The organism is Amycolatopsis sp. FBCC-B4732 (assembly GCF_023008405.1).
Classification (GTDB): Bacteria; Actinomycetota; Actinomycetes; order Mycobacteriales; family Pseudonocardiaceae; genus Amycolatopsis; species Amycolatopsis pretoriensis_A.
The window spans coordinates 288,358-345,558 of record NZ_CP095376.1; the positions used below are offsets into that span (position 1 = coordinate 288,358).

Below are 57,201 nucleotides of genomic sequence, written 5' to 3' on the forward strand. Positions count from 1 at the left end.
ACGCTGGTGCTCGTCGCCGGCCTGATCCTCGTCCCGATCGTCAGCTCGATCTTCACCAGCACCACCGAACGCCACGGCGCGGAAACGGTCTTCGTCGGGCTGGACAACTACACCGCCCTCGTCGGCGACGGCTTGTTCCACCAGGGCGTGCTCAATTCGTTCGTCTTCACCGCCTACGCCGAGATCTTCAAGGTGACCTTCGGGCTCATCGCGGCGTTGATGCTGCACCACATGCGCCGCGGCAAGGCACTGGTCGCCGCGGTGATCCTGCTGCCGTGGGTGATCCCGACGGTCGTCACGGCCTTCACCTGGCGCTCGCTGCTCGACCCGATCTTCGGCAGCGTCAACGTTCTGCTGACCGACTCCGGGATCGGCCCCGGCCTCGCCGCGATCGGGCTCGTCGACAAGTGGCCCGCGGAGTGGCTGTCCGATCCCGCGCTCGCGATGCCGGCGGTCATCCTGGTCAACGTCTGGAAGGGCATCCCGTTCTTCACGGTGACGTTCCTCGCCGGCCTCAAGGCCATCGACCACGGTCTCCACGAGGCGGCGATGGTGGACGGCGCGTCGCAGTGGCAGCGCTTCCTGCACATCACGCTGCCGGGGCTGCGTCCGGTCATGATCGTCACGGTGCTGCTGTCGTCGATCTGGACGTTCAACAACTTCGACCTGATCTGGCTGATGACCCAGGGCGGCCCGGGGGACGCGACCGCCCCGTACGTGATGGTGGCCTACTCCAAGGCCATCCAGCAGCTGCAGCTGGGCGCGGGCGCCGCGGTCACGCTGGTGATGCTGCCGGTCATCGCGATCCTCGTGGTGCTCCTCGTGCGGATGATGCGCCGCGGCGACCAGCCCGGCGCGGCCGACCTGGGACGCACACGGCTGACTCCCGCGCAGCGCAAGGCTTTGCCGTGGGCGGTCGTCGTGGTCGCGCTGCTCCTGCTGGCCTGGGCGTCCCCGCACATCGTGTGGAAGGCCGCGCTCGTGCTCGGCGTGTTCGTGGTGCTGGCCGCGGCCCTCGGCAGGGTCGTCTCCGCGCTCGCCATCCGGGGCAACCGGGTGGCGGCCCGCCTGGTCGGCGGCGCCGGGTCGGGGCTCGCGCTCGTGGGGCTGCTCGGCTTCGTGCTCGCGCCGCTCTACTGGATGACGGTCACGGCCTTCAAGTCCGACGACCAGATCGTCGCGCGCACCGACGACCTCTGGCCGACCCCGTGGAGCACCGAGCAGTTCACCAACCTGTTCACCGGCCGCGCGTTCGGCACCTGGTACCTCAACACGATCCTGGTGTCGGTGGCGTCCACCGTGATCGCGCTGGTCTGCGCGGCGCTGGCCGGGTACGCGTTGGCGCGGCTGAAGTTCCGGGGTTCGGAGAGCTTCACGGTGACGATCCTGCTCACCTACGTGATGCCGGGCGCGCTGCTGTTCATCCCGCTGTACCAGCTGATGAGCGGGATCGGGCTCAACGACTCGTTGTGGTCGCTGGTACTCGCCTACCCGACGTTCACCCTGCCGTTCGCGACGTGGCTGCTCGTCGGCTACTTCAAGTCGATCCCGGCCGACCTCGAAGAGGCCGCGCTGGTCGACGGCTGCACGCGGTTCGGGGCGTTCCGCCGGATCGTGCTGCCGCTGGCCAAACCGGGCCTGCTCGCGGTCGCGCTGTTCACGCTCACCAACGCGTGGAACGAGTTCCTCTTCGCCTTCGTGTTCATCACCAAGGACGACTACAAGACGCTGCCCGTCGGCATGCAGTCGATGATCTTCGGCGACGTCGTGCCGCAGGGCCAGCTGGCCGCGGCCTCGCTGCTGATCAGCATCCCGGTCGTGCTCATGTACGGGTTCGGGCAGCGGTTCCTGACCGAGGGCCTCACGGCCGGGGCGGTGAAGGGGTGATCACGGAGGAGCACGTCGCGACGGCGTCGCGCCCGAGCGACCTGCGCATCACCGACCTGCGGGTGGCGAACCTGACCGGCGTGCCGTTCCGCTCGTCGATCATCCGGATCGACACGAACCAGGGCCTCGTCGGCTACGGCGAAGTGCGCGACGGGGCCAGCGCCACCTACGCGCTCGTGCTCAAGAGCAGGCTCGTCGGCGAGAACCCCTGCAACGTCGACAAGATCTTCCGCAAGATCAAGCAGTTCGGGCACCACGGCCGCCAGGGCGGCGGGGTCTCCGGCGTCGAGATGGCGTTGATGGACCTGGCGGGCAAGGCGTACGGAGTGCCGGCGTACGCGCTGCTCGGCGGCCGGTTCCGGGAGGAGATCCGGTGCTACGCGGACACGCCGTCGCTGCCGGACCCGCACGAGATGGGCGCCCGGCTGCTGGAGCGCAAGCGGCGCGGGTTCACTATGCTGAAGATGGACATCGGCGTCGACCTGCTGTGGGAAGTGCCGGGGGCGCTGATCGCGCCGCCGGGCGCCCGCGCGGACGACACGACGATGCACCCGTTCACCGGCATCCAGGTGACGGCCACGGGTGTCGACCACCTGGCGTCCTATGTGGACACAGTGCGGTCCGTCGTCGGCTACGACGTCGCGCTCGCCGCCGACCACTTCGGCCACATCGCCCTCGACTCGTGCATCCGGATCGGCCGCGCGCTGGAGCCGTTCACGCTGGCGTGGATCGAAGACCTGATCCCGTGGCAGCTGACCGACCAGTGGCGCCGGCTCACCGAGGCCGTCGCCGTCCCGACGTGCACGGGGGAGGACATCTACCTCTTGGAGGGCTTCCGGCCGTTGCTGGACGCGGGCGCCATCCGCGTCGTGCACCCCGATCCGGCGACGTCGGGCGGGATCGCGGAGACCAAGCGGCTCGGGGACTACGCGCAGGAGCGCGGGATCGCGATGGCGCTGCACCTGGCGGCGTCACCGATCGCGACGATGGCGTGCGTGCACCTGGCGGCCGCCACGGAGAACTTCCTCGTGCTCGAACACCACGCGGCCGACGTGGAGTTCTGGAGCGACCTCGTCACCGGCCCGCTGATCCGGGACGGCCACATCACGGTGCCGGACACACCGGGACTGGGCTTCGGCGACCTCGACGAGGAACTGGTGCGCCACCACCTCGACCCGCGCGACCCGGTGTTCTTCGCCGAAACGACGCACTGGGACGCGGAGTCGAGCCACGACCGCCTGTGGAGCTAGGCGCGGCCCTGTTCGGCGCGCCACCGTTCGTACTCGGGCCGGGCCTCGTCCGACAGCGGGTAGTACCGCCGCAGGTCGCCGCCCTCGGCCAGCCGGATCCGGGAGAACTCCTCCCATTCCGCGTGCTCCTCGGCGTGCGCCACCAGAGCCGGGGCCAGCTTCACCGGCACCACGACGGCCCCGTCGTCGTCGGCGACCACGATGTCCCCCGGTTCGACGAGCGTGCCCCCGCAGGCGACCGGCACGTTGACGGCGACCGGCACGATGCCGGTCTGGGTGTGGAAGTTCGGGGTGGCGCCCCGGATCCACAGCCCGAGACCGAGCTGCTTGGCCTCACCGGTGTCGCGCAGGCACCCGTCGACGACCACGCCGGCACCGCCGCGGCCCTTGAAGTAGGTCAGCATCATCTCGCCGAACACTCCGCTGCCCATGTCCCCGCGCGCGTCGACGACGATCATGTCGCCGGGCTGGGCGTGGTACATGACGTGCCGGTGCAGCTGCTTCTCCGGCTCTTCGTATTCCTCGACGGGGTAAAGGTCTTCCCGCTTCGGCAAGAACTGCAGCGTGAGCGCCGGCCCGGCGACGCGCACACCGGGCGTCACCGAAACGGGCCCGCTGATGAACGCGCTGCGAATCCCCATCCGGCTGAGCTCACCACTGGCGGTCGCGCTGCCGATCTTCGCGAGCGCCGCACTGAGCTCGGCGGGCGGGCGGACGATGTCGTGCGTCTCGACCACTTCGGTGGCTCCCTCGGATCCGCGCTGACTTCCGGTTCCAGCCTAGCCCGGCTTTGGCGTATCCGGCCCGTTTCGTTCGTGGGTGGTGTATTCGAGTTCGTCGAGCCGACCGCCACCGTCACGTTGTCCGAGTGCCCAAAGGAGGCTCGCGGGTCGCGCGACACCCCTGGGACTGGCCCACTGGAGGTGGTCCACGCGGTGTTCTACATCTTCGCCGACAGCGGGTGGCGCGCCGCCTCCCGTGGGTGGAGGGGAAGCTCACTCCCGAAGAGGAGATCGCCGAGCGAGAGCGAGGCGGCGTCGCAAAGCTGCGGCGGCGGATCGTTCAACGCACCGACCGAAGGCTGCGCTTCATGCCGACTCGGTGGCCTCACTGTGCTCGAGGAGCCGGTCGCCTGCCTTTGAACGCGGCGACGTAGCTGCGGGAGCACCGCGGGGACGGTCACAACGCCGCCTTGCTTGCTAACGGGTCGGTGGCACCGAGGCCCGCGGCCTGCTAGCCCTGTTCCTCTGCATGAGGACGTAGGAGTTTGGCTGGGTCTACCACCTGTCGAAGGCACAGCTGTCGAGTGTCATCGACGGGTTATGCCACTGTGGTCCGGTGGACACCGTCGGCAGTTTCACCGACGCCGACCGGGTAGCCAAGGAGAGAGAGTCGAGACTCTCACCGATGAGCCGGCGGTGCATCCGTACGAGGTGCTCACCGTGGAGGAGCTCGACGCGCTGATCGCCGCTGCGGCCCAGGAATCCGACACTGACCGAGCGCGCGAACGCGTGCTCGGTCCGGATCATTTCCACGGCCGGACAATTTGAAGCGCGAACATCCGCTTATCGGGATGATGAGTACGTGTCATGAACGACCGACCAGCGACAGTAGCGACCGGCTGAGCTGCTTAAGAGGTTACTCGCTCGGACGATTGGCTCCGCCAGTGGGCAAGGTTGTTGCGAATGGTCAAGATGTTGGGGTGGTCCGGGCCTAGTACTCGCAAGACGTCGGGCAGCAGCTGCTCGAACGCGGCGACAGCGCCAGCCGGGTCCTCTGCCTTTCCCCGCCAGAGGGCTAGGTTGCTGCGAGCGGTCAAGGTGTCAGGATGGTCCGCCCCCAACACCCGAAAGCAGTCGGTAAGCAGTTGCTCGTACGCCGCTACGGCGCCAGCCGGATCCCCTGCTTTTCCCCGCCAGAAGGCGAGGTTGTTGCGGGTGGTCAGGGTGTCGGGATGATCCGGACCCAATATCCGAACGCGGTCGGTCAGGACCTCCTCGGCCGCGGTCGCGGCACCAGCCAGGTCGCCCACTTCTCCTTGCCAACGAGCGAGGTTGTGACGGGCGGTCAGGGTGTCGGGATGGTCTGGGCCCAGTATCCGCACACTGTCGATGACCACATTTTCGAATGCAGCCACGGCGCCGGCCGAATCACCGGCCTCGCCCCGCCAGTGCGCAAGGTTGCTGCGGGTGGTCAGGGTGACGGGATGGTCTGGGCCCAGTATCCGCACACTGTCGATGACCACATTTTCGAATGCAGCCACGGCGCCGGCCGAATCACCGGCCTCGCCTCGCCAAAGAGCAAGGTTGCTGCGGTTGGCCAAGGTGTCGGGATGGTCCGGTCCCCACACCCGAAGTGCGTCAGTTAGCAATTCCTCGGATGCAGATGCTGCACCGGTCGGATCACCCGCCTCGCCCCGCCAATAGGCGAGGTTGCCGCGGGTGGTCAATGAGTCAGGGTGGTCCGGGCCCAGTACCCGCGCACTGTCATTGAATAATTCCTCGAATGCAGCAACCGCGCCCGTCGGATCACCCGCCTCGCCCCGCCAACGGGCGAGGTGGCTGCGGGTGGTCAATGTGTCAGGGTGATCCGGGCCCAAATGCCGTCTGGCACTAGCGAGGAGCCGGTGAAAGTAGGTATGCGCCTCTGTGATCAGCCCTCGGTCGCCGAGACTGATTCCCGCGCGGAAGAGCAAAGCATGCGCCCTGGGTTTCCATAGGTGTTCACCAGCTGTCTCGGCCAGTGCGTCGGTGTTAGCGCGCAGCACTTGCCCCAGCACAGTGTCGCGTTCAGGGGCTGGCCAGATGTGCAGCAGAGCGTCTGCCGCCACTCTCAACACTGCTGCCCGTTGTGGGGCTGTCAGGGCGTCGCGGGTGGCCCGCTGCACCAAGGTGTGCACCCGCACGGCCCGGGTATCCGAGTTCGGGTCGAGGGTGATCAGGTTCAGTCGGTGCAGGCACATCAGCCCGTCTCGAGCCTGCCCAGCGTCGATGTCTCGTCGAGTGTGATGTGCGAGCAGGCTAGTGACTGCCGGGGCCTCGAACACCGCGGCGGGAATGCCGTTAGGGTCCAGCACGCTAGCCACGTCCAGCAATAGTCTTGCGACTCCTGTCGGTTGCAATTGGTCGGCCTGCTCCACCGACAACAACCATGTCGTGGCCACCGTCGCGCGGTGTTCGTCGGGCAGCCCGTCCGGCTCGGGCAGCAGGGACGCGAGGTTGCGCCGTTGGCTGGTCCACCGCGCCCGATAGTCCGCGCAGGACAAGCCCCGGTCCATCATGTACCCGGCGGCCTGCGCCAACGCCAACGGCAAACATCCCAGCTCGACCGCCAATTCGGCCGCACCCTCCACCAAGTGCGGCTGGCCGACCAGAGCGGCCCGAAGGTACGCCTCCGCCTCTTCCGGAGTGAACACGTCAACCTCGACCAAGCGTCGACCGTACCCGCGTAGAGCTGCGTCCCGGCGGCGCGTGGTCACTATCGTCTGCCCGGTCGGAGTGATCGGTGGCCACAGTCCGCGTAGATCTGCGGGTGTCTGCACATCGTCGAGCACTACCAGCCACCGCGCGGGGCTGGTTGTAAGCCACTCCAACAGACGCTGCGCACCGTGTTCGGAATCGGTGTCTTCAACGCCGGTCAGGTCGACGGCAAGGCGGGCGAAGCTGGACACGATCGCCTCTCGTGACCCCGCGGTCACCCAGACCCAGAGATCTACCTCGCCGGCGGTCCAGAGCTGCTGGGTGTAGTCCAGTGCGACCTGCGTCTTGCCGACGCCGCCCAGTCCGGACAGCACGTCGATCTTGCCGGACACGTTCGAGCTTAGTGGGGTGGTCTCGCCTAGCCCCATTGCGCTGATCACCAGCGAAGGCCCTGTGCGGCGTTGATAAGAAGCCGCCCTGACAGGAAGCACACCCGCGCGGTGAGGCAGGGTGACTATCGGACGCGCCTCGCGATGGTCCTGAAGCAACGCATTCGTGCTGGCGCCAGAGTGACCGGATGCTTCCATCGTCTCGCCGAGCAGGACGCCCGGAGAAACCTCGAACGCCCGCGCCAGGACTGCCAACTCGCCTGCGTGCACCGATCGTCTGACCCCAGATTCGATCTTCGCGATCGTGCTCCGAGTAAGGGCTGGCTCGCCGAGCTTCGCGCACTGGTCGGCGAGACGCTGCGCCGACCACCCCCGCTCCTTGCGGAGGCGCCGTATCTTCGCGGCAAGGGTGGGCGTGTCTGCCCCGGACGCCATACCAGCCCTCCTGGATCTTGAGTTGCTCTTACTCTACGTCAGCCTTGTGGGTTGCTCCAACATGGAGCATACTTTGTGCCGAAGTAGAGCACTTTGCGGGTTGCGGCGTGTGGCGCACGCTCTTGGTCTCGGCCATTTAGGCTGGCAGGCGTTGTGCGACGTCAACCTTCGGCATTCTCGTTGGAGGTTTGACATGCGCCCCCAGAAGCCCGACGAGCGAGCGACCGGTGGCGTCGAGATAGCGGTCGTCCTGCTGACCGCGTTTGTGCTCGGTGTCGGCGCAGGCGTGTTGTGTTGGATTGGTGGAGCACCAGTGGCCATGTCCATTCTTACGGGCGCCGGCGCATTTGGCGGGATAACCCTGTTTATCCTCGCCGTCCTTCGCGCCTGGCGTAGTGGATCATAGACGAGCAAGTCGAACTTGATCAGCGCTCTCAGGCGGTCAGTGATCGCATGATGGGCTAGCCGTGGCTTCGATTCTCGGTTGTATGCCAAATCGAACGAGGACCATCCTCAATTCGGCACGCGCGCACGATCGCCAGGGCAGGCCACTCGCCGTCGGGTTGAACCGGAACACGCGGGCGTAGGCTTTCGGGGTGCGGATCGGTGAACTGTCCCAGCGCACGGGCGTCAGCCCGCGCTCACTGCGGTACTACGAAGACCAAGGCCTGCTGACCAGCGCACGTTCCGAGGCGGGACAGCGCCACTACGCCGACAACGCGGTCCAGCGCGTCACGCTCATCCGCCAGCTGTTCGACGCGGGCATGTCCAGCCGCGTCATCGCCACCGTGCTGCCCTGCGTGGACGTCCCCGACGATCTGGACATCGCCGAGGAGACGTTCGCGGCGATGATCCGCGAGCGCGACCGGATCGACGCTGACATCGCGCACCTGGTCGAGACCCGGCAAGCGCTCGACGTGCTGATCAAGGCCAACAGCCGGCACCGGGCACAACTGGCGCTGTGACCCGCGCCTCAGCCGGTTGCCCCTTACACCGGTGTCAGCGGTGAGGATGGCGACAGCGCCCGGAAACACCGGGCCGGTCGGGCGAGAGGTGGCAGAAAATGGGGCAGGCGTGGGGTTTCGGCAGCTACGGCGGGCCCGAGGTGCAGGAGTTCTTCGACCGGCCGGATCCCGCCCCCGGCCGCGGTGAGGTGCTGATCCGGGTCGACGTCGCCGGCGTGAACCCCCTGGACCACCTCCTGCGCTCGGGCCTGGTCCCCGGGCTCGACGGCGGGCGTCCGTTCCCCCGCGTGCTGGGTATGGAGGCGGCGGGAACCGTCCTCGCGCTGGGTGAGGACGTCGACGGGCTCGAGGTGGGTGACGCGGTCTTCGGCTTCGCGCTCACCGGCGGCGGCACCTACGCCGAGACGACGGTGCTGTCCGCGCCCAACACCGCGCGCATCCCGGCGGGGCTGTCCGCGACCGTGGCCGCGACGCTGCCGGTGGCCGGGACGACCGCGGTGGACGCGCTCGACCAGCTCGGCCTCCCGGCCGGCGCCACCATCCTCGTCAACGGCGTCGGGGGCGGGGTCGGCCTCGCCGTCGCCCGGCTGGCGGTCGCGCGTGAGCTGCGGGTGATCGGCACCGGGAGCACCGCCAAGCGCGAGCACGCCGAGGCCGTCGGCGTGCGGTTCGTCGACTACACCGCCGGGGACGTCGTCGCCGCGGCCCGCGAGCTGGTTCCGGACGGCTTCGACGGGATCGTCGACCTGGCCGGAGGCACCTCGCTGCGGACGGTCGCCCCGCTGGCCCGGGAGCCTCGCACCGTCATCTCGGTGGGCGATATGTCCGTGTCGGAGCTGGGCGGGCGTTTCGTCGAGCGTCGCCTCGACCGGGAAAGCCTGGAGCGGTCCGCCCGGCTGGCCCTGGATGGGGTCCTCGCACCCGTGATCACCGCGGTCCACCCGTTTTCCGACACCCCGGCCGCGCTCGCGACCGTCGAAAACGGTCACGCCGCGGGGAAGGTCGTCATCAAGGTGGCCTGAGGCGGGCCGCCTCCCGCGTTCCGGGGAGACGGCCCGTCGAAATCACCCGCGAGCGGCGGCCGGCGGCATCAGCTTCGGGTATTCCTTCTGGAACTTCTCGATCATCGTGGCGGTCGGGACGACCCGGTTCGGGTTGCCCTGGCTCGTCGCCTGCTTCTCGCCCCACGCGCCGGCGGCCTTGCGCTGGTCGGGGGTGCCGTGGCTGTGGAAGCAGTCCCCGATGGAGGCGTCCAGGTAGGTGACCTCCTGCTGGGTGCGGGCGTCCCACGCGAAGCCCTTGGCGTGCGCGACGAAGTAGCCGCCGTAGGCGTCGGGGCCCATCTCGGAGGACTCGTTGCGCGGGTGGTTGTCGTGGGCGAAGTCGACCTGGTGGCCGTACTCGTGGCCGACCACGGACTCGACCGAGACGTCGTCGAATCCCAGGAAGTCGACGGTGTCGAGCAGGCCGTCACCGAGCGCCACGCGCTTGCCGCCGAGGCTGTCGGCCGGGGCCGAGAACGCGTTGAGGGTGATCAGCGGGTTGCGCCCGCCCTGCATCGCGGGCACTTCATAGAGCACCTTGGTGGCGAGCGCGGCGGCGGCCTTCACCTTCGCCGGCGCGAGACCGAGGCTGAAGGTCTGCGCCATCTTCGTCTGGCTGCCGAGATCGGTGCCCTTCCAGGCGACGAGCTGGATGTTCCAGCTCTCGATGTCCCAGAAGCCGCGCAGCTTGTCGATCGTGGCGGTGGCGCGCGGGGTGTACTGACCGTCGGTGCCGAAGACCTGCGGGGTCTTGTCGGAGGCGACGCCCTGGACGTAGAGCTGGCTGAGCCCCGACAGCGCGTCGAGTGCCTGGCTCTCGAGCGGGGTGAGCTGCGAGGCGAGCTTGTTCGCGTAGGTCAGCAGCGAACCCTCGGTGCAGCCCGGGATCGGGCCCTGCGCGGCCTGGCGCTGGGGACCGACGTGCGGGATGGGCGACTCGATGAGCCGGTCGACGCCGCTCAGCGCGCTCGCGGGCAGGCCGTTGTAGAGGTCGACGACGTCCTGGTACAGCTGCGCGACGTCCTGCTCGACGGTGGCCGGCGCGGCCGCGGCGGGAACGGCCGTGGCGAGCGCCAAAGCCGCCGCGGTGCCCGCTGCCGCCAACGTCCGGCTGAAGAATCTGGTCCGGTTCGGCAAGGTGGTTCCCCTCTTCTGTTCCGGTTCAAGATCACCAAGCACCGCCACAGTAGGGCGGTGGTTGGCGGCGAAACCGGCGCCAGGAAGAGAACCCCGAAATGGCTCACGTCTTTCGGAGGGTTTTCACCGTGCGGACATCGGCCGAAAGTACTAGGAGTCTCAGGTGGCGGTGGTCCGGTGCCCGGCCGCGTAGTGGGCGGTCCCGATCGCCCCCGCGACCGCGAGCACGAACCCCGCGGCGGCCGCGGCGGTGAAGCCACTGCGGACGCGGTCGTCCAGCAGCACCACCCCGATCAGCGAAGAGACCGCGGTGTTGGTGGTGAACATGATGGCGGTGACCGCGGTGGCGCGCCCGCGTTGCAGGGCCATCGCGAACGCGACGGCCGCGGCGAGCCCGTTGGCGATCATCGACCAGATCGCCGGCTCCAGGACGAGCCGCCAGGCCGGCCCGGACGCGTCGAGCGTCCGCGCCGAGATCCCGACGGCGCTGAACCCCAGCCCGGCGCAGAACCCCAGCACGATCGGCGCCCAGCGCCCGTCGGCGCGCTGCGCGACGAAGGCGATGGCCGCGATCGCCCCCGCACCCGCCACGAGCAGCAGCTTCCAGGTGGACGGCAGCGGCTGCGCGGGACTCGGATCGGCGGACAGCCCGAGCAGCACCAGCCCCGTCGCCCCCACGCCGAGAGCCGCCCACCCGGCCCCGGCCAGCCGAACACCGAGGACGGCGGAGATCGTGGCGGTGACCCCGACGCTGAACGCGAGCACGGACTGCACGAGAAAGAGCGGCAGCCGATGCAGCGCGGCGGCGGCGAAGACGAACCCGAGCAGGTCCACCCCGACCCCGAGGAAGTAGAGCGGCTGCCGCCGCAGCGCGACGAGGTCCTGGGGCGAGCCACCGAAGGCCCCGGCCCGCCGCACACCGGCGGACTCCAGGATGGACCCACTGCCCGACGCGACAGCGGCCAGCACGGCGAGGACGTATCCGAGGATCACGACAGGAGTCTGTCAGCCCGCACCGGCTCGGCTTCACCTCGGCAGCCACTTCGGACGGACGATCGTTCAGCCGACGTCACCAAGGCGACCGAGTCGATGCGGGTCGCGGAGGAATTGCTGATCGCCGGCTACCGGGGCATCCACCTCATCGGCGCCCTCCGACCAGCGGCCGGCTCCTCGCCGTGCGACCACGTGCGCCATCAGGGACTCGAAACCCGAACCCGCTGGTCAAGTGGGCCTTTTGCTGGTCGGCGCGGCTTTGGTGGGCCCTGTGGGCCGGTCAGTTTCCCGCTGGAACGGTCCCCGCCTGGTCGGTGATGGCGGTGCGGACCGAACTGTAGGCGGACACGGTGTTGGCTTTGATGCCTTCGATCCCCGCGTCGCCTCCCGGCGTCAACTGGGTCGTCCGTTCCCCGATGAACTCGCCGGTGTCGCAATCGACGATGATCTCGTAGAGATAACCACCGTCCGGGGGTGTGACACCCAGGGCGACGCCCTTGCGGCCGTCCAGGTTCGCCACTTGCGCGGTGATCTTCAGCCCGGGGATCTTGGCCACCGCGCGGTACACCGCTTCCTTGAGATCGGCGGGTACGACACCGGTCTTCAGCAGGTCGGCCGCGAGTGTCAGCACACCTCCGCCGCGGGGCTTGTTCACCAGATAGGGATCTTTGAGCATGAGGTCGTAGAGCTGTTGCGGGTCGCGGGGCAAGTCGGCCAGCTGCTGTTCGGTGGGTGCGCCCCATTTTCCGGCGCCCCGGCCGGCGAAGATCAACGCTTTCTCGGGGAACTGCCCACCCCGCGCGCGCCACTCACCGGACTGACGGATTTCGTTTTTGTTCTGGCCCTCGGTGGTGGGGGTTTGCTCGTTGCCCAGCAGCCACTGCTTGTTCCCCGTCTGCCCGATCTTGAGCAGCCATTCACTGTCGAAGTCACTCGGCTGCCAGGTCTGCCTCAGCTCTTCGGCGAGGAAAGCGAACTGGTGCTCTTTACTGGCGACCAGGTACCAGCCGCGGGTCTCAGTAAACCGGAATTTCCCCGTGGGAATGGGTTGCTCGCCCGTGACCTGGATCATGTCGGCCGCTTTGCCCAGCGCCTGCTGCACCGACGCGAATTTCACCGCCGGCACCGACGACGTCGACTGGGCCGAGGGGCCGCCGTGGTCTCCGCCGGTGCTGGCCACGGTGCCGCCGACGGCAACGACCACTACCGCGGCGGCCGCCGCGCTGAGCCACCAGCGCCGTCCGGCGGGGAGCCCTGGCTTTCGGGTCGGCTCGGTCACGGGGTCGGTGTCGGCCACCAGGGTCTCCCTGCCTTCGAGTGAGCGCACTGCGTTCAACAGTGTGTTTCGTGCCTCGGCCAGGGGCTGCCGGTTGGCGAGTTCGCCGGGGCGCATCAAGATCAGCCCTTCGTCCAGCTCTTCGTCGGTCCACAAGCGGTGGACGTTGTCCTCAGTCATCGGCCTGTACTCCTTCCTCATCGCGCGCGGAGCTGGATGCCGCGGACGCCTTCAGCAAGCGCCGGGTCCGGTGCAAGCGGGAGCGCACGGTGCCGGCGGGAACACCGAGCGCCTCGCCGATCTCGGTCGGCGTCAGTTCCGCCCAACTGGTCAGCAGCAGCACGTCCAGATCGTTCGGCGAGAGTTCCGCCAACGCCCTGGCCAGATGCTGCAGCCGGGTCTGCGCGTCGATCCGTTCGGCCACCCGATCGGCATGCCCGTGCACAACCCGCCTGCTGTGCTCGTGCGCGGCCAGGCGCAACTGCCTGCGTTGGGCAGCGACCTCGTTGCGGACCTCCGTGCGCAGTAGGTTCGTCGCGATACCGAACAGCCAGGACCGGGCGCTTCCTCGCTCGGCGTCGTAGCGGTCGCGCTGCTGCAACGCGATCAGGAACGTTTCGCTGAGCAGGTCACCGGCAATGTCGACACCGATCCTCCCGACCAGATAGCGGTGCAGGACCGCGGCGTGCTCGTCGAACAGACGCCGGAAAGTCTCCTCGAGGTCACCGCGACGCAGGTCAGGCCGATCACCACCGCTTGCCGGAGTTGATTGCCGCGTCATAGTCACAACGAGTATTGGGTTTGCGCGGCGATAGCGTTGCACGCGAACGGGTCTCCGGAGTGGGTCGCCGACGTATCCGCCTTCTGGTGGTCGGCGTTCGATCGAGGAGCCATCCGGTCGCCGACGGCGGACGGAGGTGCCGGAAGGGTGCGCGCTCGCGAACCGATCTCGATCACCCGAGCAGAGTATGTCGATCTGCCCACGTCCAGTACGCCTCGGCCTGTTCCTCAAACTGTGCCGATGTTCCCCGAGACCGTTCTCCGGCGTACTGGACCGGTACGGACTGGTCAGCGGCAGCACCGTCAGCCCGCGCCGATCACCCCCGCCACGGCCGGCACCGGGCCTGCCGCTGCCGCCCTCATCGGGGAGCACAGCGGTCACCGCGGACAGCGGGTTCACCGTGCCCCAGCCCAGCGCCGGGTCCGGCAGCTTGCGCAGCCGGATGCGTCGCGGTGGCCGGCGGCTGGTGCTTGACCTGGGCGACGCTCAGCGTGGGGCGGTAGGCGCGCACGAGCGCGGCGGCGTGCCGGTCTGGGTTGCGCAGCTGGTGGCGCCTGCGGTGGATCCACGGCCAGCGGCCACGCGGTGTCCCTGGATCGAGGCACGGTCGCGCTGCTGGTGCGGCTGCGGTCTGCGCAGCGCCGCGAGGGTGGGAACTGCTGCCGGGTGGGTGTTCGCGCGGGAGAACGGCAGTCACCGGAGCCCGAGTTACGTGTCGCACCCGTTCCGACGACTGATCGTCAAGGCTGATCTGCAACGACCTGAAGACCGTGCAGGCACTGCTCGGTCACGCCGGCATCGTCCTTACCGCAGACACCTACACCAGCGTGCTCCCGTCGCTGGCTCAGGCTTGTGCGGAGGCAACCGCGAGCTTGGTTCGCCGCGCCGGCTACGACCGGGGACGGAAGATCTGCAGGTCAGGTGCGAGGTCTACCCGGCAACGGCGACGTCGAACGCGGTCCGCGCTGGCAAGGCTCTGGGCCGGACCCACAGCGGCCCCAGCTCGGACCCACAGAACAAACAAAGCCCACCGACGGCGACCCTGAATTTACAGGGAAACCATTGGCGGGCTTTGCTTTCCGACTGTGCGCCATCAGGGACTCGAACCCCGAACCCGCTGGTTAAGAGCCAGCTGCTCTGCCAATTGAGCTAATGGCGCCGGTGTCTGCCGGAGGCTTCCCTCGGCGACGTGGAAAAGATTAGCACCCCGTTCAGACCCCGTTTCAGGGGGGTCCCCTCAACCGGGTTCGGGCGTTGCCGCCCCGGTGTCGCGGCTGGTCGGGCACACTGTAGTCGGACATCGACGGCGAAACAGGCGGGTGGGCATGCGGGGTATGAAGGCGCGGCTGCTGGTGGCCGCGGGGGTGATCGGCCTCACCGTGGGTGGGTGCAGCAGTAGCCCTTCGAGTGAACCGCCGGCGAAGGAGACGTCCTCGAGCGCGCCCAAGCCGGCGCCGAAGCCCGCCGTGCTGACGGTCGTGCCTGCGAAGGATGCGAAGGACGTCGCGCCCGGGGAGCCGGTGAGCGTCACCGTTGCCGACGGGAAGGTCGGCGACGTGAAGCTGACCGGGGCCGATGGGAAGGTCGTCGCCGGGAAGGTGCGGGCCGACGGCTCCGGGTGGGACTCCGCCGAGCCGCTCGGTTACAGCAAGTCCTACAAGCTGACCGCTTCCGCGACCGGTGGCGATGGCAAGCCGGTCGCGACGGAGTCGAGCTTCAGCACCGCCAGGCCCGCGCGGCAGGTGGGGGTCTCGGTGAACCTCGTCGAGGGGGAGACCGTCGGGGTCGGGATGCCGCTGATCTTCACCTTCACCGGCAACGTCGCCGACAAGGCCGCGGCCGAGAAGGCGCTCAAGATCACCGCGGAGCCGGCCACCGAGGGCGCGTTCCGCTGGTCCGGCGACAAGCAGGTCACCTGGCGGCCGAAGGAGTACTGGAAGAGCGGCACCAAGATCAAGGTCGACGCCGCCGTCTACGGCAAGCCGCTCGGCAACGGCAGCTACGGCCGGGAAGACAAGAGCGTCAGCGGCGCGGTCGGGGACAAGCTCGTCGCCGTCGCCGACGGCGGGACGCACCAGATGACGGTCACGATCAACGACCAGGTCGTCAAGACCATGCCGACGTCCATGGGAAAGCCCGGGCACAACACGCCGGCCGGGACCTACACCGTCATGAGCGAACACACCGGCTACACGATGAACTCCGCCACCTACGGCGTGCCGGAGGATTCGCCCGGCGGCTACAGCACCTTCGTCCAGTACGCGGTGCGCCTGTCCTACAGCGGCATCTTCTACCACTCCGCGCCGTGGTCGGTGCGGCAGCAGGGGCACAGCAACGTCAGCCACGGCTGCCTGAACCTGTCCACCGAGAACACGAAGTGGCTGATGGACACGTCCAAGAAGGGCGACGTCGTCACTGTGCAGAACAGTGGCGGCCCGAAGCTGGAGCCGACCGACGGCTGGAGCGTCTGGCAGCTGTCCTGGGACGAGTGGCGCACCGCCGGCAACTAGCCGTCCTTGGCCGAGGTGCGGAGCAGCTCCCGCGCCTCGGCCTCGCTCGCCACCGCGGGCCCCGAACCCCAGAGCGGCTTGTTCGCCGTCTCGCGGCTGAAGTACACCGCGACGGCGCCGATCGCGCCCGCCGCCATCAGGTACCACGCCGGCCAGTAGTCGTAGCCGGTCGCGGAGATCAGCGACTGCATCACCAGCGGCGTCGTCCCGCCGAAGAGCGACACCGAGATGTTGAACGCGATGGACAGCGCGCCGTACCGGATCGCCGTCGGGAACAGCGCGGGCAGCGCCGAAGGCATCGACACCTCGAAGCAGAGCAGCAGCAGGCCGAGGCCCATCAGCCCGAGGAACGTGAGGACGAGGCCGCCGTCGTGCACCAGCAGCATGAGCGGCCACGACAGCACGAGGTAGCCGAGGCAGCCCGCCATCATCACGGGCTTGCGCCCGACGTGGTCGGTGATCCGGCCGCCCACCATGATGATGAGCATCATCACGACCATGACGACGATGATCAGCAGCAGCCCGTGGGTGGCGTCGAGGTGCAGCTGCTCGGACAGGTACGTCGGCATGTACGACAGCAGCATGTAGTCGGTGACGTTGAACACGAGCACCAGGCCGACGCAGATGAGCAGCGCGGGCCAGTAGTCGGTGAACATCTTCCAGAACGGCTCGCCGGAGCGGCCGCGCTTCTCGGCTTCCTCGGCGTGCTTCTGGAACGCCGGGGTCTCCTCGAGCTTGAGCCGCATGTAGAGGCCGATGATGCCGAGCGGGCCGGCGACGAGGAACGGGACCCGCCAGCCCCAGTCGAGCAGCGTCTCGTGGGGGACCCACGCCTTCATGCCGGTGACGACGGACGCGCCGAGCACGTACCCGGACAGCGTGCCGAACTCGAGCCAGGAGCCCATGAAGCCGCGGCGTTTGTCGGGGGAGTACTCGGCGATGAACGTGGTCGCGCCGCCGTATTCGCCGCCGGTGGAGAAGCCCTGCACCATGCGGGCGACGACGAGCAGGATCGGTGACCAGACGCCGATGCTGGCATACGAGGGGATCAGGCCGATGCAGAGCGTGCCGATCGCCATCATGATCATGGTGACGGCGAGGACCTTCTGCCGTCCGATGCGGTCGCCGAGCGGTCCGAAGACGAGGCCGCCGAGGGGACGCATGAGGAAGGCGGCGGTGAACGCGCCGAAGGTGCCGATCAGCCGGACGCCGGGCGACACCGTGGGCGGGAAGAACACCTCGGCGATGGTGTCGGCGATGTAGGCGTAGACGCCGAAGTCGAACCACTCCATGGCGTTGCCCAGCGCGGCGGCTCCCACCGCCCGCTTGAGCAGGGACCGGTCGACGACGGTGATGTCCTCGTACCGCAGTTTTTTCCGGGTGCGCCGCTTCGGCCGTGAACGTTCCACCAGAACACGGTGCACCCGGTTGCCGGGACGCGCATGCCGAGCCACCTGGTCGTGAGGGTTACCACGTTCGGGCTAAGGCCGGGTGCGCCACCTGTCCCGCCTAGGCTGCCGACGCGCATCAGAGGGGGATCCGATGGCAAAGGTCGCGTTACCCGTTTCACCGGTCGAGCGAAAACTACCCGCCCCCACCTGGTGGACGATCCTGGCCGGAGCGCTACTCCTCGTGGTCTTCGCGGGCTACACGGTCTGGGCCGGCGTCTGGACAACGGCCGGCGTCTACCTGGAAGACTTCCGCTCCTACGTGGCGACCGGCAAAGCGGTCCGAGCGGGAACACCCCTCTACGAGCAGGGCATCTCTCACCTGCCGACAATCGGCGGCACGTTCAAGTACACCCCGTTCGCGGCAGGCCTCTTCGTCCCCCTGACCGCGATCCCCAAACTCCTGCTGCCGCTGTTCGCCCTCCTGGTCAACCTGTTCTCCCTGCTGGCAGTCATCTGGATCTGCTTAGGCAGCCTCGGCCACGCCCGGGACAACGGCCGCATCGCGGCAACAGCAGCCCTCACAGCACTGGCCCTCCCTCTGCAACCGGTCCTGATGAACTTCACGGCAGGCCAGGTGAACCTGATCCTGCTCCTCTTGGTCCTGGCCGACCTGACGGGCCGAAACCGCTGGTGGACAGGAGCAGGAGTAGGCCTGGCAGCAGCAATAAAGCTCACGCCGGCGATCTTCGTCGCCTACTTGCTGCTCACGCGCCGCTTCAAAGCCGCAGCGGTCTCGGTGGCAACGTTCGCCGCAACAGTCCTGGCCGGTTTCATAGCCCTCCCAAGGGACTCAGCGGCGTTCTGGGCAGCGAACATCGCAGACCCATCCCGCATCACAGGCGACAGCGACGCAACAGCCCCGGAAAACCAGTCGATCCGAGGCGCACTGGCCCGAATCCTCGACATCCCGGACGTCTCAGGCCCGATCTGGATCCCCATCGCGGCAGCGGTGGCCGCAGCAGCCTTCTGGATCGCCCTCCGAGCCCACCGCAACAACCAGGAACTCCTGGCCGTAAGCGTGATCGGTGCTCTGATGGTCCTGGTAACCCCCTGGACCTGGACCCACTACTGGGTCTGGTTCATCCCCTTCTTCGCCATGGCAGCAACTGCCGCCCACAACGCCCGCACCTGGTACCCGGCAGCAGCCCTCACGGCAACCTACCTACTCCTCTTCCCCTGGCAGGTAGGAACAGGTCGCAAAGACATCCCCCTGGTAGGCCTGGTAGTCCTCCCGGAGAACTACGCACCACCAGCCCAAGCAGCAGCCCACGCCCTCTACGTAGTCCTGGGCCTAGCCCTCCTGCTTCTAGCAGGAATACGCCCCACCTGGCTAAGCCCACCCAACCCACAAAAGGTGACCACCACGACAAAGGCGACCACCACGACGGGGGTCCGGGGGCAAGCCCCCGGCGGGGGCGTGGGGGTTCGACCCCCACAAAAAGGCGAAACCCCAGGCTGAGGAAAGGTTGCGAAGCAACCGACCAGCCTGGGGCCAATGGGGTGAGCGACGGGTTTCGAACCCGCGACCTCCTGGACCACAACCAGGTGCTCTACCAGCTGAGCTACGCCCACCATCAGCGAGGGAACCGCTTGCGATCACCTCGTTGGCTGTAATCGTAGCGGGTGCCCTCGCGGGGTTCGCAGGGGGTTACCTTTGGTGCTGTTCTTGCACTTCAGCGGCTGCGGCTTTGGCTTCATCGCTGGTGGGGCCGGGCTGGGGGACGAAGGCGACGCGCCGGTAGTAGTCGAGTTCGCCGATGGATTCCTTGATGTCGGCGAGGGCGCGGTGGGCGAGGCCCTTCTCCGGCTTGGCGTAGTAGATGCGCGGGTACCAGCGGCGGACGAGCTCCTTGACCGAGGAGACGTCGACCATGCGGTAGTGCAGGTGGGCGTCGAGGTCGGGCATGTCGCGGGCGATGAAGCCGCGGTCGGTGGCGATGGAGTTGCCGGCGAGGGGTGCGGTGCCCGGTTCGGGGACGTGCTCGCGGATGTAGTCGAGGACGCGGCGTTCGGCTTCTTCGAGGGTGACGCTGGAGGCGCGGACCTCTTCGGTGAGGCCGGAGTGGGCGTGCATCTCGCGGACGACGTCGGGCATCCCGGCGAGTTTTTCCTCGTCGGCGTGGATGACGATGTCGACTCCGTCGCCGAGCACGTTGAGCTCCGCGTCGGTGACGAGGGCGGCGATTTCGATCAACGCTTCCTTGCCGAGGTCGAGCCCCGTCATTTCGCAGTCGATCCAGACTAGGCGGTCGGTCACCTGGTGACCCTAACCCGACACGGGGATGGGAGTGGCGTTACCTGCGCGTACGGCGCGTTACGCTCGCGGTGTGGTGCAGGACACACGATCGGGGAGCTGAGAGTGACGGAGCAGGGGTCGCCGGCGAGCGAGATCGCCGCTGGTTATGCGAGTGAGGGCGCCGCGCTGGAGCTGGGTGCGGTGGTGATCGACGGTGCGGCGGACGCCGCGGCCGCGGTGCGCCTGCCGTTGGCGACGCTGAACCGGCACGGGCTGGTCGCGGGGGCGACCGGGACGGGCAAGACGAAGACGTTGCAGCTGATCTCGGAGCAGTTGTCGGCGGCGGGGGTGCCGGTGGTGCTCGCGGACGTGAAGGGTGACTTGTCGGGGCTGGCCGCGGCCGGGGAGCCGAACGACAAGGTCGCGAAGCGTGCGCAGGAGCTGGGGGACGACTGGGCGGGGACGGCGTTCCCGGTGCAGTTCCTCTCGCTGGGCACCGGCGGGAAGGGCTCGCCGATCCGGGCGACGATCACGAGTTTCGGGCCGGTGCTGCTGTCGAAGGTGCTGGGCCTGAACGAGACGCAGGAGTCGACGCTCGGGCTGATCTTCCACTGGGCGGACCAGCGCGGGCTGGCGTTGCTGGACACGAAGGACCTCCGGTCGGTGATCACGCACCTGACCAGCGACGAGGGCAAGGCGGACCTCAAGGGCATCGGCGGGGTGTCGGCGGCGACGGCCGGGGTGATCCTGCGCGCGTTGTCCAACCTGGAGGCCCAGGGCGGGGAGGACTTCTTCGGTGAGCCGGAGCTGGACGTCCACGACCTGATGCGGCAGAACGACGGCAAGGGTGTCGTCACGCTGCTGGAGCTGGACAACCTGCAGTCGAAGCCGGCGTTGTTCTCGACGTTCCTGATGTGGCTGCTGGCCGAGCTCTTCGAGGAGCTGCCGGAGGAAGGCGACCTCGACAAGCCGAAGCTCGTCTTCTTCTTCGACGAGGCGCACCTGCTCTTCAACGACGCTTCCAAGGCGTTCCTCGAGCGCATCGAGCAGACCGTGAAGCTGATCCGGTCGAAGGGCGTCGGCGTGTTCTTCTGCACGCAGCTGCCCACGGACATCCCGAACAACGTGCTGTCGCAGCTGGGCGCGCGGATCCAGCACGCGCTGCGGGCGTTCACGCCGGACGACCAGGCGGCGCTGGCCAAGACGGTCAAGACCTACCCGAAGACGAAGTTCTACGAGCTCGACACGGCGTTGACGTCGCTCGGCATCGGCGAAGCGATCGTCACGGTGCTGTCCGAGCGGGGTGCGCCGACGCCGGTGGCGTGGACGCGGCTGCGGCCGCCGCGGTCGAAGATGGGCTCGATCGGCGCGGACGCCGTCGCCGCGGCCGTCGCGTCGTCCGACCTGCACGCGAAGTACGGCGAGACGATCGACCGGGAGTCGGCCTACGAGAAGCTGGCCGCGAAGGTCGCCGCGCCCGCGCCCGAGGCGGCGCCGGACGCTCCGCCGCCCCCGGCCGCTCCGGCGCCCGAGAAGGACGATCCGGGCTTCATCGAGTCGGCGATGAAGAACCCGGCCGTGAAGTCGTTCATGCGGTCCGCGGCGAGCGCGCTGGGCCGGGAGATCACGCGCGGGCTGTTCGGCAACCGGCGGCGGTGAGAAAACCTGACGCGACCTGTCAGGTATCGCTGCGAAGCTGGCGCCACCATCGAGACAGGGGAAAGCCATGACCAGCACCGCCACCGCGTCGTTCGTCCTCGACAAGTGGGAGCCGCAGGCGACCGACGAGGCCGGCGGCACCGAGTTCGCCCGGGTGGCGATAACCAAGACGTTCACCGGCGCGATCGAGGGGACCAGTACCGTCGAAATGCTGACGGCGTCCAACGCCACTTCGCGCGCGTACGTCGCCTTCGAGCGGCTCGCCGTCTCGGTCGACGGCCGCAAGGGCGGTTTCGTCCTCCACCACACCGCCGACGACAGCGGCCTGACGCTCAAGATCCTCGCCGGTTCGGGCTTCGGCGAGCTGGCCGGGATCTCCGGCACGGCGAACATCGAGCTGGACGCCGAGCAGAACCACATGCTGGTCCTCAGCTACGCACTCTGAGCGAGCACGAAGGCCGTTTCGAGAGCCCCCGATTGACTCTCGAAACGGCCTTCGTGGTTCCCCGCTCCCCGAAGCGGGTGGACGGACCGCCCCGACCACGGCCCGTCCGCGTCCTAGTTGTTCACGATCTGGTCGACGATCTTCTTGGCGTCGTTGATCGGGATGGCGAAGCCGATCCCGACGCTGCCCGCCGAGCCGTTGGCCGAGGCGGACGGGCTGTAGAGCGCCGAGTTGATGCCGATGACGTTGCCCTGCGCGTCGACCAGCGCGCCGCCGGAGTTGCCCTGGTTGATCGAGGCGTCGGTCTGGATCGCGGTGTAGCTGGGCGAGCTCTCGGCCTGGTTGGAGGTGCGGCTGAAGGGCGACTGCTGTTGCTGCTGACCCTCGCCGATGTCCGACAAGTTCCGGTTAAGCGCGCTGACGATGCCGGTGGTGACGGTGTTCTGCAGCCCGCCCGGCGAGCCGATCGCGACCACCGACTGGCCGACGACCAGCTTGCTCGAGTCGCCCAAGGTCGCGGCCGTCAACCCGCTCGCGTTCTGGGCCTGGACCACCGCGATGTCCGCCTTCGTGTCCGCGCCGACCACGCTGGCCTGGTACTTCTTGCCGTCGGACGTCGTGATCACGACGTTCCGGGCGCCGTCGACGACGTGCGCGTTCGTCAGGATCCGGCCGTCCGCGGTGAGGATGACGCCGGAACCGATGGCCTCGCCCTGGTCGGTGGTCACGTTGATCTGGACGACGCTCGGCGTCACCTTCGCCGCGACACCGCTGACGTCGCCGGACGTCGAGTTCGAAACCGGCTGCCCGCTCGCGGCCGGCGCGCTCACCGACGTCGTGGTGCCGTCCGCCGAGTTCGTGGTGAGCCCGACGATCGCGGCCCCGCCGACGCCGCCGACCAGCGCGGCGCCGAGGGCGGTCGCGCTGACGATCAGCGCCACGCGGCCTCCCCTGCGCGGCTTGGTCTTCAGCGCCGCGGGCGCCTGGCCCGGCTGCTGGAGCGGCGGCTGCGGGGTGAACAGAGGGTTCGGCGCGGCCTGGTGCTGATAGCCGTACTGCTGCTGCGCGTACGGCCCGTACTGCGGGGTGCTCTGGTGCGGCTGGTGCCCACCGGGTGAGGCGGGGCCGGGCCGACTCTCGTTCTCGGTCATGGCCCTAGGTTCGCGCCCGTGCTTGTGAACAGCCTGTGGAAATACCTCAGGCTTTGCTGAGAAGAATCAGCTGAGAAAACTCAGGCGGTTCTCAGTCGAAGAACGTCGGCACGTCCAGTGCTCCTCCCGCCGCTTCGAACTCGTCGTGCACCGCCTTCCGCAGTTCGGCGTCGCCCAGGTAGTCCGCCGCGGTCAGGGCCAGGCCCAGAGCGCCGTCGCGGACGCCAGCGTCGCCCGTCTCCGAACCGGCCGCGGCCGCGAACTCCTTGGTGTGCAAGGCGACCGTCGGGTCTGAGACCGCGAGCATCGGGTGCAGCGCGGGCATGCGGAACGACAGGTTTCCGAGGTCGGTGGATCCCGTGAGCGACTCCGGCACGATGCCCGGTGGCAGCGGCTTGCGGCCGGTGCCCAGCTGGTTGGCCGTCCAGCGGCCGGCGAGCGCGGTGTTGAACCGGATCGGGAGGTAGGCGGCCTGCGCGTCCCAGGTGAGCTCGACACCGCAGCCGGTCATCGCCGCCGCGCCCTCCGCGATCGACTTCATGCGCGCGGCGAGGTCGCGCAGGGTCTCGGGGTTCTGGGAGCGCAGGTAGAACAGCAGCGCGGCCCGCGCCGGGATGACGTTCGGCCGGGCGCCGCCGTCGGTGAAGACGCCGTGGACGCGGTCGCTCTGCGGGAGTTGCTGCCGCAGCGCCGAAACGCCCTGGTAGGCGGCGACCGCGGCGTCGAGCGCGTTGCGGCCCATGAAGGGTTGCGCGGACGCGTGCGCGCCGACGCCGTGGAAGACCATCTCCAGCTGACGGCGGCCGAGGAACGGGTGCAGCGCGATGTCGTGGCTGAACGGGTGCAGCATGATCACCGCGTCGACGTCGTCGAACACGCCCGCGCGGGCCAGGATTTCCTTGCCGCCCCCGCCTTCCTCGGCGGGCGTGCCGATCAGGCTGACCCGGCCGCCGAGCCGCTCGGCGACGGTGGCGGCGCCGAGGAACCCGCCCGCGGCGGTCGTGCAGATGACGTTGTGGCCGCAGGCGTGGCCGAGCCCGGGCAGCGCGTCGTATTCGGCGAGCACGGCGATGTGCGGGCCGTCCCGCTCCGGCGTGCTGACGCGCAGCGCGGTTTCGAGCCCGCCGACGCCGATGGTGGCGTCGTGGCCGTGGCGCTTCAGGAGGTCGGCCAGCGCCTGCACCGAACGGCGCTCGGCGAACCCCTCCTCCGGGTGCGCGTGCAGATCTTGGCTCAACGCCACCAGATCGGGTGAACCGCGCTCGACCGCGGCCGTCACTTCGGCCCGCGTCGCCTCGTCCGCGCCGGTGTGCGGCGAGGACAGCGGTTCGGCGGCCGCGACGGCGTCGGCGGTCGCCTCGACCAGGGAACGCAGGTAGCTGTCGTCGGGCGGGACGGGTTCGGCGTGGGTCATGGGGCGATGCTAACCGCCGGGTCCGACAATCCGCGGCGCTCAGCCCAGCCGGCCCGCCACGATCTGCGTGACGCCCGCGTACCGTTCGGTGATCCCGGAGAAGCCGCGGGCGCGCAGGCTCGCCGCGATTTCGCCGCGGTCGAACATCTTCTGCCCGCTCACGATCCCGCCGGCCGAGTCGATCAGACGCGCGGGCTGCCAGCCGCGGCGGGCGCTGGTCAGCAGGACGATCCGGCCGCCGGGTTTCAGCACGCGCGCGAAGGAGTCCAGCGCGGCTTCCGGTTCGGCGAACATGTGGAGGGCGGCGAAGCAGCAGACACCGTCCACAGTGGACTCCTTCAGCGGGACCCGCACCGCGTCGGCGCGCAAGTAGGCCACGGTGCCGGGGTTGTCCTCGACGACGGCTTTGGTGAGCATCGTGCGGGCGCCGTCGAGCCCGATCGCGAGCCCGCCCGGGGCGACGGCCGCGCCGAACGCGCGCGTGAAGCGGCCGGTGCCGCAGGCGACGTCGAGCGCCGTCTGCCCGGGTTCGAGGGCGAGGAGCTTCGTGGCGAGGCGGACCTCGCCGGCCATGCTCGGCCCGAACGGGCCTTTGAGCGCGCGGCCGAGGGTGGGGCGCCAGTACCGCTCGTAGACCTGCGGGAGCAGGGTCGTGCGCATCAGCCGCTGGGTGAGGCCGGTCGGGGGACCGGCCTGGTCCGCGGTGCCCAGCAGGTCGAGGTAGCCGCCGGTGGTCTGCGCCGGCGTCTCGAGCAGGGCGCTCAGCCGCTCGGGGGCGGTGGTTCGGCTGGTCGGCATGACCCCTCCTGTCGTTCGAATACCGGGAGTATGTCAAATCTCGGGCACTCGATCGAGTGAACAATGCCGGGGCTCAGGCGTTCGAGCCCGGAATTGTCGGTGGTCCTTCCTAGCGTCGCAGGCGAGGTTCCCGATCCGAGGAGGACAGATGACGACTTCGATGCTGGACAGCGAGATCACGGTGCATGGCGAGTTCGACCTCGCCGCGGCGGCCCGCTTCTTGACCGGGTTCGCCCCGGCCGGGCAGCCGGCGGCGGAGGCGGGCGCGCTCCGTGTGGCGTTCCCGCTCGAGGGGGTGTGGGCGCCGGTGGGAGCGGTGCTGCGCCAGAGATCGCCCGGCGAGGTGGCGGTGGAGGTCCACGGCCCGCCCGAGCACGCGGCGGCGGTCCTGGCCCAGGTGCGGCGGATGTGCTCGCTGGACGTCGACGGCACGGCGTTCGCGGAAGCCGGCGCCCGCGACCCCGTGGTTTCCCTGCTGCGAGAGTTGCACCCGGGCCTGCGCCCGGTGTTGTTCGCCTCGCCGTACGAGGCGGCGTGCTGGGCGGTGCTCAGCCACCGCGTCTGGATGACTCAGGCGGTCCGGCTGCGCCGCCGCCTGGAAGAACGCCACGGCACGGAGGTCGACGTCGGCGGCTGCCGGCTGGCGTCGTTCCCACCCCCGGCGGTCCTGGCGAAGCTGGAGTTCATGCCGGGTCTGTCGGGCCAGAAGGTGCAGCGCCTGCGCGGCATCGCCGAGGCGGCGGCCGCCGGAGCACTGGACGCGGCGACGTTGCGCGCGATGCCCCCGGACGAAGCCCTGGACCAGCTGCGGCTGCTCCCCGGAATCGGCCGCTTCAGCGCGGAGCTGATCCTGATCCGCGGCGCGGGCCACCCGGACATCTTCCCCCGCGACGAGGGCCGCCTCCACGAGATCATGCGCGCCGCCTACCACCTGCCGGAGGCGGGCGTGCCGGAGCTGGCCGACATCGCGGAAGCGTGGGCCCCGTTCCGGAGCTGGGTGTCGTTCCTGTTCCGCGTCGAGGGCGAGGCCCGGTTGAGGGAGTCCCGATGACGTGATCCGCCGGGAGCAGGCCCGGGTGGTTCTCGGACGGGTCCGGGGCAGTGTGCGGTTCCGGCGGTGGTTCACCGCGTACTTACCGGAGCGCAGCCGGTGCCGGTGCGTGCCAGTCGCGGCGGCTGGCGCGCTGCGTGGCGTTTCCGGCCGAGCGGTTCCCGCGGCGTGCTGACCCCGCGCCGCGGCTGCCGCGGCCCGCGGTTCATCCCCAGGCCCGGGCGGTTCTCGCACGGGCCCAGGGCGGCGTGCGGTTCCGGCGGTGGCTCACTGCGCCCGTTCCTGAGCGCAGCCAGTGCCGGTGTGCCGGTGGCGGCTGGCGCACCAGCCCGCGCGCTGCGGGGCGTTTCCGGCTGAGCGGTTCCCGCGGCGTGTTGTTCCCGCGGTGCGGCTGCCGCGGCCCGCGGTTCGTCCCCAAGCCCGGGCTGCGTGCGGTTCCACCGGTGGCTCATCGCGCCCGTTCCGAGCGCAGCCAGTGCCGGCGCGAGCCGGTGGCGGCGGCCGGCGCGCCTGCTCGCGCGCTGCGGGGCGTTTCCGGCCGAGCGGTTCCCCCGGCGTGCTGTTCCCCGCGCCGCGTCCGCCGCGGCCCGCAGTTTGTCCGCAGGTGCGAGCCCACCCTCACACGAAAGGAGCCTAAGCCTCACCGATCTTGAGCGCCCGTGCTCGCTCGCCGGAGTTCTGCGGGTGTATCCGCGTGGCCAGGCACTCCCGGTGGACGACGAGGGTGTGACTGCCCGGGCCGTTGTTGCTGCGTGAGTCGAGGACGAGCGCGTCGCCGCCGGGGCTCAGCGTGGTCCGTTCACCGCAGAAGTCGCACGGCCAGGTCAACGCCTCGAGGTCGGCGGCGCGGATGCTGAGGCGCACCGATACCGGCGGGTGCCACCGGCTGATCCGCTGGACCACCGCCTCGACCCGCGCACCGACGGGCGGGAAGAGGGCGAGCAGTTCCTCGTGGCTGCCCGTGCGCGAAGCGAACAGCTCGATCATGTCGATCGAGGCCGACAGGCCGTCGTCCCCGTGTCCCGCGATCTCGACGAGCACGCCCCACGGGTGGTGGCTGACGACCCTGGCCTCGACCCGCTGACCGGGCATCAGGGCGAAGCTCTTCGTCTCGAACCGGTCCATCGCTCGACGCCACCCATCATCGACGGAAAGGAGACCACCACGAACCCACTACCGGAGCCCGCGAAACCGCCATCGGCGGGGACTCACCGTAGCCAGATGTCGCCTGTGGTGAGGTGTCCGGGTGAGTTCGCCCGTTCCTCTCGCGCTCGGCAGCCCGGCCGGTGACGCCCTGTCAGCCCTCCGGACGGCCGCCGCCGACACCTCGTCGGCCGGCTCGCTGCTCGAGCAGGCCCAGACGCCCGCGGTGATCACCCTGGTGGCCGGCGGTGTGGCGCTGCTGGTCGTCCTCGTCGGCGGCTCGCCGTGGCGGCGGGCGCGCAACGTCGTGACGATCGTGCACGAGGCCGGGCACGGCCTGGCCGCGGTGCTGGTCGGGCGGCGGCTGCAGGGCATCAAGCTGCACTCGGACACCTCGGGCGTCACCGTCTCGCGCGGCAAGCCCGAGGGGCCGGGCATGGCGTTCACCGCGATGGCCGGGTACCTGGCGCCGTCGGTGCTGGGGCTGCTGTTCGCCAGCCTGCTGGGCAACGACCTGGTCGGCACGGTCCTCGTGCTGATCGCGCTGCTGCTGCTCGGGGTCCTGGTGATGGTGCGCAACGCCTACGGGGTGTTCACCGTCGTCGCCAGTGCCGCGGTGCTCGCACTGGTCGCGTTCGTCGCGCCGGTCGAGGTGCAGGCGCCGTTCAGCTACCTGGTGACCTGGTTCCTGCTGTTCGGCGGCGTGCGGCCGGTGATCGAGCTGCAGACGAAACGCCGTCGCGGCCAGGCGCGGGACTCCGACGCCGACCAGCTGGGCCGGCTCACCGCGGTGCCGCCGGTGCTGTGGGTGCTGGTCTTCGCCGTGGCGACGGTCAGCTGCCTGATCGCCGGCGGGTTGTGGCTCCTGGAGCCCCTGGCCACCTGAGCGAGCCCATGCGGCAAACTGGTCTCTCGCTGGTCCGCGCGGAGGGAGACGAACGATGGACGAGGTCGCCAAGGCCGTGGAGGAGTGCGCACGGGCGGCGAAGCTGGCCGCGCCGTCGCTCGCCGCCGCTTCCGCCGAAGCCGTCGACGCCGCGCTGACCGGGATGGCCGAGCGGCTGCTCGCGCACCGCGAAGAGATCCTCGAGGCGAACCGGGCCGACGTCGAACGCGCGAAGGCCGAGGGGATGAGCGCCGGTCTGCTCGACCGGCTCACCATCACCCCCGAGCGCCTCACCGGCATGGCCGAGCAGCTGCGGCTGCTCGCCGGCGCGCCGCACCAGGAGCGCTCGGTCGAGCTGTCCACGCTGGACGGCGGGCTGCGGCTGGTCGAACGGCGGCGGCCGGTCGGCGTCATCGGCGCGAACTACGAGGCGCGGCCGAACGTGACCGTCGACGTGGCGTCGCAGCTGGTGAAGTCGCGCAACGGCGGCGTGCTGCGCACCGGCTCGGCCGCGCTCGGCTCGGCGCAGCGGCTGCGCGAGGTCGTCATCGCGCCCGCGCTGACCGAGGCGGGGATCGACGCCGACTGCGTGCAGCTGGTGCCGCGGGTGGAGCGGGAGGCGGCGTCCGCGCTGGTCCGGCTGCCGAACCTGGTGCCGCTGGTGATCCTGCGCGGCAGCGGCGACAGCACCCGCGCCCTGGCCACCGAGGCGGCGATCCACGGCGTGGGCACGCTCGCCCATGCCGACGGCGGCGGCGTGCTTTACGTCGACCGCGGCGCGGACGTCACCAAGGCGCGTGACCTGGTCTACAACAGCCTCGACCGGCTCGGGGTGTGCAACCGGCTGAACCTGCTGCTGATCCACGAGGACATCCACGACGAGGTCTGGCCGGCGATCTCGGACGCGCTGGCCGAGCGGGGCGTCACGCCGTCGCTGGCCCCGCACGAGCACGCCATCGGCTACGAGTGGGCGCTGGACTCCGACCGGGAGGCGACCGTCACGGTGGCCAAGGTCGGCGCGCTCGCCGACGCCGTCGGGATCGCCAACGAGCAGACCTCGGGCCTCGCGGCGGGCATCGCCACCGAGGACGAGTCGGCCGCCGACGCGTTCTTCGACGGCTACACCGGCACGGGCGTCTTCTGGAACGCGCCCACCCGGCTCCTCGACGGCTTCAAGCTGCTCGCGGTCCCGGAAACCGGCATCAACCTGGACAAGGTGCCCGGTCCCCGCGGCCCGGTGACGTACACGGACCTCTACGTCCGCCAGTACGCCGTCCTCCCGGCCTGACGGTGCTTCTGCCGATCGACCCGCCGGACGTCCGGCGCGCGGACCTGATCCGCGTGGCGGGTGACCGTGAATGGGAACAGTGGACCAGCGTTCCCGGTCCCGTCCTCGAGTCGGTGACGGGTGCGGACGCGAAGGCGCTCGTCAGGCTCGTCTCCGAGCTCCCGGACGCCGGGATGATGCGGTGCTACCACCCGGTGTACGCGCTCAGGGTGCACGGTGCGGAAGGCGTCCTCTTCGAGATCGCCTTCTGCTTCCGCTGCCACAACGCGCTCGGCTTCGCGGGCGCCGCTCAGACCACGCTCGAAGGGTTCGACCCGGATTCACCGGCGGGGCAGGAGCTGCGCCGCCGGTTCCGGGCCGCGGACCCTAACGCGGCGGGACGTGAGCCAGCTTCCTGAGCTCGTCGACCGTCTCGGTCACGTTGGTCAGGAGTTCCGTCCGAGCTTCCTGGTCGGCGGCGTGGCGGTAGATGGCGGTCGGGCCGTCGCTGATCGCGATCGCGGCGACCAGGCGGCCTTCGGGGTCGCGGGTGAGCCCGGTGGTCACCGACACCTCCCGGCCGACCGTGTCGACCGTGGTGAGCGTCCGTTCCTTGTACCAGCCTCGCGTGGTCATACTTCGCAGCTCCGGGGGATGGGCTCGACGGGGGATACGTCGTAGGACGCCCGGATCCCCGAAGGCGTTACGGCATACTGGTCCGGGTGATCTCCCGGCCGCACGTTCTGCTGTCCGCCGCGCAGTCGCTCGACGGCTACCTCGACGACATCTCGTCCGAGCGGCTCGTGCTGTCCACTGAGGACGATTTCGCCGTCGTGGACCGGTTGCGGGCCGAGGCGGACGCGATCTTCGTCGGCGCCGGAACCGTGCGGGCCGACAACCCGCGGCTGCTCGTCCGGTCGCCCGAGCTGCGGCGGCAGCGGGTCGAGCAGGGCAAGCCCGAGCAGCCCGTCAAAGTCACCGTGACCACGCGCGGGCTCGACCCGGAGGCGCAGTTCTTCACCGTGGGCGATAACGAAAAGATCGTCTACGCACCACCGGGGGCGGCCGGCGAGCTGAAGCGCGTCGCCACCGTCGTGGACGCCGGGAACCCGCCCGACTTCGGCCGCGTCCTCGACGACCTCGGGCAGCGCGGCATCGGGAAGCTGCTGGTCGAAGGGGGCGGCGGCATCCACACCCGCTTCCTCACCGAAGGCCTGGCCGACGAGCTGCGGCTCGCGATCGCGCCGTTCTTCGTGGGGCAGCCGGGTGCGCCGCGGTTCGTCGGGCCCGGGCTCTACCCGCGGCCGCTCACCCTGGCCGGTGTGCGGGAGCTGCAGGGGATGGCGATCCTCGAGTACCGCGCCGCGGCCGAGCCGAGCGGACCGGACGTCCGGCGGCTCAAGGAAGCGATCGCGCTCGCCGCCGAGTGCCCGCCCAGCCACACCTTCCGCGTCGGCGCGGTGATCACCGACGCCGGTGGTGAGGTCGTCGCCACCGGGCACTCCGGCGAGGGCGACCCGGCGAACCACGCCGAAGAAGCCGCCCTCGCCAAGTGCGCCGGCGACCCGCGCCTGGCCGGGGCGACCATGTACAGCTCACTGGAACCGTGCAGCCACCGGAGCTCGCACCCGCGCAGCTGCACGCAGCTGATCCTCGACGCCGGGATCCCGCGCGTCGTGTTCGCGTGGCGCGAGCCGCCGGTGTTCGTCGATGCCCGGGGCACCGAACTGCTGCGGCAGGCCGGGCGGCACGTCGTCGAGGTGCCCGCGCTGACCCCGGAGGTCCAGCGCGAGAACACCCACCTCGACTTCTGACGCGCGGCGATCAGCAGGCGCCGTTGTCCTGCCAGACACCCCATTCGCCGGTGGTGCCGGGCTCCTCGCCCTGCGTCCACCACTTGGCGGTCCACTTGTGGCTGTTGTGCGAAACGACGTTGTCCTTGACGTAGACCTTCGTCCGGTCCCACTCGGCCGCGGTGCACGAGCCGCCGCCCGGGGTGGTCGGGGTCGTGGTGGTCGGCGGGGTCGGCGTCGTCTGCGGCGGCGTCGCACCCGCGAACCGGACGCTGAACTTCGTGAAGTCCCAGTCGTTCTGCGGGACGTTGCTGCAGACGCCGTTGTCGGTCGTGCCGACGCAGGCGCGGTCGCGGTTGACCGACCAGAACGTGAAGCGGCCGAGGCCGTGGCTGGTCGCGTAGTCGTACACCGTCTGGAAGTCGGCGGTGTAGAACATCTCGGCCGCGTCCGATTTGCCGTTCATGCCCGAGAAACCCTCGTGCGAGTAGGCGGTCGCGCTGTCCCAGCCCATGTGCGACATGAGCAGGCCGTGCAGGGCCTCCAGCGCCGACACCTGCGACGAGCCGCCGTTGAAGCCGCCGTCGAACGGCATGATCGAGAAGTTGTTGGGCGTGAACCCGATCGACTTCGCCTGGTCGAGCAGCTGGGTGCCGAACCAGCCGGTGCCGGCCGCGGTGCCCGGCATGGTCACCGACACGAAGAGGCCGGGGTTGTTGGCCTGCAACGTCTTCGCCGCGCCGAGCTCGTTCGCGATGGCCGCGGTGTTTTCGTACTCGGGCTCTTCGAGGTCGAAGTCGATGGCCTTGAGCGAGTACTTCGTGACGACCTGCTGGTAGGCGGCCGCGGTCGCGGCGACCGTGCCGCAGGTCTGGCCGAGCTTCGTGCCGCCGTACCCGCCGACGGAGACGGAGATGTCCCCGCCCGCCCCGCGGATCTTCGAGATCGCCGCGGCGACGGTGGTGTCGCTGGAAATCGGGTCGGTGCCGTCCCAGGTGGGACTGCAGCCGCCGCCGTTGGGCGCCAGGATGAACGCGAGCTGGAACGCCTTGAGCCCGGTCGCGTTCATCACGGTGACCGGGTCGGGCGGGTTGTTGCTCTGGGGCATCAGGTACGGCGCCGCGGCGTACCAGTTGTTGCTCAACGCCGCGGTGGCCGCCGGAGCACCGAGCACAAGGCTGACGGCGGTGGCGGCGAAAGTGGCGGCGGCGAGCCCGACGGCGGCCAGTCTGCTCTTGCGCATGAGCTGTCCTCCCGGTGGGGATCGAGGGTGGACAGATCATTGGACTAGACCATTGACGAAGTCAAGCCGACGGCGGAGTTCTGGGCGAAACCTGTCGGATAGTCGGGTTTCCAGGAGCGGATCCGGTCCGCCCAGCCGCCGTCGGTTTCTCCTCGTGTCCGTTCGGCGAAGCCTGCGCGTCGAGCACGAGCGCGTCGAAGTCCCGGATGGCCTTCCGGACCGCGGATTCGTGCACCGGGGCAGGCTCGTTCAGCGCCGCGACGGCGTTCGCGTGTTCGCCGGCGGCCTTGCGGACCCCTTGCAGGGCCGAGCCGTCGTCCACCCAGTAGTGCGGCAGCGACCGGGCAACCTGGGCCAGCCGGAGCAGGGACAGCCCGATTTTCGCCTTCGAGTGAAGCGCTTTGAGCACGGGGGCCTGGAGCCCGTCGAACGCCGCCACGGCTCGGAGTGCCCGGTCGAGGTCGCCATCGCGAGCGGTGTCGAGGGCCTGCTGCAACGCCCAGAGCGTGTCGATCTGGTCGTCGCCGGGGTCGAGGCTGCGCATCGACGCGCTGATCGCGCCGGTGAGATCGTCGAACACCAGGGCGGCGGTGATCGTGTCGATGCTCAACGGCGTCAGCGGGGTGCGTCGCTGCAGCTCGACGGCCGCTCTCGCGCTGCGCAACAGATCCCTGGCCAGCCCGCCGGACCAGGCGTGGCAAAGCATCGCGACGATCGGCGGGAACCCGGTGGCCCGCGCCCGGATGACGTCGAGCGACTCGTCCAGCGTCAGCCGCCGGGTGTGAATCACCGTGTCGAACGCCGAGTCGAACGCGTCCCGCCCGGCGAGCCCCCGGCGTTCGAAGGAGTCGAGGGCATCCGTGGACACGGTGACCACGAAGTGGACTTTCTGGATGTGAAAGAGATCCTTCAGCTCGTTGACGATCTCGACCAGGTCGGCGGACTCGCCGATCTTGTCGAGCTCGTCGATGCAGACGATCATGCGCTCGCTCTCGCTGAAGGCCGCGAAGGTCTGCAGCAGGTCCCGCAGCGCGCCGACGAGCTCGGCCCGGCCGAGGGAACGGCTCTTCAGCTTGACGCCGTTTTCCCTGCTCGACTCCCAGAACGACTGGAACTTCAGCACGATCTTGCCGGTGGTCGCCCGTTCGGTTTCCCAGCGCAGGTCGCGGAGCAGTTCCACGGCTCGTTTCACGTGGGGTTTCCGCGTGGCGGTGTCGAGCCGCTTGACGACCTTGAGGATCTGGCCCGCGAAGAGGGTCACGAGGAAGGCGCTGAGGCCGAACGCGAAGCCGCGGAGAACGTCCAGGCTGACGACAAGAGCGACCAAGGACACGGAAAAGGCGACGGCCACCAGTCGTCGGAACGTCAGGCGGTCCGCGAACCGGTACAGCCAGTCGGTCAACCGGTCCGGCTGCCGGCTGATGATGGCTCCGGCGATCTCGGCCAGCAGCAGCCGGATGAAGTCCCCGGCGTCGTAGCGCACCGGCGACGGCACGACGACCACGGGCCCGGCCATCGCCGGATCGCTCTGCAGCGCCCGCATGACCGTCGACTTCCCCGAGCCGCGGGTGCCGGCGAGGCCGATCGCCGACGACTCGTGCTCGAGGATGAACTCCTTCACGTAGGCCGCGGTCGCCGACCGGCGGACCTGGGTGACGTCCAGTTCGACGAGCCTCGGCGCGTGGGTGGGGAACGCGATGATGCCCTGGGGACCGAGCTCGTCGTTGATCGACGTGGCGACAGCCTCCTGCACGGCCGCGGCCAGTGAACGGGCGAAGGTGCTGGCTGCTGTCGCGGCCGGTCGCTTGAGCGCGGCCACGGCTGTCCGTCGTCGCAGCAACCACCCCGACCAGGTGACCACGCAGAGGGTGAGGACGAGGTAGCCACCCGCTTCCACGATGCCGAACTTGCGGCCGATCCAGCTGTGCTCGGTGTCGAGGGAAAGGAGCTTGAGCAGCTCCGGCTTCGGCACCTGGGTGATGAGCGCGACGAACCCGGCAGCCAGGAGCGTCAGCAGCCCGAGCAGGAGCAGCCGGGCGACCGAGCGCCGGGTGCGCGTGGTGAGGGCCTCGTCCGCCCGCCGGCGCGCCTCCTCGTAAGCGGTCCGGTCGATCGAAGTCGCGACGGCGATCGACCCGGCGTGCTCGGCGAGGAGGCGCTCGACGATGACGGCCTGGTGGGCCTGGTAGTGCTTGAACTCCTGCCGCTCGAACACCTCGTTCGCGATGTCCTCGATCGTGGCGGGGGACTCGACCTCGAGCATGTCGGAGTAGTCGCTCGAACCGGTTCGGCGTTACGGCTCACTCCGCTTCGAGGTCACCTTCCAGCGACAGGTACACCTCGCGCATCTTCTCCAGGAGCGCGGGATCCGGCTCTTCCCACAGCCCGCGGTCCGCCGCTTCGTTCAGCCGCTCCACGATGCCGCGCAGTGCCCAGGGGTTCGCCTGGCGCAGGAACTCCTGGTTCACCTCGTCCAGCACGTAGGACTCGGTCAGCTTCTCGTACATCCAGTCGCCGACGACGCCCGCCGTCGCGTCGAAGCCGAACAGGTAGTCCACCGTGGCCGCCAGCTCGAACGCGCCCTTGTAGCCGTGGCGGCGCATCGCCGCCAGCCAGCGCGGGTTCACCACGCGTGCGCGGAACACCCGGGCCGTCTCCTCGCCCAGCGTCCGCGTGCGGACCGCGTCCGGGGACGTGCTGTCGCCGACGTAGGACGCCGGGGCCGAGCCGGTCAGCGCGCGGACCGTCGCGATCATCCCGCCGTGGTACTGGAAGTAGTCGTCCGAGTCGGCGATGTCGTGCTCGCGCGTGTCGGTGTTCTTCGCCGCCACGACGATCCGCTTGTACGAGTTCTCCATGTCCTCGCGCGCCGGGCGGCCGTCGAGGTCGCGGCCGTAGGCGAAGCCGCCCCACACCGCGTACACCTCGGCGAGGTCCTTGTCGTCGCGCCAGTTCCCGGAGTCCATCAGCGGCAGCAGGCCCGCGCCGTACGCGCCCGGCTTCGAACCGAAGATCCGCGTGGTGGCCCGCCGGGAATCGCCGTGGGCGGCCAGGTCCGCGGAAACGTGGTCACGCACGAAGTTCCGGTCCGCCGGTTCGTCCAAAGCGGACACCAGCCGGACCGCGTCGTCCAGCATCGTGATCACGTGCGGGAAGGCGTCGCGGAAGAAGCCGCTGATCCGGATGGTGACGTCGATCCGGGGCCGGCCCAGCTCGGCCAGCGGGATCGCCTCGATCCCGGTCACCCGCCGCGAAGCCTCGTCCCACACCGGCTGGACACCCAGCAGCGCCAGGACTTCCGCGGCGTCGTCGCCGGACGTCCGCATGGCCGACGTGCCCCACACCGAAAGCCCGACCGAACGCGGCCAGTCGCCGGTGTCCTCGCGGTAGCGCTTCAGCAGCGAGTCCGCCAGCGCCTGCCCGGTTTCCCAGGCGAGCCGGCTCGGGATCGCCTTCGGGTCGACCGTGTAGAAGTTCCGCCCGGTCGGCAGCACGTTGACCAGCCCGCGCAGCGGCGACCCGCTGGGCCCGGCCGGGATGTAACCGCCGTCCAGGGCGTGCAGCACCGAGTCGAGTTCCGCGGTCGTGCCCGCCAGCCGCGGGACGATCTCCTCCGCCGCGAACGAAAGCACCCGCGCGACCTGGGCGTCCGGGGCCACCGACGCGACGGCGGTGGCGTCCCAGCCGCGCATTTCCATCGTCTGCACGAGTTCCCGCGCCGTCTTCTCGACCGCGTCCACTTCGGACATCGGCGCGTCTTCCTTCAAGCCCAGCGCCGAGCGCAGGCCCGGCACCGCGCCCTGCTTGCCGCCCCACATCTGGGACGCGCGCAGCATCGACAGCACCAGGTTGACCCGCGCTTCCCCGACCGGTGCCGCGCCCAGGATGTGCAGCCCGTCGCGGATCTGCGCGTCCTTGACCTCGCACAGCCAGCCGTCGATGTGCAGCAGGAAGTCGTCGAACTCCGCGTCGTGCGGGCGTGCCTCGACGCCGAGGTCGTGGTCGAGCTTCGCGGCCTGGATGAGCGTCCAGATCTGGGCGCGGATCGCGGGCAGCTTCGCCGGGTCCATCGCCGCGATGTTCGCGTGCTCGTCGAGCAGCTGCTCCAGCCGCGCCATGTCGCCGTAGGACTCCGCGCGCGCCATCGGCGGGATCAGGTGGTCGACGATCGTCGCGTGCGCCCGCCGCTTCGCCTGCGCGCCTTCGCCCGGGTCGTTGATCAGGAACGGGTACACCAGCGGCAGGTTCCCGAGCACGGCGTCCGGCGCGCACGACGCCGAAAGCCCCGCCGTCTTGCCCGGCAGCCACTCCAGCGACCCGTGCTTGCCGAGGTGGACGACGGCGTGCGCGCCGAACTCCTCCTCCAGCCAGCGGTACGCGGCCAGGTAGTGGTGGCTCGGCGGGAGGTCCGGGTTGTGGTAGATCGCGACGGGATTCTCGCCGAATCCGCGCGGCGGCTGGATCATGATGATGACGTTGCCGCTCTGCAGCGACGCCAGCACGATGTCGCCGTTGTCGACGTACAGCTCACCCGGCGCCGGGCCCCAGTGTTCTTCCACCCCCGAACGCAGCTCCGCGGGCAGCGCGTCGAACCACTCCTGGTAGCGCGCGGCGGGTACGCGGATCGGGTTGCCGGACAGCTGTTCCTCGGTCAGCCACTCCGGGTCCTGCCCGCCGGCCGCGATCAGCGCGTGGATCAGCGCGTCGCCGTCCGGCTGGTCGGTCCCGGTCGGGTCGACGCCGGGGAAGGCGTCCGGCCCCAGGTCGTAGCCCTGTTCGCGCATTCGCCGCAGCAGCTCGATCGTCGACGCCGGGGTGTCCAGCCCGACCGCGTTGCCGACGCGGGAGTGCTTCGTCGGGTACGCGGACAGCATCAGCGCGATGCGCCGCTCCGCTGGGGGCGTGTGCCGCAGCCGGGCGTGCGCCAGCGCGATGCGGGCGACGCGGGACGCGCGTTCGGCGTCCGGGACGTACCGGGGCAGGCCGTCTTCGTCGAGTTCCTTGAACGAGAACGGCACCGTGATCAGCCGCCCGTCGAACTCCGGCACGGCCATCTGGTTGCCGGCGTCGAGCGGGGAGAGCCCGTCGTCGCTCGCCGCCCACGTCTCGCGGTCGCTGGTCAGGCACAGCGCCTGCAGGATCGGGACGTCGAGCGCGGCCATCTCGGCGACGTCCCAGGCCTCGTCGTCCCCGCCGGCCCCGACCTCGGACGGCTTCGTGCCGCCCGCCGCCAGCACCGTGACCAGCAGGGCGTCCACCTTCCCCAGCTCGGCCATCATCTCCGGCTCGCGCGTCCGCAGCGAAGCGCAGTAGACCGGCAACGCGCGCCCGCCGGCGGCCTCGATCTCGTCGGCGAGCGTGTGGACGAACTGCGTGTTCCCGGACAGGTGGTGCGCGCGGTAGTACAGGATCCCGATCACCGGGCCCTCGGCGCGCGAAGGCCGCTCGAGAACGCCCCAGCCCGGCTGCCGGGCGGGCGGCTCGAAGCCGTCGCCGGTGAGCAGGAGCGTGTCGGAGAGGAACCGGTGCAGCTGGGTGAGGTTCGCCGGGCCGCCCTGCGCGAGGTACGCGTGGGCCTCGGCGGCGATGCCCGCCGGGACGGTCGAGAGCTTCATCAGCTCGGCGTCCGGCGTCTGCTCCCCGCCCAGCACGACGACGTGCGCGCCCGACGCCCGCAGCGTGTCCAGGCCCTCCTGCCAGCTGCGCGGGGTGCCGAGGATCCGCGCGACGACGATCTTCACGCCGTCGAGCAGCGCCGGCAGCTCGGCGACGTCGAGCCGGGCGGGGTTGCCGAGCCGGTACTCGCCGTCGGCCGAACGGGCGCTGAGCAGGTCGGTGTCCGAAGTGGACAGCAGCAGGATCACGAGGTTCCTCCTCGGGGTCCGCGCCCCGGGTAGACGGACGCGCCGGCGGGAGTTCCTGGCTCCCGGGATCTCTCCCGGTCACAGTGGCGGGACCGCCCCGGATTTGAACCGGGTTCCTCCACCTGCCGACGCGTGGGTTCCAGCTCACTCTCCGGTGCGGCCGACCCGGCGTCAAGGTGACGTGCGCGGCTCAGAGCCGCTTGGCCGTGCGGAACGCCTTCGCGTACGTCCCGGACCCGTCGATCAGCGAGACGCCGCCCGCGTCGCCGAAGGTCGGGCCGTTCGCCACCTTGCGGCTGGACAGCACGCGGTGGTGCCCGTCGCCGTCGATGCCCAGGTAGATGCCCGTGTGCGAGACCTGTGGCCCGAGCTGCGGCTCGAGGTTGAAGAACAGCAGGTCACCCGGCTGGAGCCGGCTGAAGTCCGTCACCTGCTTCTTCTCGTCGGGTATCAGCGAGGTGCCCGGCCCCAGCTCGGCCAGCGCCCACGCCCGCCGCGGCAGGCCGGGGCCCTTCGTGTTCGTGCCGAGCAGCGGGTAGCCCGCCCGGTAGCCGTAGACCATCCGCACGAACCCCGAGCAGTCGAGGGACCGGGCGCGCCGCGGCTCCGCGGCCTCGTGGACGCCGTCCGGGAAGTCCCAGCCGATGCCCAGGTAGTCGTAGAAATCGGACTTCTCGAGCCGCCCCTCGGCGCTGTCCGGGCCGAAGCTGGCGTCCCCGGCCACGCGCAGCTTCTTCACGACCTGGTCGGCCGCGCCGTCGGTGTACTGCAGCGCCATCGCGAGCACGTCCGGGCCGGTGTCGGCGGCCGCCTTCGGGAACCAGCCGGTGAACCACGGCTCCTTCTCCGCGCCCGCCTGCCACGGCTGCGGCGCGAGCCGGATCCAGGCCGTCGACGTGATGCCGGCCGTGGTGAACTTCGGCTCGGTGAACGTCCGGGACCGGCCGGTCAGCATGACCGTGCGGGAGCCGTCGGTGAACGACGCCAGCTGGGCGCCCGCCCCGTCGCGCACGATCGTCCGGGCCGGGTCGGCCAGCCGGTCGTAGGTGTAGCCGCCGGTGACGGCCGCCCCCGAGGGCGCGGGCGACGCCGAGATGGCCGTGATGTCCTGCCGGTCCTGCGTGGCGACGTACAGCGCGGCCGCGCCGGACAGGCCGATGACCGCGGCGAGGACACCGATCCGGACCGCCTTGCGCATCGTCACCTCACACCGTCGGGACCAGGCCGATCAGCACGCCGCTGATCAGCACCGCGTAACTGGCCAGGCTGACGCCGCCAGTGGCGAGCATCGTCGCCACCGGCTTCTGCCGGACCAGCTGGTAGGCGACCAGGCCCGGCACCACGAACCCGAGCGTCTGGTGCACGAACAGCAGCGGGAAGTCGGCCTGGAGGAAGAGCAGCAACGTCGTCTGCAGCAGCACGCCGAGCAGCACGACCGCGGCGAAGAGCCGCTTGCCGTACAGGATGACCATGCGCTGCAACGCCTTCGTACCGCCGAAGGTCAGCGCCGTCATCAGCACGATGATCGCCGCGCGCCGGTAGTCCTCGACCATCGTCAGCGCGATCCAGCCGGGCGTGATCATCCCGCCGGGGGACAGGTTCGTCGTCAGGTAGCAGACCAGCGACAGCAGCAGGCCGATGGCGAGCCCGACGGTGGCGACCTCGGGGGCGAGGGACGTGGTGAGCATCAGGAGACCGGTTCCAGTTTCGCGAGTTCCTCGATGAGCAGTTCCCCCTGGCCGTGGATGTTGCCGATGGCGATCAGCGACGCCTGCCGCTCGACGCCGCCGACGATCCCGCGCAGCAGTTCCCGCGGCGAGCGCGAACCACCCAGGTCGACGACCCGGTCGTGCCACTCGCTGGGGATCGCGGCGCGGGCGCTGCGGGTCGGTTCGCCGATCAGCACGACGCGTTCCGGGGCGATGCGGGGGATCAGCGCGCCCATCTGGCCGTTGCGCTCGACGCGGTCCGGCCGGCAGTTGATGATCACGTGCAGCGGGTCGGAGATCGCGCCTTGCGCGCGGAGCTGGTCGATGTTCATCAACGTCGATTCGGGGTCGTTGGCGGCGAAGACGTTGGCGAAGCGCAGGTGCCGCCGTCCGGCGCGGTACTGGTGGACCTGGAGCACGCCCGGGTCCGGCGGTGCGGCCCACATGCCGTCGAGCGCCAGCTGCCGGTTGACGCCGAGCAGGTCCGCCACGGCCAGCGCGATGGCGACGTTCTCCTTGAAGGTGATCCAGCCGAAGCCGCGCATCTCCTGGTCGGACACGGATTCCGGGTCGACGGCGATGAGCTCGCAGTCCCGTTTGGCCGCCTCTTCCTGGAGGATGTGCAGCCGGTCCTTCTCCGCGGTGAGGCAGATTCCGCCGACCGGCATCGAGCGGGACAGCGAGCGGGCGACGTCGTCGAGGGTCGGGCCCATCTCGGCGAGGTGGTCTTCGCGGACGTTGCACAGCACGCCGATCGTGGAGCGGATCAGCTTGCTCTGGTTGATCTCCTGCAGGTCCGGCATCACGGCCATGCATTCGATGACGAGCGCGTCGGGCCGGTAGGCGGCGGCGCGGCGGACGATGCCGATCTGCTCGACGACGTTGGCGATGCCGAACTTGCGGTAGACCGGCTCTTCGCTGCCGTCGGGGTGGATGAACCGGGCCGCGGTGCCGGTGGTCTTCGCCGTCGTGACGAGCCCGCCGCCGCGCAGCGCGCCCGCGCAGAGCCGGGTGATGGAGGATTTGCCGCGGATGCCGTTGACGAGCACGCGCGTCGGGATGCTGTGCAGGTGCCGGTAGTGCTGGCGCTGTTCGGCGATCCCGGCGGTGAGCATCGCCGCCGATGCCAGGAGCAGCACGACGTAGAGGAACGTCACGTCAGACCCCGGCCCCGTCCAGCTCGATGCGCTGGAGCAGCACGGTTTCGTCGGTCGCCGCCCCCACCGGGCGCCGGACCTCGCCGAGCCGGTCCCGGCCTTCGGTCAGGGCCTGGCGGCAGATCTCGACGCAGGAGGCGATGGTGCCGATCTCGTCCTGCCGCTGCGGGTAGACGACGGCGCCGGTGTCGCCGCGGGCGATCCGCCGGGCCTCCTCGCCGACCCGTCGCAGCGGCCGCACGACGACCAGGAAGTGCCAGGCGAACAGCATCAGCGCGACGACGGCGGTGAGCAGGGCGGCGACCCGCGCCCCCGAGCGCACGGTGTTGTCCGCGAGCCCGAGCGAGCCGATCGGCTGCTCGGCGACCACGACCCACTTCAGCGAAGCCGCGTTGCCCTTGTCGGCCAGGCGCTGCGCCGCGACGAGCGCCGACGACGTCGTCTGGCGGGCGTCCTTGCCGGCTTGCGCCGCGTCGACGCTCTTGATCAGCGCCGGATCGGTGAGCGCGTCGAAGGCGAGGTAGCCCTCGGTGTCGGCGATGGTCCGCTTGCCCTCGTCGACGACGCGGACGCGGCCGCCGGCCGGCCCGAGCAGCGCGGCCATCCGCGGCACGTCGTACTCGCCGACCAGGACGTTCTTCGAGTCCGGCAGCGGCGTGAAGGCGTAGACGACCGGGACGCGGCCGCTGGTGTTGTGCTGGCGCAGCCCTTCGCCGTCCGGCAGCTTGCCGGGGTCGCGCAGGGACTCGCGCCCGGCTTGCAGCACCACCGAGCCCTGCTCGTCGGCGACGTAGACGCTGCGGAACCGGCTTTCGGTGCCGGCCAGCTGGTCGAGCATGCCGCGCAGCCGGTCCGGCTGCTTCCCCTTGCCGAGCCGCGCGACGGACTGCAGGTCGGTGAGGCCCTCGGCGAGGCTGCGGCGCAGCGTGTCGGCCGAGCGCGTGACGCGGACGCCGTGTTCGCTGAGCGTGGTCGGCGAGACCTCGGCGTGCTGCCGCCCGAGCGTCGCGGCGACCGCACCGGACCAGCCGAGCAGCGCCAGTGCGACGAGCACGATGACGAGCTGGGCGGAGAGGAACGGCCGGACCGGCTTCGCGGGCTTGCGGCGGCGGAGCCGGCAGCGGTAGCGCTCGACCGCGGTCGTGAGGACGTTCACTTCGCGGATCCGCGAGGGCCGGACCGGCTTGCCGAGCCCGCCGGCCGCGACGGCGAGCGCGTCGGTGCGCAGGCGGCGGATCGGCGCGACGACCGCGCGCCGCAGCAGGACGAACCCGAGCACGGCGAGGACGAGCAGCGCGGCGGCGGGGATCAGGCCCGGCCAGCGGACCGGCACCGCGTCGACCGGCGAGCGGCCGAACGAGACGACGGACAGGCCGAGGCTGCCGCCGGTGCCGGACGGCGAGACCGGGGCGTAGGCGACGACGGGGGCGCGCTTGCCCGCCGCTTCGGCGTCGCCGGTGAGGACGCCGGCCTGGCCCGCGGCGGCCGCGGTCGAGGCGCGGGCGAGCAGTTCCTGCGCGGGCCGGTCGGTCGCGGCGACGTCGGTGCCGTGCGTGTGCAGCACCGCGCCGTCCGAAGTGACCAGGCGGACCTGGGTGCCCTCGGCCAGCTCGCCGCCGATCCCGCGCAACGCCGTCGAGACGACGAGGAGCTTGCCGGCGCGGGTCCCGGTGAGCGGGAGCGCGGTCAGCACGAGCGGGGTGTCGCCGGGGCGGGCGACCGGGCGGACGGTGAGGCTCGCGATCGCGACTCCCCGCAGCGTCTCCACCGGCACCGGCTCGCCGCGCGTGGCCGGCACCTTCTGCGAAGCCGGGTCGTAGACGGCGATCCCGCGCCAGTCGTCGTAGGTTTCCCCCAGGCGGGCGAGGAGCGCGTCGTCGTCGGTGGTGTCGAACACCCCGGAGCCGGCCGCGACCTGCAGGTCACCCGCGGCCGCCGTCGCCGACGTCGCGACGCTCTGCGCGATCCCGGCGGTGGTGCGCTGCCGGCTCGCGGTGACCTCGTCGGAGACCCGGCCCGCCCGGTCGTCGGCGCGGACCAGGGAAAGCGGGCCCGCGGTGGACAGGTACAGCGCGGTGAAGGCGGCGATGAGCAGCAGCAGCGCGAACGTCGTCGCGGACGCCACGCCCACCCCGCGCGGGAAGCCCGCTTCCGGGATCTGCGCGCGCAACCGGGCGGCGCGATCGCCGTGCGGTGTTGGCCGGTTCACCTGGGTCCCCAGGGCCCTTTCGGTCGAGCGATCCCGGAAAGTAACGAGCCGCAGGGGCCGTTAGTGGAAGATCCACTCTTTCGGGTCACATGAAGGTATCGAAGTTGTCAGCGGTGACCGTACAACTGACCCCATGGTGGGACAAACGGCGGCACGGAGTGACGACTGGAGAGCGTAAGTACACTCCTGGTGGTGATCAGCCGCCCTCGGACGTTGCTCAGCGTGGTCGGCGTGGTCGTCGCCCTGGCGTTGGCTTTGACATTGGTGCTGGTCCTCGGTGACGACGACCCACCACCGCCCGTGCCGGAGGCCGGTTTGGATTCCCTCGTAACGAAGTTCACAGCCGGGCTGTCCGCGGGCCAGGAGTACCGCTCACCGAAATCCGACGAACGTCGTACGGCGGCCGCGGGGTTCGCCGCCGTGGTGGATCGCCGCGGCACGGCGGACTTCGAGAAGCTCGGCTTCTCCGTGCGCGACAGCGTCGACCCGGCGACCGGGCGGCCGTACACGATCGCGGTGAACGAAGCCGGCGGCGACCGGGCGTGGGGGATGTACGTCATCGACCGGTCCGCGCCGCCGTCGCTCGTGGTGGAGGTGCCGCACCCGGCGTTCGACCTGCGCACCGAACTGTTCGGCGTCGACCTGTTCCGGCGCGTGCCGGGCGCGGTGCTGCTGGTGGCCGGCGCGCACCGCAAGGCCGACGACGGCAAGGCCGACGTCGCCCACGAAGAGGATTCGGTGTTCCACGTCGTCGCCACCGGGCTCGCGGGGCGCGGGCTGCCGCAGGTCCAGCTGCACGGCTTCCACGACCAGAACCTGCCCTCGACCGACGTCGTGCTCTCCTCGGGCGCCACGGTCGCCGGGGACGCGGCCCGGCGCGCGGCCGACCGGCTGACGGCCGACGGGTTCGCCGTCTGCCGCGCGTGGGAAGAGCGCTGCAAGGGCCTGGAAGGCACGACGAACGTCCAGGGGAAGATGGCCGCGGCGGACGACACGGTGTTCCTGCACGTGGAGATGAGCCGGACGGTCCGCGAATCGCCGGAACGGCGGGCCGACGTCGTCCGTGCGCTGACGGAAGCCGATCTCACCAAACCCTGATACTTTTTTTCGACCGCGACGGGTGATTGACACCACATCCCCGCGCCGTAAAGTGCGGATGCCGGACGCTCTCGCATTCCACGGTTTCGGCGGAATGGGGTCATGGGGGCTTGCAGCGCGACCGGAGGCAATTTCGATCTCTGTTCGGGGAGGCTCCGCGTGCGTCGGAAACAAAAAGCGGCGGCGATCGCGCTGGCGGCCGGAATGGCGTTTCCCGTTCCCGCGGTCGCCGTGGCCGCACCGGCTCCCGCGGCGGACGGCCAGTCGGTCACGCTCATCACCGGCGACCGCGTCCGGGTGCTGCCCGGGGCCCGCGGGGCGGCGGCCGCGGTCGTCGTCGAGCCCGGAGCGGGCCGAACCGGGATCGGCTTCCTGCGCGAGACGAGCACCGGCGGCCGCCCGGGCGACGTCACCGTGGTGCCCGCGGACGCGCTGCCGCTGCTGGCCGCCGGGCGGCTCGACCCGCGCCTGTTCGACGTCTCCGAACTGCTGCGCCAGCACCTGGCCGACCCCGAACCGGGCCTGCCGCTGATCATGACCTACGCCGCCGGGGCCCGGCCGGCCGCGGCGGCCGCCACGACAGTCCGGGACCTGCCCAGCGTGCGCGGGGCGGCCGTGCGCCAGGACCGGCGGCGCGGCGCGGAGTTCTGGACCTGGCTCACCGCGTCTCCGGGCACGCTGCGGCCCGGCATCGGCAAGGTGTGGCTGGACGGCCTGGCCACCCCCGCCCTCGACGTCAGCGTGCCGCAGATCGGCGCCCCGGCCGCCTGGCAGGCCGGCTACACCGGCAGCGGGGTCACCGTCGGGCTGCTCGACACCGGCGTCAAGGCCGACCACCCGGACCTGGCGGGCAAGGTCGTGGCCGCCCGCGACTTCACCGGGACCCGCCCGGACGCGAGCGACGACCTCGGCCACGGCACGCACGTCGCGGGCATCATCGCCGGCACCGGCGCCGCCTCCGGTGGCCGCTACCGGGGCGTGGCGCCGGACGCGCGGCTGATCAGCGGCAAGGTGTGCGTCGCCTACGGCTGCCCGGAGTCGGCGGTGATCGCCGGCATGGAGTGGATCGCGCCGCAGGTGCCGGTGGTCAACCTCAGCCTCGGCGGCGACGCGACCGACGGCACGGACCCGTTGTCCCAGGCGGTGAACACCCTCACCGCGCAGTACGGCACCCTCTTCGTCGCCCCGGCGGGCAACGACCGGACGCTCGACCTGCCCGAGCCGCTGCCGGTCGTCGCGCCCGCCGCGGCCGACGCCGCGCTCGCCGTCGGCAGCGTGTCCGCGACCGACGTGACCAGCCCGTTCTCGAACCGCGGGCCGCGCCTCGGCGACTACGCGGTCAAGCCCGACCTGTCCGCGCCCGGTGAAGGCATCGTCTCGGCACGGGCCCCGGGCACGCGGGACGGCGACGCGGCGCCGGTCGACGCCGACTACGCCCGGCTGTCCGGCACGTCGATGGCGGCGCCGCACGTCGCCGGCGTGGCCGCGCTGCTGCGGCAGGAGCACCCGGACTGGACCGCCGGCCGGCTCAAGCCCACGTTGACCAGCACCGCGCAGCCCACCGGCGACGTCGCGGGTCAGGGCGCGGGCCGGGTGGACGCGGCCCGCGCGGTCACCCAGCAGGTCACCGCCACCACCGGGAGCCTCAGCTACGGCTTCTTCGCCTGGCCGCACACCACGCCGGTGACGAAGACCGTGACCTACCGCAACGACGGGGCCACCGCCGTCACCCTCGCGCTCACCAGCTCCGACGGGCTCGTCACGCCGGCCGCGGCCACCGTGGTGGTCCCCGCGCACGGCACCGCCGGTGTCGGCGTCACCCTCCGGCCCACGGCGGCGGCGACCGGCCCGCACAGCGGCCGGCTGAGCGCGACGGCGCCCGGGATCGCCGTGCAGACCGCGTTCGGCGCCACCCTCGAGCGCGAGAGCTACGACGTCACGGTCCGGCTGATCGGCCGGAGCGGCGGGCCCGGCGCGGGCATCGCCAAGCTCGTCAGCACCACGACCGGGGAAGCGTTCGGCGTCCGGCCGATCGGGGCCGACGGCGTCGCCGTGGTCCGGGTGCCCAAGGGCAGCTACGACCTCAACGCGTTCGACGTCTCGGGCCAGGCGGTGACCCTGCTGTCCAAGCCCGGGGTCGCGATCACCGCGAACACCTCGTTCACGCTGGACGCCCGCACGGGCAAGCCGGTGCGCGCGGTGGTCGACCACGCGGACGCGCACCTGCAGTCGGGCGAGCTCGGCCTGGTGTCGGGGAACCCGGCAGGCGACCGCACCAGCACGCTCGCCTGGCTCGTCCAGCCCGGCAACGAGCTGTTCGCCGCCGGCTCCGGCCGCCAGGTCACCGACCACACGTACGCGATGTACCTGCGGGCCACGCTGGCCGCCCGCGAGCCGGGCACCGATCCGGCCGGGTACGTCTACCAGCTGGCGCTGCTCGAACGCGGCCGCGTGCCCGCCGACCCGGTGTTCCGGGCGCGCGACCGGGACCTCGCCGTCGTCGACGCCCGCTACCGCACCCAGGGCGGGACCACGGACGGCCTGCGCGTCGACTACGCGTCGTTCGGTTTCCCGGGCGCCGACAGCGGCGCGTACCAGATCCTGCCGCACACGCTGCCGAGTCGGCGGACCGAGTACTACACGCCGGGACCGTCGGTGAGCTGGCAGCACATCCTCGCGGTGTACCCGCCGGACCTGACCGACTCGGAGAACCAGTTCTCCTACCGGACCTACCGGCCCGGCGCCCAGCGCGCGGACTGGAACAGCGGCCCGGTGGGGCCCGCGTTCGGCGCGCCGCGGGACGGCTGGGGCGTGCTGCGCGCGGGTGACCAGCTGACCTACGCGATCCCGGTGGTCTCGGGCAGCGACCCGGAGCAGTACAGCGCGCCGCCGGTGGGCCTGTCCGGCACGGCGACGCTGTCGCGCGGCGGGGTGGAGCTGGGCACCAGCCCCGATCCGGCCTTCGGGGCGTTCACCGTGCCCGCCGGCGCCGGCCCGCTCACCCTGCGCTCCGTCGCCACCCGCAGCGTGCCGTGGTCGCTGCTCGGCACCCACGTCGACGTGGCGTGGACGTTCCGCGACACCGGCGAGGCCGTTCCGCCGCCGCTCATGGTGGTCCGGGCGCAGGGCGCGCTCGACGACGACAGCCGAGCCCCGGCGGGCCGGCCGTTCCTGCTCGCGCTCACGGCGCAGCGGCAGCCGGGGGCGGGCGCGTTCCGCCTCGCGGACCTGCGGGTCGAGACCTCCGCGGACGACGGCACGACGTGGGCGGACGCGCACGCGATCCGGCTCGGCGACGGCGGCCTGGCGGTGGTGCGCAACCCGGCGGGGGACAGCTTCGTCTCGCTGCGCATCACGGCCCGCGACACCGAGGGGAACAGCGTCACCCAGACCGTGCTCAGGGCGTACCGGACGACGTCAGGGTGACGACGGCGAGCGGGACGGCGAAGGCGGCGGTGGTCAGCAGCCGGAGCACCCGGCGGTGGGCCAGCCACTCGCCGTCCCAGCCGCCTTCGGTGTCGTAGCGCGTGTTCGCCGTGGTCATCAGGGCCCGGCCGAGCCCGAACCCGGCGCCCGCGGCCAGCGCGGCGGGCAGCGGCGCGGTGAGCGCCACGGCCACCGCGGCGACGTAGGGCAGGCCGCTGGGCAGGTAGGTGCGGACGCCGGTGCCCATCTCGAACCCGAACTGCAGCGGGCCGAGGTGCCGGCCCAGCCGGAAGACGGTGTCGGGCACCAGCCGCCGGTTCTCCGGCAGCCGGAACGACCACACGCCGGTCTCCCGCAGCAGCACGGCGGCCAGCGCCACGGCCACCACGCCCCAGCGGACGGCGACCGGCAGGGGTGCGCGCAGCAGCGATCCCGCCACCACGAGCACGAGGGCGGTGAGGGCGCCCCCGCAGACGAGTCCCGCGCAGAACGCCAGTGTCGGTGTGCCCCGCCAGACCGGCGAGCTCAGCACGGAGGCCGAGTTCCGGCTTCAAACGGAGCCGCTGGTGGCGAAGCCGGCGGCCGCGCACAGGACGAGCCACGCACTCGGCAGCAGCCAGCCCGGCGGCGCGAGCACGGCCGCGCCGGCCACGGCCAGCGCCGCCACCACGAGCCCGCCGGCGATCGTCAGCGGGTGCCAGCGGCGCCGGGGGAGCGCCGCGGTCAGAGCTCGGCCCGGCAGATGGTCAGGTAGGTCTGCCCGGTGCTGCCGTCGCCCCAGAACGTCGAGAACCCGTCCGAGCAGCGGTAGACCCTCTTGTCCGGCGTCGTCCACCGCCACGCGTTCTTGGCGATCGTCTGGCCGCAGGTGTTGGACAGCGGCTGGTGGTCGACCTGCACGCCGTTCTCGTTCCACGTGCCGTACTTGTGCCAGCCCGCTTCGCAGTACGTGCTGCCGCGCCAGTAGCCGCCGAAGCAGGCGGCGTAGGTGTTGACGTAGGTGCCGCTGGTGTCGAGCAGCTCGGGGTAGCCGGTGGCGTAGGCGTCCCGGCAGTCGTTGCGGTCCCAGCCCTGCATGCCGTCGGGGCCGGTCTCGGCGTTCGCCCGCCGCAGCCGCGACAGGCCGGACCAGTCGAGCGCGGTCGCGCCGATCGTCAGCACCCCGAGCGCCACCGCCCGCAGGAACGTCCGGCGGGCGGTGGTCCCGGGCAGCTTCGACCCCGCCCGCGTGCGCCCGGCGTCCGGCTCGGCCAGGTCAAGCTCCGGAATCCGCGCCAGCTCGAGTGCCACCGACATCCCCTCCTGCCGTCGGGCCGGCCCAGCCGGCCAAGGTCGTGTCCACGTCGCCCGCGCGGACCGGGAGCCGCAGCCGCCGGACGCGGCCGTCCTCGTCGGCCAGCATCAGCACCGGCGGCGAGAGGTGCGAGACCGAGCGCCACGCTTCGCCGTCCGAGACCACCGGCAGGCCGCGGGCCAGGTCCTGCCACGCCGACGCCGGTTCGTGGGTCAGCAGCGTCGTCCCGGCGCCCAGCTCGGCCAGCCGGTCGACGACGGTCAGGCAGAGCGGGCAGCCGGAGTCGACGGCCGCCACGACCCGGCCGGCGAACCGCGGCCCGAGGACGACGTCCGGCGGCGCCGCCACGAAGCCGTCGGACGTCCGGGTGACGATCCCGCGCAGCAGCCGCACCTCGCGCAGCACCGCCGCGAGGCCGAAGAAGAGCACGGCGATCGCGGCCCAGGTGATCAGCAGCACCGCGGTCGACGTCGTCATCGGCGCTGCCAGCCGACGTCGAGCTCGTCCAGCCAGTCGAGCCGCTCCCGCTCGGTCTTCGCCGCGGAGTCCGCGAGGTGGACCTCGGCCACCCCGGCCGCGCAGCCCAGCACGAACGACCGGGCGTTCGTCTTCCACACTTCGCCGTGCTTCGTGCGCGCGCCGGCGTGCGGCGGGATCAGCGCGGCGGCCTCGCGCGGGGCGGGGATGGACAGCGAGCCGTGGTCGCGGACCACGACCACGAGGTGCTCGCCGGCGGGGTCGAGCAGGGTCGCCGGCCGCGGCGTGACGACCATGCCGCCGACCTGGTCCTCGATGCGCAGGGAGCCGAACAGGCCGGCCACGCGGTCGCGGTGCGGAGCCGGACCGGCGTACACCGTCATCAGCTCGTGGTAGTCGCCGAGCAGGGTGGCCACGGACGACTGCCCGTCGGCCGCCTCGGCCACGACGACCTCGCGGCCGTGCACGAGCAGGCGTTCGCGGGTGCGGGCCGGTGCGACGCGGGTGCACGCGAAGTCGTGGTAGCCGCGCGACCCGATCTGGAAGCCGGTGCCGTACGAGCCGCCGACGAACCGGATTCCGGCGACGACGTGGGAAACCGGGGCCCCCGCGGAAAGCCCGACGGTGACGCGGCCGCCGCTCGGCGCCGTCAACCGCAGTGTCTGGATCGCCATCGGACCTCCGATTCGGCGGATATTCCGCCTTGCGAGACTAACCGACGAATTCGGCTCCGGTCACGATTGTTCGGCCATCGGGCGGCGTGCCTGCCGCCGAATGGGGACGGCAATTCTGCCAGCGAATAACATACCGCTCCGTGAATGTTTTCTGGACGGCGGCGATGACCGTTTTGTCCGCGACGGGGGCGATTCTTCTGGTCGCGGCCGGGCTCGGGCACGCGGTGCGCCACCGGGAGCACCGCGCGGTGCTGCGGGCGCACCGCCTGCTGCCCCCGGCGCTCGCCGTCCCGACGACGCTGGTGGAGCTGCTGCTCGGCGCCGCCGTCCTGCTGGTCCTGCTCGTGGTTCCGGCGGCCGCCACGCCGGCCGTGCTCGCGCAGGCTGTCTTATACGTCGCGTTCGCCGGTTACGCGGGCGTGCTGCGCGTGCGACGACCGGGCGTGCCGTGCGGCTGCTTCGGCACCGAGGCCGTTTCGTGGGCCGTGGTGGCGAGAGCGGCCGTGCTCGCCGCGGGCAGCGCCGGCTGCGCGGCCCTCGGGACGGCGGACCCGCTGTGCGTGGCAGCGGGCGCCGTCCTCGCGATGGCGGCCTACCTGTTTCGCTGACGCCTCAGGCGGAGCGTTCTCCGAGGCGGGGGAACGGCTTCGTGGAGAACAGGACCTCCACCGAGACCTCGAAGAACTCCGCGATCCGCAGCGCCAGGTAGAGGCTCGGGCTGTACTCGCCGCGTTCGAGGTAGCCGATCGTCTGGTAGTGCACGCCGAGGGCCTCCGCGAGCTGGCGGCGGGAGATCGACCGCTCCGCGCGCAGCATCGCGATCCGGTTGTAGACGACCTCACTCATGACTACCCCACACGCTGCATGGCCTTCTCCCGCCGTTCGGCCACCGACGAACCCGCTTCGCGCCGCGCCATGCGGCGGAGCAGGACCGGGGCCAGTGCCAATCCGATCACGGCCCACGCGACGAGCACGGCGAGGGTCGGCAACGGCCGCCACGACTGGCCGATTTCGACGACCACCGCGGTGTCCGGCAGCAGCGCCGAGCGCATGCCGAGCCCCAGCCAGTACATCGGGAACACCTGCGCGACGCCCTGCACCCAGCCCGGCAGCGCGGTGACCGGGTAGAAGATCCCCGAGATCGCGCCCAGGCCCATGATCGGCAGCGTGATCAGCGCGATCGACCGCGGGCTGTTGGTCAGCGAGCCCAGCGCGGCCCCGAGCGGCAGGGTCGCCACCAGCCCGAGCGCCAGCACCCACACCAGGTGCAGGTACGACCAGCCGCCGTCCGGGGCCAGCGAGTCGAACAGGAACAGGCACGGGATCAGCACCAGCAGGATCGAGGTGACCTGCGCGATCGCCACCGCCGTCGTCTTCCCGACCAGGTAGCCGAGCATGCCGTTCGGCGTCGCTTTCGCGCGCAGCAGCGTGCCGTCCTCGCGGTCGATGGCGAGGTAGCCCGCCGTGCTGTTCAAGCCGTTGAACACGATCCCGGCGCCGAGCACGCCGGGCACGGTGGCCGCGCCGAGCGAGAAGCCGGTGCCGGGCAGGGTGGCGTTGCGCATGAAGAACAGCGCGCCGAGGAAGAGCGCGACGAAGACCAGCTGCCCGACGACGTCGTCCCGGTTGGTCCAGGTCTGCTTGAACTCGATCCAGCCGCGCGCCAGGCCGGTGCGCAGCGCGGCGGTCTTGGCGTTCATCGCGCACCCGCTTCCTGGAGGCCGAGCTCCGTTTCGCCGGCGGTCTCGGCGCGGTGGACCAGCGTCATGTAGGTGTCTTCCAGCGACGCCCGCCGGACCTCGAGGTCCGCGACCGCCTCGCCGTGCTGCTTGAACAGGTCGTACACGTACTTCGTCGCTTCGGTCGTCGAGTGCACGAAGCGCTGGTCGCCGACGCTCCAGCGGACTTCGGCCTCCCCGGCGATCTGCCGGCTCAGCTCGTCGGCCGAGCCGTCGGCGACGATCCGGCCGCCGTTGAGGATGAGGATCCGGTCGGCCAGCTTCTCGGCCTCGTCGAGGTCGTGCGTGGTGAGCAGGATCGTGGTGTCGAGCTCGTCGGAGAGCCGGTGCACGAGGTCGTGGAACTCGCGGCGCGCCTCGGGGTCGAAGCCCGCGGTCGGCTCGTCGAGGAACAGCAGCTCGGGCCGCCCGACGATGCCGATCGCGACGTCGAGCCGCCGCCGCTGGCCCCCGGAGAGCTGCTTGAGCTTCTTGTGCGCGTGGTCGGTCAGCCCGACCGCGCCGATCAGCTCGTCGACGTCCCACGGCCGCGGCATCGACGGCGTCGAGTACGGCGCGTAGTACCGGCCGAGGTGCGCGAGCAGCTCCCGGACGCGCCACTTCCCGTGGTCGCGCCAGGACTGGAGGACGACCCCCAGCCGCGCCCGCCAGTCCTCCCCGCCGTGCGCCGGGTCGGTGCCCAGCACGCTCACCTCGCCGGCCGACCGCATGCGGAAGCCTTCGAGGATCTCGATCGTGGTCGTCTTGCCCGCGCCGTTGGGCCCGAGCAGGCAGACGACCTCACCGCGGTACGCCTCGAACTCGACCCCGTGCAGCACGTCGTTCGCGCCGTAGCGCATGCGTAGCCCGCGCACGCGGACCACCGGATCGGCTGGATCTCTCATCGCACGTCACCCCCATCTGACTGATGCGATCGAATGTAGCACACCTACTACATTTGATTAGACTTCTGCTTCACGCGTGGGCCGGGCAAGGTCATGAACGAGTCGTTCACCGCGCCGGACGGCATGAACGACTCGTTCATGCCGTCCGCCGTGCCTCTGACCTGCGCCGCGACGCCCGGTGAAAAGTTTCTCCCGGGTCCGGGAACTTGACCCGCGGTCATCCGGTTCGCCGGGCATGGGTACTTGGCTGGCGCTCGCGCTCCCGGGTGGCGTCGTGGTCCTGCTGGTCGTGGCCGCGATCGAACTGCGGCCGCGCAAGGACGGCTCGCGCTTCAAGGCGCGGCTGTCCGCGACGTACGTCGAGGAGACGACCGCGTTCCTCTACGGCACCAAGCGGCGTGAGCTGGAACACCGGGAAACGATGTCGATGCTCGTCGAGCAGGACGCCGAAGGGGCGCCTCCGTGGCGTGACGTGGACTTGGACGCCGGGATCGCGAAGATTCGGGCCCGTTCGGACCCGCCGGGGCCGGAAAACGGCCAGCTACAGTGACCCCATGCCGACCCCAGCACGCGTGCGAGCCGACGCGTGCCCTGGTGTTTTCGCACCGCACGACGCCGCCGACGGGCCACTCGCGCGGGTGCGGCTGCCCGGCGGCACGATTTCCGCGGTCCGGCTGCGCGCGCTGGCCGACGCCGCCGAGGCGTGCGGCGACGGCGACCTCCACCTCACTTCGCGCGGCAACGTCCAGCTGCGCGGCGTCACCCGCCCCGGTCTCGCCGAGCGGCTGACCGATGCCGGCCTGCTGCCTTCGCCGTCGCACGAGCGGGTCCGCAACGTCCTCGCGTCGCCGTCGAGCGGGCTGCGCGGCGGGCTCGCCGACGTCCGGGGCCTGGCCGCCGCGCTCGACCTCGCGCTGTGCGCGGCGCCGGAGCTGGCCGCGCTGCCCGGGCGGTTCCTCTTCGCCTTCGACGACGGACGCGGCGACGTCGCCGGGGAAGGCGCCGACGTCTGCTGGCGGGCGACCGGTCCGGCCGAGGGCACGCTGCTGCTCGCGGGCGGCGACACCGGCCGCCGGGTGGCGCGCGCGGACGCCGTCGCCGCGGTGCTCGACCTCGCGCGGGAGTTCGCCCGCGTGCGCGGGACCGCCTGGCGCGTCGCCGAACTCGACGACCCGGCTTGGCGCGGGACACCGGTCGCCTTCGCGGACGCCGAAGTCGTGGCCGGGGTGTTCTCGCGGGACGACGGCGGTCTCGCGGCGGGGGTCGTGCCGCGTTTCGGGCAGCTTTCGGCCGCGCAGGCGCGGGCCCTGGCGGAGTTCGGGACGGCGGTGGTCACGCCGTGGAAGTCCGTGGTCCTGCCGGACGTGCCCGCGGACGTCTTCGAGCGGCTGGGTTTCGGCGCGACCGCACTGGGCACGACCGCCTGCATCGGCCGGCCCGGCTGCGCGAAGTCGCGCGCCGACGTGCGCGCCGACGCGGTGTTCCGGCCCGGGCTGCGCGCGCACTTTTCGGGCTGTGAACGGCGGTGCGGCAAGCCGTCGCAGTCCCATGTGGACGTTGTGGCGGAAGCGGACGGATATCGGGTCGACGGCCGTTGGGTGCCGCTCGACGAGGTGAAGGGAACCCTGTGATCGACTACCTGCGGGACGGTGCCGAGATCTACCGGCACTCGTTCGCCACGATCCGCGAGGAAGCGGACCTGGCGATCCTGCCCGACGACGTGGCCGGGCTGGCGGTCCGGATGATCCACGCCTGCGGCATGGTCGATCTGGTCGACGACCTGCGCTACACCCTCGACGTCGTCGAGTCCGGCCGCGCCGCGCTCGAAGCGGGCGCGCCGATCCTGTGCGACGCGCAGATGATCGCCAGCGGCGTCACCCGCCGTCGCCTGCCCGCGGCCAACGAAGTGCTGTGCACGCTTTCGGACCCGAGCGTGCCCGGGCTCGCGGAGCGGATGGGCACCACGCGCTCGGCGGCGGCCCTGGAACTGTGGCGCGACAAGCTCCCCGGCTCGGTCGTGGCGATCGGCAACGCGCCGACCGCGCTGTTCCGCCTGCTGGAAATCCTCGACGAAGGCGTGGGCGCGCCCGCGGCGATCATCGGCGTGCCGGTGGGCTTCGTCGGCGCCGCCGAGTCCAAAGTGGAACTGGCGAAGCGCGCCCCGGCCCCGTACCTGGTGGTGCACGGCCGGCGCGGCGGCAGCGCGATGGCCGTGGCCGCCATCAACGCACTCGCGAGCGCCGAAGAATGAGCCTGGGCAAGCTGTACGGCGTCGGCCTCGGCCCCGGCGACCCGGAACTGATGACGGTCAAAGCGGCGCGGCTGATCTCCGAGGCGTCGGTGATCGCGTACCACAGCGCGCGGCACGGCCGCAGCATCGCGCGTTCGGTCGCCGAGCCGTACCTGCGCGAGGGGCAGATCGAGGAGAAGCTCGTCTACCCGGTCACCACGGAGACGACCGACCACCCGGGCGGTTACGAGGGCGCGATCGCGGACTTCTACGAGCTGAGCGCGAAGCGGCTGGCGGAGCACCTCGACGCGGGCCGCGACGTCGTCCTCCTCTGCGAGGGCGACCCGTTCTTCTACGGCTCGTACATGTACATGCACGAACGGCTTTCCGGCCGCTTCGAAGCGATCGTCGTCCCGGGGGTCACGTCGGTGAGCGCGGCGTCGTCGGTCCTCGGCCGCCCCCTGGTCCAGCGCGACGAGGTCCTGACGGTGCTCCCGGGCACCCTCCCGGCCCCGGAACTGGCCCGCCGCCTGGCCGACACCGACGCGGCGGCCGTCCTGAAGCTGGGCCGCACGTTCTCTTCGGTGCGCGAAGCGTTCGCGGAGGCGGGAAAGCTCGACGACGCGGTGTTCGTCGAGCGGGCGACGTGGGGGCAGCAGCGGATCGAGCCGCTGGCTTCGGTGGACCCCTCGACGGTGCCGTACTTCTCGCTGGCTCTGCTGCCTTCGCCGGCTTACGCTTCGCGCCAGTCGCCTGCTGTCGCTCCGGCTTCTGCCGGGTCCGGTGGCGAAGTCGTGGTGGTCGGCCTCGGTCCCGCGGGTCCTGAGTGGCTGACGCCGGAGGCTTCGGCGGAGCTATCCGAGGCCGAGCACATCGTCGGGTACGGCCCGTATGTCGCGCGGGTGCCCCAAAAGGCGGGCCAGCAGCGGCACGCGTCGGGCAACCGCGTGGAGGCGGACCGCGCTCGTGAGGCCCTATCCCTGGCCGCGGCCGGTGCCCGGGTGGCGGTGGTGTCTTCGGGCGACCCGGGCGTGTTCGCGATGGCGTCGGCGGTCCTGGAGCAGGTCGCGGCGGGCCACGGCACGGGCGTCCGGGTCCGCATCGTCCCGGGCGTGACGGCGGCCCAGGCGGCGGCGTCCCGGGTGGGCGCACCGCTGGGGCACGACTATTGCGTGCTTTCGCTGTCGGACCGCTTGAAGCCGTGGGAGATCATCGAGAAGCGCCTGGACGCGGCGGGAGCGGCGGATCTCGTGCTGGCGCTGTACAACCCGGCTTCACGCACTCGGACGACTCAGCTGGCCGACGCTCGTGCGGTCCTGCTCCGCCACCGCGCGCCGTCGACTCCGGTGGTGGTCGCGCGGGATGTGGGCGGCGCGGAGGAGGAGATCCGCGTCACGACCCTCGGGGACCTCGACCCGTCCACAGTGGACATGCGCTGCCTGCTGATCGTGGGCTCGTCCCGAACCCGCGCGGAGAACGGTATCGTCTGGACCCCGCGCAGCTACTGAGGAGGCGCCTTTGGTCATAACTGTCTTGACAATTATGACCAAAGGCTCAGAATTTCGATCTTCGCCCGGCGAAGAATTTATTTTTCGCATCCCTGAGCCGCTTGAGCTGCAGAGATGGCAATAACAAGATCAACATTAGCCTTTTGGGTAGTGCTCGAAAACGGCTTCTTGCGGCACACTTGGTCTTCGGTGTCGCGTCCGGTGTTTCAGCTCGGACGCCTTGGTCTTGTGCCGGGAGAGTCATGGGATTTGTCTTGGTGCTCGCGGGAGTGGCGTTCGTGGGTGTCGTGATCGTTGCTGCGATCGCCGT

At 70.9% G+C, this 57,201-nt stretch carries 48 protein-coding genes, 2 tRNA genes and 1 riboswitch (2 of these 51 cut by a window edge); of the genes, 21 read left to right on the forward strand and 29 right to left on the reverse strand.

Annotated features, from left to right (window positions below):
* A protein-coding gene (locus MUY14_RS00995; RefSeq protein ID WP_247019825.1) for an ABC transporter permease subunit crosses the window boundary here: on the forward strand, positions 1-1,887 show its 3' portion. The gene continues 123 nt to the left of window position 1, outside the view; 1,887 of the gene's 2,010 nt are visible here — the last part of the coding sequence; its start codon lies off the left edge, out of view; it ends in the stop codon at positions 1,885-1,887.
* Positions 1,884-3,137, forward strand: a complete 1,254-nt coding sequence (locus tag MUY14_RS01000) for a mandelate racemase/muconate lactonizing enzyme family protein (protein ID WP_247019827.1) — start codon at positions 1,884-1,886, stop codon at positions 3,135-3,137. The genes MUY14_RS00995 and MUY14_RS01000 overlap by 4 nt, the downstream gene beginning before the upstream one ends.
* Here MUY14_RS01000 and MUY14_RS01005 read toward each other — a convergent pair.
* Positions 3,134-3,874 carry a ribonuclease activity regulator RraA gene (locus MUY14_RS01005; protein WP_247019829.1) on the reverse strand — a complete coding sequence of 247 codons (741 nt, stop codon included), beginning with the start codon at positions 3,872-3,874 and terminating at the stop codon, positions 3,134-3,136. The two genes, MUY14_RS01000 and MUY14_RS01005, sit on opposite strands and share 4 nt — an antisense overlap.
* Before the next feature lie 893 nt (positions 3,875-4,767).
* Positions 4,768-7,380: an FxSxx-COOH system tetratricopeptide repeat protein gene (gene fxsT, locus MUY14_RS01010; RefSeq protein ID WP_247019831.1), complete on the reverse strand. Its 2,613-nt coding sequence runs from the start codon at positions 7,378-7,380 to the stop codon at positions 4,768-4,770.
* 596 nt (positions 7,381-7,976) lie between these two features.
* Here fxsT and MUY14_RS01015 point away from each other — a divergent pair.
* Entirely contained in the window at positions 7,977-8,345 is a 369-nt protein-coding gene (locus MUY14_RS01015) for a MerR family transcriptional regulator (RefSeq protein ID WP_247019833.1), read from the forward strand.
* Between the two features lie 98 nt (positions 8,346-8,443).
* The gene (locus tag MUY14_RS01020) at positions 8,444-9,367 is read left to right on the forward strand and encodes an NADP-dependent oxidoreductase (RefSeq protein ID WP_247019835.1); all 924 of its coding nucleotides are present in this window, start codon (positions 8,444-8,446) and stop codon (positions 9,365-9,367) included.
* Between the two features lie 42 nt (positions 9,368-9,409).
* Here MUY14_RS01020 and MUY14_RS01025 read toward each other — a convergent pair whose 3' ends face one another.
* The 5 genes from MUY14_RS01025 to MUY14_RS01045 form a co-directional block, all read right to left on the reverse strand.
* A complete protein-coding gene (locus MUY14_RS01025; protein ID WP_247019836.1) occupies positions 9,410-10,525 on the reverse strand; it encodes a hypothetical protein in 1,116 nt (371 codons plus the stop codon).
* A gap of 159 nt (positions 10,526-10,684) precedes the next feature.
* Positions 10,685-11,518 (reverse strand): hypothetical protein, encoded by an 834-nt coding sequence (locus MUY14_RS01030; RefSeq protein WP_247019838.1) that lies wholly within the window; start codon positions 11,516-11,518, stop codon positions 10,685-10,687.
* Between the two features lie 280 nt (positions 11,519-11,798).
* A complete protein-coding gene (locus MUY14_RS01035) occupies positions 11,799-12,974 on the reverse strand; it encodes a CU044_5270 family protein (protein ID WP_247019840.1) in 1,176 nt (391 codons plus the stop codon).
* A complete protein-coding gene (locus MUY14_RS01040) occupies positions 12,967-13,575 on the reverse strand; it encodes an RNA polymerase sigma factor (protein ID WP_247019842.1) in 609 nt (202 codons plus the stop codon). The genes MUY14_RS01035 and MUY14_RS01040 overlap by 8 nt, the downstream gene beginning before the upstream one ends.
* 1,086 nt (positions 13,576-14,661) lie before the next feature.
* Positions 14,662-14,734 (reverse strand) — tRNA-Lys (locus MUY14_RS01045).
* Positions 14,735-14,900: 166 nt separating this feature from the next.
* Here MUY14_RS01045 and MUY14_RS01050 point away from each other — a divergent pair.
* On the forward strand, positions 14,901-16,085 hold the full coding sequence (locus MUY14_RS01050; RefSeq protein WP_247019844.1) for an Ig-like domain-containing protein: 1,185 nt from the start codon (positions 14,901-14,903) through the stop codon (positions 16,083-16,085).
* On the opposite strand, the gene proP is transcribed toward MUY14_RS01050, so the two are convergent.
* Entirely contained in the window at positions 16,082-17,494 is a 1,413-nt protein-coding gene (proP, locus tag MUY14_RS01055; RefSeq protein WP_247019846.1) for a glycine betaine/L-proline transporter ProP, read from the reverse strand. The genes MUY14_RS01050 and proP overlap by 4 nt on opposite strands.
* 133 nt (positions 17,495-17,627) lie before the next feature.
* Here proP and MUY14_RS01060 point away from each other — a divergent pair, with 133 nt between their 5' ends.
* Positions 17,628-18,995 (forward strand): glycosyltransferase 87 family protein, encoded by a 1,368-nt coding sequence (locus MUY14_RS01060; RefSeq protein ID WP_247019848.1) that lies wholly within the window; start codon positions 17,628-17,630, stop codon positions 18,993-18,995.
* A gap of 37 nt (positions 18,996-19,032) precedes the next feature.
* On the opposite strand, the gene MUY14_RS01065 is transcribed toward MUY14_RS01060, so the two are convergent.
* A tRNA-His gene (locus MUY14_RS01065) sits at positions 19,033-19,108 on the reverse strand.
* A gap of 76 nt (positions 19,109-19,184) precedes the next feature.
* The gene (orn, locus tag MUY14_RS01070; protein ID WP_247019850.1) at positions 19,185-19,793 is read right to left on the reverse strand and encodes an oligoribonuclease; all 609 of its coding nucleotides are present in this window, start codon (positions 19,791-19,793) and stop codon (positions 19,185-19,187) included.
* 102 nt (positions 19,794-19,895) lie between these two features.
* On the opposite strand from orn, the gene MUY14_RS01075 reads away from it, so the two are divergent.
* Both MUY14_RS01075 and MUY14_RS01080 read left to right on the forward strand, forming a co-directional pair.
* Complete coding sequence (locus MUY14_RS01075) at positions 19,896-21,431, forward strand: helicase HerA-like domain-containing protein (protein WP_247019852.1); 1,536 nt, start codon at positions 19,896-19,898, stop codon at positions 21,429-21,431.
* A 67-nt stretch (positions 21,432-21,498) separates the two neighbouring features.
* Positions 21,499-21,876: a DUF3224 domain-containing protein gene (locus MUY14_RS01080; RefSeq protein WP_247019854.1), complete on the forward strand. Its 378-nt coding sequence runs from the start codon at positions 21,499-21,501 to the stop codon at positions 21,874-21,876.
* Between the two features lie 113 nt (positions 21,877-21,989).
* On the opposite strand, the gene MUY14_RS01085 is transcribed toward MUY14_RS01080, so the two are convergent.
* The 3 genes from MUY14_RS01085 to MUY14_RS01095 form a co-directional block, all read right to left on the reverse strand.
* The gene (locus tag MUY14_RS01085; protein ID WP_247019856.1) at positions 21,990-23,027 is read right to left on the reverse strand and encodes a S1C family serine protease; all 1,038 of its coding nucleotides are present in this window, start codon (positions 23,025-23,027) and stop codon (positions 21,990-21,992) included.
* Positions 23,028-23,118: 91 nt separating this feature from the next.
* Positions 23,119-24,441 carry a M20 family metallopeptidase gene (locus MUY14_RS01090; RefSeq protein ID WP_247019858.1) on the reverse strand — a complete coding sequence of 441 codons (1,323 nt, stop codon included), beginning with the start codon at positions 24,439-24,441 and terminating at the stop codon, positions 23,119-23,121.
* Between the two features lie 39 nt (positions 24,442-24,480).
* Entirely contained in the window at positions 24,481-25,239 is a 759-nt protein-coding gene (locus MUY14_RS01095; protein WP_247019860.1) for a class I SAM-dependent methyltransferase, read from the reverse strand.
* A 148-nt stretch (positions 25,240-25,387) separates the two neighbouring features.
* Between MUY14_RS01095 and MUY14_RS01100 the strand changes: the two genes are divergently transcribed.
* Positions 25,388-26,290 (forward strand): DNA-3-methyladenine glycosylase, encoded by a 903-nt coding sequence (locus MUY14_RS01100; protein ID WP_247019862.1) that lies wholly within the window; start codon positions 25,388-25,390, stop codon positions 26,288-26,290.
* A 633-nt stretch (positions 26,291-26,923) separates the two neighbouring features.
* Here MUY14_RS01100 and MUY14_RS01105 read toward each other — a convergent pair.
* The gene (locus tag MUY14_RS01105; RefSeq protein ID WP_247019864.1) at positions 26,924-27,415 is read right to left on the reverse strand and encodes a hypothetical protein; all 492 of its coding nucleotides are present in this window, start codon (positions 27,413-27,415) and stop codon (positions 26,924-26,926) included.
* Between the two features lie 121 nt (positions 27,416-27,536).
* Here MUY14_RS01105 and MUY14_RS01110 point away from each other — a divergent pair, with 121 nt between their 5' ends.
* From MUY14_RS01110 to MUY14_RS01120, 3 genes are read left to right on the forward strand one after another with little or no spacing between them, the layout of a single operon-like run.
* Complete coding sequence (locus MUY14_RS01110; protein WP_247019866.1) at positions 27,537-28,319, forward strand: M50 family metallopeptidase; 783 nt, start codon at positions 27,537-27,539, stop codon at positions 28,317-28,319.
* 55 nt (positions 28,320-28,374) lie between these two features.
* Positions 28,375-29,607, forward strand: coding sequence for an aldehyde dehydrogenase family protein (locus MUY14_RS01115; protein WP_247019868.1), 1,233 nt, complete (start codon positions 28,375-28,377; stop codon positions 29,605-29,607).
* 2 nt (positions 29,608-29,609) lie between these two features.
* Positions 29,610-30,005, forward strand: a complete 396-nt coding sequence (locus MUY14_RS01120; RefSeq protein WP_247019870.1) for a hypothetical protein — start codon at positions 29,610-29,612, stop codon at positions 30,003-30,005.
* Here MUY14_RS01120 and MUY14_RS01125 read toward each other — a convergent pair.
* A complete protein-coding gene (locus MUY14_RS01125; protein WP_247019873.1) occupies positions 29,974-30,222 on the reverse strand; it encodes a hypothetical protein in 249 nt (82 codons plus the stop codon). The two genes, MUY14_RS01120 and MUY14_RS01125, sit on opposite strands and share 32 nt — an antisense overlap.
* Positions 30,223-30,308: 86 nt before the next feature.
* Between MUY14_RS01125 and MUY14_RS01130 the strand changes: the two genes are divergently transcribed.
* Positions 30,309-31,400, forward strand: a complete 1,092-nt coding sequence (locus MUY14_RS01130) for a dihydrofolate reductase family protein (protein WP_247019875.1) — start codon at positions 30,309-30,311, stop codon at positions 31,398-31,400.
* 10 nt (positions 31,401-31,410) lie between these two features.
* Here the strand turns inward: MUY14_RS01130 and MUY14_RS01135 are convergent, their stop codons facing one another.
* The 7 genes from MUY14_RS01135 to MUY14_RS01165 all read right to left on the reverse strand — a co-directional run bounded on the left by MUY14_RS01135 (position 31,411) and on the right by MUY14_RS01165 (position 43,561).
* Positions 31,411-32,622, reverse strand: coding sequence for a chitinase (locus tag MUY14_RS01135; RefSeq protein ID WP_247019877.1), 1,212 nt, complete (start codon positions 32,620-32,622; stop codon positions 31,411-31,413).
* Positions 32,623-32,683: 61 nt separating this feature from the next.
* A complete protein-coding gene (locus tag MUY14_RS01140) occupies positions 32,684-34,885 on the reverse strand; it encodes a P-loop NTPase fold protein (RefSeq protein ID WP_247019879.1) in 2,202 nt (733 codons plus the stop codon).
* A gap of 37 nt (positions 34,886-34,922) precedes the next feature.
* The gene (cobN, locus tag MUY14_RS01145; protein ID WP_247019882.1) at positions 34,923-38,486 is read right to left on the reverse strand and encodes a cobaltochelatase subunit CobN; all 3,564 of its coding nucleotides are present in this window, start codon (positions 38,484-38,486) and stop codon (positions 34,923-34,925) included.
* 30 nt (positions 38,487-38,516) lie between these two features.
* A riboswitch (cobalamin riboswitch) is annotated at positions 38,517-38,645 on the reverse strand.
* 31 nt (positions 38,646-38,676) lie between these two features.
* Positions 38,677-39,684, reverse strand: a complete 1,008-nt coding sequence (locus MUY14_RS01150; protein ID WP_247025025.1) for an NlpC/P60 family protein — start codon at positions 39,682-39,684, stop codon at positions 38,677-38,679.
* 7 nt (positions 39,685-39,691) lie between these two features.
* Positions 39,692-40,174: a poly-gamma-glutamate biosynthesis protein PgsC/CapC gene (locus tag MUY14_RS01155; RefSeq protein WP_247019884.1), complete on the reverse strand. Its 483-nt coding sequence runs from the start codon at positions 40,172-40,174 to the stop codon at positions 39,692-39,694.
* Positions 40,174-41,352, reverse strand: a complete 1,179-nt coding sequence (gene pgsB / locus MUY14_RS01160) for a poly-gamma-glutamate synthase PgsB (protein ID WP_247019886.1) — start codon at positions 41,350-41,352, stop codon at positions 40,174-40,176. The genes MUY14_RS01155 and pgsB overlap by 1 nt, the downstream gene beginning before the upstream one ends.
* Before the next feature lies 1 nt (position 41,353).
* Entirely contained in the window at positions 41,354-43,561 is a 2,208-nt protein-coding gene (locus MUY14_RS01165) for a HAMP domain-containing protein (protein ID WP_247019888.1), read from the reverse strand.
* Between the two features lie 192 nt (positions 43,562-43,753).
* Between MUY14_RS01165 and MUY14_RS01170 the strand changes: the two genes are divergently transcribed.
* Positions 43,754-44,659 carry a hypothetical protein gene (locus MUY14_RS01170; protein ID WP_247019890.1) on the forward strand — a complete coding sequence of 302 codons (906 nt, stop codon included), beginning with the start codon at positions 43,754-43,756 and terminating at the stop codon, positions 44,657-44,659.
* 159 nt (positions 44,660-44,818) lie between these two features.
* Positions 44,819-48,085 carry a S8 family serine peptidase gene (locus MUY14_RS01175; RefSeq protein ID WP_247019892.1) on the forward strand — a complete coding sequence of 1,089 codons (3,267 nt, stop codon included), beginning with the start codon at positions 44,819-44,821 and terminating at the stop codon, positions 48,083-48,085.
* On the opposite strand, the gene MUY14_RS01180 is transcribed toward MUY14_RS01175, so the two are convergent.
* The 4 genes from MUY14_RS01180 to MUY14_RS01195 form a co-directional block, all read right to left on the reverse strand.
* Positions 48,057-48,617, reverse strand: a complete 561-nt coding sequence (locus MUY14_RS01180; RefSeq protein WP_247019894.1) for a hypothetical protein — start codon at positions 48,615-48,617, stop codon at positions 48,057-48,059. The genes MUY14_RS01175 and MUY14_RS01180 overlap by 29 nt on opposite strands.
* Before the next feature lie 191 nt (positions 48,618-48,808).
* Positions 48,809-49,375: a hypothetical protein gene (locus MUY14_RS01185; RefSeq protein WP_247019896.1), complete on the reverse strand. Its 567-nt coding sequence runs from the start codon at positions 49,373-49,375 to the stop codon at positions 48,809-48,811.
* Positions 49,341-49,856 carry a hypothetical protein gene (locus MUY14_RS01190; protein WP_247019898.1) on the reverse strand — a complete coding sequence of 172 codons (516 nt, stop codon included), beginning with the start codon at positions 49,854-49,856 and terminating at the stop codon, positions 49,341-49,343. The genes MUY14_RS01185 and MUY14_RS01190 overlap by 35 nt, the downstream gene beginning before the upstream one ends.
* On the reverse strand, positions 49,853-50,530 hold the full coding sequence (locus tag MUY14_RS01195; protein ID WP_247019900.1) for a hypothetical protein: 678 nt from the start codon (positions 50,528-50,530) through the stop codon (positions 49,853-49,855). The genes MUY14_RS01190 and MUY14_RS01195 overlap by 4 nt, the downstream gene beginning before the upstream one ends.
* 140 nt (positions 50,531-50,670) lie before the next feature.
* Between MUY14_RS01195 and MUY14_RS01200 the strand changes: the two genes are divergently transcribed.
* Positions 50,671-51,138, forward strand: a complete 468-nt coding sequence (locus MUY14_RS01200; RefSeq protein WP_247019903.1) for a MauE/DoxX family redox-associated membrane protein — start codon at positions 50,671-50,673, stop codon at positions 51,136-51,138.
* A 4-nt stretch (positions 51,139-51,142) separates the two neighbouring features.
* Here the strand turns inward: MUY14_RS01200 and MUY14_RS01205 are convergent, their stop codons facing one another.
* From MUY14_RS01205 to MUY14_RS01215, 3 genes are read right to left on the reverse strand one after another with little or no spacing between them, the layout of a single operon-like run.
* A complete protein-coding gene (locus MUY14_RS01205; protein ID WP_043784651.1) occupies positions 51,143-51,376 on the reverse strand; it encodes a helix-turn-helix transcriptional regulator in 234 nt (77 codons plus the stop codon).
* Between the two features lie 2 nt (positions 51,377-51,378).
* On the reverse strand, positions 51,379-52,230 hold the full coding sequence (locus tag MUY14_RS01210; protein ID WP_247019905.1) for an ABC transporter permease: 852 nt from the start codon (positions 52,228-52,230) through the stop codon (positions 51,379-51,381).
* Entirely contained in the window at positions 52,227-53,153 is a 927-nt protein-coding gene (locus MUY14_RS01215) for an ABC transporter ATP-binding protein (RefSeq protein WP_247019907.1), read from the reverse strand. Before MUY14_RS01215 ends, MUY14_RS01210 begins: the two co-directional genes overlap by 4 nt.
* A 235-nt stretch (positions 53,154-53,388) precedes the next feature.
* Here MUY14_RS01215 and MUY14_RS01220 point away from each other — a divergent pair, with 235 nt between their 5' ends.
* The 5 genes from MUY14_RS01220 to MUY14_RS01240 form a co-directional block, all read left to right on the forward strand.
* Positions 53,389-53,703 (forward strand): DUF6191 domain-containing protein, encoded by a 315-nt coding sequence (locus MUY14_RS01220; RefSeq protein ID WP_247019910.1) that lies wholly within the window; start codon positions 53,389-53,391, stop codon positions 53,701-53,703.
* 4 nt (positions 53,704-53,707) lie between these two features.
* The gene (locus MUY14_RS01225) at positions 53,708-54,784 is read left to right on the forward strand and encodes a precorrin-3B synthase (RefSeq protein ID WP_247019912.1); all 1,077 of its coding nucleotides are present in this window, start codon (positions 53,708-53,710) and stop codon (positions 54,782-54,784) included.
* A complete protein-coding gene (locus tag MUY14_RS01230; protein WP_247019914.1) occupies positions 54,781-55,404 on the forward strand; it encodes a precorrin-8X methylmutase in 624 nt (207 codons plus the stop codon). The genes MUY14_RS01225 and MUY14_RS01230 overlap by 4 nt, the downstream gene beginning before the upstream one ends.
* The gene (locus MUY14_RS01235) at positions 55,401-56,891 is read left to right on the forward strand and encodes a precorrin-2 C(20)-methyltransferase (RefSeq protein ID WP_247019916.1); all 1,491 of its coding nucleotides are present in this window, start codon (positions 55,401-55,403) and stop codon (positions 56,889-56,891) included. The genes MUY14_RS01230 and MUY14_RS01235 overlap by 4 nt, the downstream gene beginning before the upstream one ends.
* A gap of 278 nt (positions 56,892-57,169) precedes the next feature.
* Positions 57,170-57,201 carry the start of a hypothetical protein gene (locus tag MUY14_RS01240; protein ID WP_247019918.1) on the forward strand. 148 nt of this gene lie beyond the right edge of the window, so 32 of the gene's 180 nt are visible here — the first part of the coding sequence; its start codon is at positions 57,170-57,172; its stop codon lies beyond the right edge, outside the window.

What these genes read in the sequence shown, in the direction of transcription:
- MUY14_RS01155 (WP_247019884.1), bottom strand. Translation starts at nt 40,174, where the DNA reads ATGCTCACCACGTCCCTCGCCCCCGAGGTCGCCACCGTCGGGCTCGCC.
- MUY14_RS01100 (WP_247019862.1), top strand. Translation starts at nt 25,388, where the DNA reads ATGACGACTTCGATGCTGGACAGCGAGATCACGGTGCATGGCGAGTTC.
- MUY14_RS01150 (WP_247025025.1), bottom strand. Translation starts at nt 39,684, where the DNA reads ATGCGCAAGGCGGTCCGGATCGGTGTCCTCGCCGCGGTCATCGGCCTG.
- MUY14_RS01115 (WP_247019868.1), top strand. Translation starts at nt 28,375, where the DNA reads ATGGACGAGGTCGCCAAGGCCGTGGAGGAGTGCGCACGGGCGGCGAAG.
- MUY14_RS01195 (WP_247019900.1), bottom strand. Translation starts at nt 50,530, where the DNA reads ATGGCGATCCAGACACTGCGGTTGACGGCGCCGAGCGGCGGCCGCGTC.
- MUY14_RS01140 (WP_247019879.1), bottom strand. Translation starts at nt 34,885, where the DNA reads ATGCTCGAGGTCGAGTCCCCCGCCACGATCGAGGACATCGCGAACGAG.
- MUY14_RS01080 (WP_247019854.1), top strand. Translation starts at nt 21,499, where the DNA reads ATGACCAGCACCGCCACCGCGTCGTTCGTCCTCGACAAGTGGGAGCCG.
- MUY14_RS01060 (WP_247019848.1), top strand. Translation starts at nt 17,628, where the DNA reads ATGGCAAAGGTCGCGTTACCCGTTTCACCGGTCGAGCGAAAACTACCC.
- MUY14_RS01095 (WP_247019860.1), bottom strand. Translation starts at nt 25,239, where the DNA reads ATGCCGACCAGCCGAACCACCGCCCCCGAGCGGCTGAGCGCCCTGCTC.
- MUY14_RS01225 (WP_247019912.1), top strand. Translation starts at nt 53,708, where the DNA reads ATGCCGACCCCAGCACGCGTGCGAGCCGACGCGTGCCCTGGTGTTTTC.
- MUY14_RS01020 (WP_247019835.1), top strand. Translation starts at nt 8,444, where the DNA reads ATGGGGCAGGCGTGGGGTTTCGGCAGCTACGGCGGGCCCGAGGTGCAG.
- MUY14_RS01190 (WP_247019898.1), bottom strand. Translation starts at nt 49,856, where the DNA reads ATGACGACGTCGACCGCGGTGCTGCTGATCACCTGGGCCGCGATCGCC.
- MUY14_RS01105 (WP_247019864.1), bottom strand. Translation starts at nt 27,415, where the DNA reads ATGGACCGGTTCGAGACGAAGAGCTTCGCCCTGATGCCCGGTCAGCGG.
- MUY14_RS01090 (WP_247019858.1), bottom strand. Translation starts at nt 24,441, where the DNA reads ATGACCCACGCCGAACCCGTCCCGCCCGACGACAGCTACCTGCGTTCC.
- MUY14_RS01085 (WP_247019856.1), bottom strand. Translation starts at nt 23,027, where the DNA reads ATGACCGAGAACGAGAGTCGGCCCGGCCCCGCCTCACCCGGTGGGCAC.
- MUY14_RS01135 (WP_247019877.1), bottom strand. Translation starts at nt 32,622, where the DNA reads ATGCGCAAGAGCAGACTGGCCGCCGTCGGGCTCGCCGCCGCCACTTTC.
- MUY14_RS01205 (WP_043784651.1), bottom strand. Translation starts at nt 51,376, where the DNA reads ATGAGTGAGGTCGTCTACAACCGGATCGCGATGCTGCGCGCGGAGCGG.
- MUY14_RS01040 (WP_247019842.1), bottom strand. Translation starts at nt 13,575, where the DNA reads ATGACGCGGCAATCAACTCCGGCAAGCGGTGGTGATCGGCCTGACCTG.
- MUY14_RS01215 (WP_247019907.1), bottom strand. Translation starts at nt 53,153, where the DNA reads ATGAGAGATCCAGCCGATCCGGTGGTCCGCGTGCGCGGGCTACGCATG.
- MUY14_RS01035 (WP_247019840.1), bottom strand. Translation starts at nt 12,974, where the DNA reads ATGACTGAGGACAACGTCCACCGCTTGTGGACCGACGAAGAGCTGGAC.
- MUY14_RS01210 (WP_247019905.1), bottom strand. Translation starts at nt 52,230, where the DNA reads ATGAACGCCAAGACCGCCGCGCTGCGCACCGGCCTGGCGCGCGGCTGG.
- MUY14_RS01220 (WP_247019910.1), top strand. Translation starts at nt 53,389, where the DNA reads ATGGGTACTTGGCTGGCGCTCGCGCTCCCGGGTGGCGTCGTGGTCCTG.
- MUY14_RS01125 (WP_247019873.1), bottom strand. Translation starts at nt 30,222, where the DNA reads ATGACCACGCGAGGCTGGTACAAGGAACGGACGCTCACCACGGTCGAC.
- MUY14_RS01235 (WP_247019916.1), top strand. Translation starts at nt 55,401, where the DNA reads ATGAGCCTGGGCAAGCTGTACGGCGTCGGCCTCGGCCCCGGCGACCCG.
- fxsT (WP_247019831.1), bottom strand. Translation starts at nt 7,380, where the DNA reads ATGGCGTCCGGGGCAGACACGCCCACCCTTGCCGCGAAGATACGGCGC.
- MUY14_RS01050 (WP_247019844.1), top strand. Translation starts at nt 14,901, where the DNA reads ATGCGGGGTATGAAGGCGCGGCTGCTGGTGGCCGCGGGGGTGATCGGC.